Genomic DNA, 57,671 nt, shown 5'->3' with positions numbered 1-57,671 from the left:
CCTCAGCAGCCGAAAAACCGATATGCTCCTGCTTATAAGCATACAAAGCGCCTATTACCGCCAATGCCAGCCAAACTTTTATAGCTATACGCAACATACGCATAGTGCGTATATTATAAACAAACACAAAGTAGCTGATAAGTACAATGGCCACCGTACGTATGGTATATATCCAGGCCAGGCGCGATTCGGCAGAGGGGTTTACAAATTCCAGAATATTATAGCCTATCCATATCAGTATTACGTTGCTTACCGGGCCTTTCATCATCTCCCAGTTACGCTCGCGTTTAAGGCGTACCGCTGTGCTGATCATCAATACCACCTGCAAGGCATCCATCAAAATACCTACCGGGCCCGATATGCCTATACGCATCAGCATGAACAGCATAAAGGCCATCACTACAACAACCAATATACCAAACTCAACAGATGCTACAATGCCCGCCAGTACCCAAACGGCTATTATAGTACCGAAAACCAGCGCACTGAATATCACACCGAATTTGGCTATACCCGCGCCAAAAGCCAGCCCTAAAATAATCAGCAGAATGATGCCTGTACGGCTGCTCAGCTCATCAACAAACAACAGCTTTTTAAGCCTGCCCAAAAGCCCGCCCCCGGTAACACCGGCACTTAACGAGTTATCTATTTTGAGCTGAATGTTATCCACCTGTTTGCTTTAAAAAAATACGATCTTGAATATAAGCGCGTAAGTAGTTACCGCGGCCAATGCTATGGCGGCTATACGCATTAAACGGTTAAGCCTGCGCTGGTAGCGGTGCTGAAAACGTTTGCTATGTATAACTTCTTCTGCCGGATTTACACGCATGGTTACTTCTCCCCTGTTTCCGTTTCGCCGGTATGGTAATGCTGGGTTGCTACCGAATGCTGATTGGCCTTACGTGCCTTGATCAGCGATAGCACCTGGTAAAAAATAAACTTCGGGATATTGATAAGTGATTGATATATACGCTTATCAGTAGGTGATTTTGCCAGCGCCAGGTAAAAGCCCAGTACAAACAGCACAAATGCCACCAGCCACGTAAATGCCACCGTGATGCTCAAAAACAGGTTAATGAACATAAATAAGCCCGACAAAATCAGAAAGATGAATAGCGGCGGCCTCAACAATATCAACCCAAATAATAACTGGTTACGGCTAAAATTGCCTATGCCCTTACCTATCATGGTGAAACCAAAGGCAAAGTACTTGAACCAGGTATTGATCCAGCGGGAACGTTGTTTTACCAATTGATCCGAGCGGGTGGTTTTTTCATCGTACACAATAGCGCTTTCGGTAAAGGCTATGCGCAGGTTACGGCCTACTATTTCGGCTTGTAAAACCTTGTCAAAACCGGCGCCCGATATTTCTTTATGCTCCAAACATTCGCGGTACAGCTGCGTGGTAAACGCCATACCCGAACCGGCTAAGGTTGCCGATGAACCTAAACCGAACAACAGTTTACCATCATAAAAATGATAATAAATATCGCGGGCGGCATCTAAACGGGCATAGGTGGTATCCAGGTTCTTTGCTTCGCGAACGCCTTGTACGGCACGGTAACCGGCATCAAACAGTTTATTCAACTCGTGCAGGTATGATGGGTGCACCAGGTTATCGCTGTCAATAATGGTCAGCCTGTCATGCGGGCGACGAAAATTATTAATGGCGTAAAAATGCGATTTAATATTGTTCGCCAGTGTTTCGGGCGGGCGCAGCAGCACTACCCTTTCATCATCAAAATGCAGGTTGCTGATGTCGCACTTATCGGCCACCACATATACAAGATAATTGCTGTAATTTACACGCAGTATGGAGTTTACTACTGATGGTAGTGATGATGTTTGCTCGTAAGCGGTAACTATGATAGCATAATCGGCCTCGTTAATTGACGACGGATAAAGCTTTTTACGTGTGGTTAACGATAGCAGGTAAAGCACAAAAGGCAACACCAGGTTGTACCCTATCAATACCTGAACAATAATCCATACTATTTTAATAACAGCCATATAACGCCTTATTAAGCTTTTTTATCTGACGGGTTAACATCGGTAACTTTGTTAAGCACCCAACCCATAAATTTATTTTTAACGGATTTTAGGTATTGAATGTTCGGCGCTTGTGCCTCAGTAAGGTTTTGGCCCGATTGAAACACCGCTATCATTTTATCGGCAACGCCAACCCACTCTTTTGAACGGTTAAGAGTATTTAGTGCCGATGTTTCAATAATGATCAGGTCATAAATCTGTTTCAAACTCTCCAGCTTCTCCTTCACCTCATGCTCGGGGCGTATCTCAAATAATGATATATCGCCACCGCGGTTGCCCCAAACGGTGATCATACCCGTATTATTATCAGTACCGGTGGTTTTGCCTGTTAGGTAATCTTCCAAGTAATTGGCAGGCTTGGTCATGCGGGTAATTCCCGAATCCTCAAAGTTACCGTCTATCAATAAAACGCGCTTGTTGATAACCGCCTGCGAGTAAGCCATGCTAATCGCAACAACCGTTTTACCCTCATTGGCTTTTAGGCTGTTCACCAGCAATATCTTGTCGCCCCGCATTTCGGTATCTATCTCGTAGCGTAATGATCGGAGCAGATTTTTGAACGTGCGGGTGTTTCCATCCGTATCGTTACTATCCCAAAGCTTTTTAAAGTCGATAACCTTATTATCCAATAAATTAAGATAACCCAATACCGATATTTTAGTACGATTAGCCAGCTCCTTTGATGTTTTTACAGTATTATCAATAAAGAATAAAGCGAACAATACCACAACGCATACACCGAATGAACCCACACCGGCTAAAATAACCAGCAGCATCTTTTTAGATGGCTGCACCTCGCCCGGCATTGCGGCCACTACCTGCTTAAGCGTTACCGACATGCTGGCCTCCATGCTAACCTGGTTGTACCGGGCCAACAGGGTAAGGTATTCTTCCTGGGCTATGTTAATGGCTTTTTCGTATGCGCCAATGACGGCTTCGTGTGGTACAAGGTTATCAAAGCGACGATTCAGCCTGCCTAATTCCTTATCAATGGAGCTGCGGCTGTTTTTAGCTACCACATTAGCGGTTTGCAGCGTTTGCTTGGTATTCACCAGCTCCTGCTTGGCCGATAGCGGGTTGAGGATATATTTATCAGATGATTGGCGGATCTTTGATGAGATCACATTGGTCAATGAATCTACACGGCCTTTGTATTCAGGGTCGAAATTACTTTCGATGTAGGCATTGTTAGCGGCATTCAATTGTTTGTCGAGCTCGGTGATCTGTGAGTTAACACGCGTCATCGAGCTTTCAATATATTGCCTGTCGGCCGGGTCAAAGCTTTGATCTATCCTGCGGATAGCAGCACGGCTTGATACCACATCCTTTTCATTCTCCTGTCTGCGAGTTTCGTAATCAGCCAACTGGCCGTATAAGCTACGCGCCTGCTCGGTAAGACTGAACACCCGGTTCTTGATCTTGTATTGCTTTAGCGAATCATTTAATGCGTGCAGCGAATCCTGTTTGTTTTGCAGCAGTTTACCCAAAAACGTAGCGGCCTTACGCTGGTTCTCCTTAACTATAAAGGTGTAATAGTTTATAAATTCCTTACAAACGTTATTCACCACAAAGGCAGTCAGTTCCGGGTTTTCAGCATCAAACTGTACATTAATAAAGTCACTGTTCTCCAGTCGGTAAATGGTCAGTGTTTTTAATAACGACTGATCATCATACTTCATGGATTGCAGCACGCGGTCCAAACCGTTCTGATCCTTATCAAAAAGCATAAGCTCCTGCCTGTTATTGTACAGGCGGGTATATACCTCTACGGCATGCTTACGGGCATCGGCATTAAGTTCATTTAACAGCGCGCTCGGTTTACGGAAAGGCTTCTCACTTGTCAGATCGTGCAGCATCAACTGGTACGATACCTGATCCAGTATCTTGGTTGAGCGTAGTATTTGCACCAGGTTACTGAATTCCTGGCTTATTTTTGATTCCTGCGGAGCTTCGGTATTGAGTACCTGCTGCGTAGGGTCAACAATACCGGTGGCCAACTGCGATGTTGAGGTATAAACATCGGCCAGGTTACGCACCAAAAAATAAGTAATAACAACCGCTATAACAGGTACCGCTATAAGGGTATACTTATGTTTAAGCAGCAGTCTAAAAAATTTACCGAATTCCATGTATTATTTTATGTTTTCCAGCTTTTCACCTAACATTTCTTCCACGTCGGCCTTTGATATGAAAACGTTGGCCTCTGCCTCTATTTTTTGGGTACGGCGCTCAGTAAGCTGTACCTGCGCTGTATTAAAGGTTTCAAAAGTAGCCTCACCCTTTTTGTAACGATACTCAATGTCCTTAATACCATTCTCGGCTTCCTGCCAGGCCCTTGTTTGGGTTTTTAACTGCCCAACACGCTGTATATATAAATAATACCTGCGTTTAACCTCGGCGGCAATGGTAAGCTGATACTCGTCGCGCTCGTTCTCGGCCAGCCTGCGTTCGGCCTTGGCGCGTTTAATATTCATGGGCATACGCAATATGGTACCCAGGTTAATAAAAACGCCCAACTGCAAGCCACTAAAAAAACGCGTACCCGGATTGGTTGGATCAACCACGGTAACATTATCCGGCTGGTAGATATAGGACAAACTCAGCGCATCAAATATGGATACCGCCGATATGGATACGTTTGCCCTGGCAACATCAACCCGGCTCTGAAAACTCTTTACGCGGGGATAATTTTGCTTGGCCACGTTAACCAGCTTATCAACATATACTTCCGATATATCCTGTACAATACTCACCTGCGCCTTAGCGTTATATTGCTGTAATAACAAAAGCAGGAAAGTAAATACTGAAAGTACCTTTATTTTCATTAAGCGTATTTTAAGTGTAATATTCGGCAATATATGCCTAATCAATGGCAAATATCGCTGAAAAATACAACAAAGTTGTGATTAAGCCTTTTTACAGACACCTATATACGTAGAATTTTAAAATTAGTTCGCTCGCATTCATCATAGCCCATAAAAAAGCCTGTACCCTATTAGGGCACAGGCCAAATCGCTTAAACCTTATAAGAATATCCGTTTTACGACACCGTTAGCGTATTGCCATTAATATCGATGTTATACTGCCTTAAGGCCGTAGTGGCCGGGCCCACCAGCACCGCACCCGAATTGCTGAACTGGCTGCCGTGGTTAGGACAAATAAACCTGCCCTGCGCATTATTATAGTTTATGGCCGTACCCTGGTGTGTACATGCCACCTGCACAGCCGTGAACGAGCTTTCGTTATTACCGGCGGCGGTGCGTACCAGTATTACACCGTTTGATACCTTTGATTGCCCTACCGATGTAAGCTCACTATTCAGGTTGATGCTGAACAGGTTTTCGTCGTCATCGCCTCCCGGCGGAGTAGGTGTCGGGTCGTTACTTTTTGAGCTGCCACAGGCGGCTACGCCGCATCCTACACAAACCGCGGCAAAGCCAATGCCCAGTTTTGATAGAAATTCTTTTCTTTCCATAACGTTAGTAATTTGATTGTTTTTTGTTTTTGTTCTTTGGCCCGAGATCGAACATGCGCGATATGGTGAACCCTATGCGGTACTGCCCCTTCCCCCAGCTCGATTCGGTATCGCTCAAGTAATTCATTTCAGATATAGCCTTGGCGTTCGAGAAATTGAGCGTAAATACGTGGCCGCCGGTTTCAACCTCAATACCTACACCCAGCGGATCGTAAAATTTAGGGTTATCGCTATTATTGCGGAATGATGAGAACGGATGCGCGTAATCAACCACCACGCCAAAGCGTTTGGTTAACTTATACCTTGCCGCCGCGCTGATGGCCAGAAAATCCTTCTCGTTACCATTAATAAAAGGGAACGGCAGGTTATTGCGCACAAACGTTGGCGATATCAGCATTGAAAAGCTCGACGAAAATTTACGGGCGATTATGGCCTGCGCCATATAGTTAATGCGGTTGGTATAATCATCAAACACATCGGTATTTACGCTGTAGGGTTTCAGCCCCATCTTACCCGCTACGGCTAACGAGAATGGCATACTGCCATCGGCCTTTTGATGCAGTACGGCGTATTTAAAACCAGCCTCAATCAATTGCTCAAACTTGCTGCGGCCAAATTGCAGATCGAGGTTATCGGTCAAGCCATACTCAAAGCCAATGAATATATCGCTCGAATTATCTAAACCGATCAGCGTTGACCCACCTCCCTCGGCACCCGCTATATCGCCAAAACGGTGGGTAACCAAAAAGTTGAGGTTGTGCTTTTTCACCGTTTCGGTAGTTTGCGAATAGATGAGCCGGGTGGCCTTAAAGCTGGCAATCACATCATCGTGCTTTTCATCGGCGGTAAGTGACGACATTACCGCCTCGGCCGACGATGTATCCGTTTGTGCCCTGACTGTTTGGCCCGACAACAGCAGGGCCAATGCGATACATACTTTTTTCATGATCATTTTGTGGGGTTTTTGTTGTATGCTGTGTAGTTGGCCGAAACCGTTACTTTTAGCGATTCGGCAATTTTTTGGAATACCAGCTTGGGTATCTCTATCTTATGGTCGGCGCACTTAACCATAAACTCAGAGGTGATGGTTATTTTGCCGTTGTTTACATTGATTTTGCCCTTAATAGTGCGTTGCTGCTTTACGCCATGCACATCTAACACACCGGTTGCGGTTACCGGGTAGCTGCCGTTAGCGGTAACATCGGGCTTTTCGGTAACGGTACCTTTAAATGATGCCTGCGGATATTTATCGCTCTCCATATAATTCTCATTAAAATGCTCCTGCATTAATGATTTCTGGAACTTGAACGAGCGTATAGCTACGTTAAAAGCCAGTTCGCCGGTCGCGGCATTGTATACTGATTTCCCGTCGGTTGATGAGCCTTCAATGTTCTCCAGCGGGGCTTCGGAATACAAGGTTACCGAGGCATTTTTGCTAACATAAAGCGCAGAGGGTGCCTGCTGACCAAGCCATCCGCTTGTCAGGGCAATTAAAATCAATAAATATTTCATGTTTTTTAGTTTATCATGGGCTGATGTTCCATGTTAATCCGGCTGCTATACCGAGGCTTTGCAAACGCACCTGGCTGTACCCAATATCAGTTAGCGGCAGCTTCATGAATGGCTGTATCGCTATACCCGCCTTTTGGTTGAGTTGCCGGTGATAAGTAGCCTGTAGGTTAAGCACACCCAGTATATGTTTATTTTGGTTTGATACACTGTATGATTGCGGCCCGCTGTAATTACCCGTGTAGCTGAAACTATATTTTTCGTTCAGCATAAACCATGATGACAAGCCCGCGCCCACACTCAAACTATTCTGTTTTTTGCTATAGAATTTATAGTCGACATTGAGGGGTATATCCAGTACCCGGCAATCGGCCATAACACTGTTCGGGTCAACCGCGAAACGGTACATGGTGTGGTAGTTGCTAAAGCTGGTGGCGTATGGTTTATATGAGTACGCCGCGCCTGTACTCACTGTAAACTTACTGCCCAGTTTCATGCTGAACATCACCCCGGCGTTCATGCCCATCTTACCCTCACCAAACGAACCAACGCCATTAACATCAGGCGCGGCAAGCACGCTAACCGCAAACACCGGCCGTTTGCTTGTTTTTTGCGGCTTTGAACGCGCGCCTGTTTCTTTATTATCCACCGCCGCAGTATCCATATCCACCTTTTGCGAGGCTATTACATCGGCCTGCTTGGTGGTTATATCGCTATTGGTGGTATCTATCATTTTATTGCTGTTATCTGCTTTTACAGATGCTATGCTTTCTACCTGGCTGTTGTTAGTCGGTTTTACACCGGTATCTATGCCTTTAATTTTATCAACCAATAAAGGAATAGCTGCCGGACCTGAACTTTTGCTTCGTTGTATTGTTCCTTCTGTAGTACCCCCACGTACAGTTGGCCCGGCTATGCTATCTCCATTAACCTCAACCAACGGCTTATCGTTCTTCTTCACTATCTCCTGCTCCGGCTTTATCTGTTTGGCCCTGGCTGTGGTTTGTTCTTGTTTTATATAATTATTGGGCATCAGCCACCATACACCTAACGCTATCAGCAACAAGGCCGCTATGCCACCCGCAACACGCATCCACATCACCAACGGCCGGCGACGGCGCCTGTCAAGCATATCCTCCATCATGCCCCAATCCTGCTCACGAAATTCTATTTCATCATGGTTGTGCATGGCGTTACTGAAAAACTCATCCAATTTTTTATCCTTCTCCTGATCCATCACCTTAAAAAATTGTTAATTATATAGTTCTGGTTCAAGTGTATTCCGTTCATAGCTACTATGGGCGTAAATTGTATGCCTCCACCATTGTAATTGCCGTTATCATTCCTGTCTGCCGCCAAAATCATCAACTTAAGCTTTTGCCTGGCTTTGTGCAGGTTTGATTTTGATGCCCCCGTGCTAATGGCCAGCATATCGGCAATTTCCTCGTGGGTATAGCCCTCAATGGCAAACAGGTTAAACACCAGGCGGTAGGCGCGTGGCAACCGCTGTATCATACTTAGCAGATCGTTATAGTTCAATCGCTTATCGGCCATGTCAACATCGCTCACGTTCTCGGCCTTATCCAGCTCCTCAACCACGGCCATACGTGCCGCGGCGCGGTAATGGTCAATAGCGGTATTGGTCATGATCTTGCCCAGCCATATCTTGAAGGGGCGGTTCTCGTCATAATTTTTCAGGTACTTAAACACCTTAAAAAATCCCTGATTCATGATACCCGCGGCCTCATCCCTATCATTGGCATAGCGCAAACAGATAGCCATAGCATAGCCATAGTACAATTTGTACAGCTCCTTTTGGCTTTGCCGGTTTTGCCGTATGCAGCCTTCAATCAGCTCCTGTAAGTTTCTTTCTGCCATATAGATCGGGGGCCGGTCCTGATTTTATTACTATAAATATCGCATATTAAACTATCTGCTTTGAGGTATAAACCTGTTTACCTCAACTTATTTATCAGCAATTACGCCCGGTTGCTGGTAAGGGTTGCCTGCGTGCAGAAATATTTTCTAATATTTTTCAGAAAAGGGTATATCTCACTAAAAATCAGAATATTCAACCGGTCGCAAAAACACGATCTCGTTGCGCGAAACATTGTTTTTATACTGTTCCTTTGCCGATAGCACTTTCCAAACCGGGTCGGTATTGAAAGCCTGCCAGTGTTTATCGCGCTCATCGCGGTTGTTAAAGGTGGTCATATACATCAGGTTAGGCATGCGCCCGCCCGATAGTACCTGCGAGTAGAAAACGGCATTAAAGCCAAGCCTTTTAAACAGCGATATTTCGTCGCCGGTGTTGAACATATCTACCTTGTTCAAGTGATATTTTTCGGTAGCGCTTTCGTAACTGCGCAACTCATAAATACGCTCGGCCTTTGGAGATTTTAGTGAGGGAACATCGGCATTGGGCATACCCGAAAAGGCTTTCAGCAAAATATTCTCGATACGGGTATAGGGCGAGCCATTGAACGCGGCGTTGATATAGGCCCCGCCATCAGCAATATATTTTTGATCGGCAGCCAGGCGGTGGTCAATTTCTTCCAGCTTGCTCAGCTTTTTCATGGGGATGAATACATAAACCTTTCTATCGGCAGTATCATCGGGCAGGGTGGCAAATACACCCACCTTTTTTATTCCATACCGATGCAGGGCGGGCACGTAGGCTTGCTGCAAGTAAGCGTTCAACTGCTCAAACTGCGCCTGGGTTTTGTAATGATATACCTTTAGCTGATAATAACTCCCATCCTTGGCCAATGCTGTGATAGTTATTGCCATTAAAGCCATGGCCATTGCTACGGCTCTTAAATTCTTAAAAGTGATCATTACAAAAAAAGCTTAAAATTATTCAGGTTGATACAGTGGTTATACGTTGGCTACTTTAAATGGCTTTACTTCAATCTTATCCCAAACGCCGCCGGTAACGTAGGGGTCGTTATTTTTCCATTGCTCCAGTTGCTCGTCGGTTTCAAACTGTACTATCATGGTTGAACCGATCATCTGCCCGGCATCATTAAGCATGGCACCGCCCACAATAAAATTGCCCGCTGCCTTTAGCCGCTTTACCACTTCCAGGTGCCTGGGGCGCACATCAAGCCTGCGTTGCAGGGCTTCGGTATCGGTATGGTCAAACGCGGTGAGGAGGTACTGTTTCATGGCTTTATATTTTGGTGCAATGTAAATATGTTTAGGCTGATGTGCAAGTGAGCGTACGCTGCTGCCTTTTTGTATATACTGCCCTGTTTTAATACCTTTGGCCATGCGCAAATTAAAGCTTGATGAGCTGAACCGGGCAACGGTTGATGAATTTAAAGAACAGGACAAACTACCCGTAGCCGTGGTGTTAGATAACGTGAGGAGCATGCACAATATCGGCTCCATCTTTCGTACCTCTGACGGGTTCGCGGTTCAAAAAATAGCGCTGTGTGGCATTACGGCCTGCCCTCCGCATCGCGAAATTGAAAAAACCGCCCTGGGCGCTACCACATCAATGGATTGGGAATATTACAAAACCCCGCTCGAAGCTGTTGAGCAACTACGTACCGAGGGATATAAAATAATAGCCATTGAGCAGGCCGAAAAAAGCCTGATGCTGGATACTTACGCTCCTCAGTCTAACGAAAAATACGCCCTCATATTCGGCAACGAAGTTAACGGTGTGAGCGATGAGGTGATGCAACATATTGATGCCTGTATTGAGATACCGCAATTTGGCACCAAGCACTCGTTTAACATAGTGGTATCGGCAGGTATTGTGTTGTGGGATTTTTTCAGCAAACTCAACAAAGCATGATCAGCGCATTAGCCAAGAAACTACAGATGAAAGCCGGGCAGCATTGGCTGTTACTTAATGCTCCCGAAGGTTATTACACCCTGCTTGAACCTCATGACGATGTAACCATCAGCACTGCTATTTATGACCAGTTTGATGGAATCCAGTTTTTTGTGACCAATGCTAATGAGCTTGATGCTACCATATCATCACTAAAAAGCATACTAAAACCTGATACCATACTTTGGGTAATATACCCCAAAAAGAACAGCGGCATTGCCACCGATCTGGAGATGATGGGCAGTTGGGATGTAATGACCCAACACGGCCTGCGCCCGGTAACGTCGGCAGCTATTGATAAAACGTGGACCACCCTGCGCTTTAAGCCGGAGGATCTGGTCAAAAAATCAGACTCGCGCAACGAGGCCATCCAGCAAAACGATTACGGCCAATACATCAATACCGAACAAAAAACAGTGACGCTGCCGCCTGATGTGCTCGAAGCGCTAAGTGATCATCCTACGGCTATTAGCTATTTTGAGCAGCTGGCCTACAGCCACAAAAAGGAATATGTGGTTTGGATATTGAGCGCCAAACAGGAAAAAACCCGCCATACCCGCATCGAAAAGATGGTGCAAATGCTGCTCAGCAATAAAAAGAATCCGAGCGATAAGTAAGTCAAGGCTTTAGCGCATCAGCGTTTCGTCAATTTAATATTCCATAAAACACTAAGTGTATTAATTACACTCTGAAAAACAGTAGCTTTGCATCATTATTTTAATGCTGATGACTGATACTGCTGTAATTACCCCCGCTCCGCAAAAAACCGTATCGCGCCTGGCGCACCGTGTGGCCGTAAGCTCATTGTTTTTTACACAGGGCTTGTGCTTTGCAAGCTGGGCATCGCGCATACCAACATTTCAGCAAAAGTTTCAACTTAACGAGGCCGAAATAGGCGGCCTATTATTAGCCCTCCCCGCCGGATTGATGGTTGCCCTCCCCTTTTCGGGATGGTTTACGGCTAAGTTTGGTAGTCGTGTAGTGGTACTGGCGGCTACGGTTATATATGCGTTAACGCTTGTTGTTATCGGGCTTTCGCCATCGGTTTACGCACTGTTAGCCGGTTTGTTCGTATTCGGTTTTAGCGGCAATATGGTAAACATAGCGGTGAACACGCAGGCCGTGCAGGTTGAAGCATTGTACAGCAAGCCTATCATGGCATCGTTTCATGGTTTGTGGAGTTTGGCTGGATTTACCGGTGCGTCCATAGGCACCATGATGATCGGCTTTGAGCTGATACCATTTTGGCATTATGTAATTATTACCGTGGCTGTGCTTATAATTACCGCCATTGTTTCGGGATATGTAATTAAGGATAAAGGCAGTGTTTCGGCAGATCAACCAGTGTTTGCCAAGCCTGATAAGGCGTTGATGCTGTTGGGTGTGATAGCCTTCTCGGGCCTGATGTGTGAGGGTGCTATGGTTGACTGGGGCGGCATCTACTTTAAAGAAATTGTACACGCCAAAAAAGCCTGGATAGGTGCGGGTTACACCGCCTACATGTGTACCATGGCCGGTGGCCGCTTTGTAGCCGACTGGTTTACCGCCCGTTTCGGCATGAAGAAAATGTCGCAACTAAGCGGCGCGCTGATAGCCGCTGGCTTACTGTTATCGGTAATACTCCCTTATTTATATACCGCCATAGCTGGCTTTTTTATAGTGGGCTTTGGGGTATCATCCATCATCCCGCTGGTATACGGCGAGGCCGGTAAATCAACCACCATGTCGGCCGGGGTGGCATTAGGGGCGGTATCAACAGTGGGTTTCTTAGGCTTCCTGTTAGGCCCTCCCATCATAGGTTTCGCGGCTGCTGCAACTAATTTAAGGGTATCGTACACTATTATAGCCGTAATGGGATTGACGGTTACTTTGTTGTCGTCAAAATTGAAGCAGTAAAACGAGTTCTTTAATAAAACCATGTCATTTCGAACGAGGTACGAGAAGAAATCTGTCGTTGGGTTACAAACGCAGACAGATTTCTCGCTATCGCTCGAAATGACAAGATTTGAAGATAGAGCCTCGCTCAAATAAAAACCCTGTCATTTCGACGTAGGAGAAATCTGCACACGTTCATAGCAAAGCGACAGACTTCTCCTACGTCGAAATGACATGGGGGAGGGAAAAGTTAGAGCTTCCATTCAACAAAAAAGCCGGACGTACAAACCGCCCGGCTAAACTTAATATTCTTTTAAAAGGCATTAGTCGATCAAATTGACAGCTGACCATTCACCAATGCCCACTGACTAATAAGCCTGTTCAAACTCGTTAACGCCGTCTTTGCTTTCCAATATAGAGTGACCCATCAGGAATTCATCTACCTTGCGGGCAGCTTCACGGCCTTCGGATATTGCCCATACTACCAGCGATTGGCCACGGCGCATATCGCCTGCGGCAAATACTTTGCCTACGTTGGTACGGTAAACACCTTCGGCGGCTTTAACGTTCTTGCGTTCGTCAAGCTCAACGCTCAGGGTTTCAAGGGCACCCTCAAATTGCGGATGCACAAAGCCCATAGCCAGGAATACTCGCTGACAAGGCAACTCGCGCTCGGTACCGGCAACCTCGGTAAACTTAACCGGGCGACCTAAAAAGTCAACTTCCCACTCAAGGTCAACCACTTTTACGGCGCGCAGGTTACCATTCTCGTCACCCAAAAACTCTTTGGTGTTGATGCTCCAGTAACGGTCGGCACCTTCCTCGTGCGAGCTGGTGATCTTTAACACTGCCGGGCCAGGGAAACTTGGCCAAGGCGTGCTGCTTGGGCGCGAATCGGCAGGCTTAAACATTACCTCAAATTGCTTAACTGAACTTGCACCCTGGCGGTTTGATGTACCCACACAGTCTGATCCGGTATCGCCACCACCAATAACAATTACATCCTTATCGGTAGCTAAAATATCTTCGATAGTGAACGGGCTATCGCCAACACGTTTGTTTTGTTGTTTTAAAAAGTCCATAGCGAAGTGGATGCCCTTCAACTCACGACCCGGAATTTTCAGATCGCGCGGAATGGTTGAACCACCTGCTAATACCACGGCGTCAAAACTGCGTACAATTTCATCGGCGGCAATATCCTTACCTACCTCGGTGTTGTATTTAAACACTACGCCATCATCTTCCATCACCTTTACACGACGGTCAATCACCCATTTCTCTAACTTAAAATCAGGGATACCGTAACGTAATAAACCACCGGCACGGTCGTCGCGCTCAAAAACGGTTACGCTGTGGCCGGCCTTTGTTAACTGGGCAGCGGCAGCCAAACCCGCAGGGCCTGAACCTACAACCGCTACAGTTTTACCTGTTTTGATCAACGGCGCTGTTGGCTTAACCAGGTTTTTTGAGTAAGCTATCTCGATGATGTGCTTCTCGATCTCCTCAATGGCTACGGCCGGTTTGTTGATACCTAACACGCAGGCCGACTCGCACGGAGCCGGGCAAATGCGCCCTGTAAACTCCGGAAAGTTATTGGTTGATGAAAGTATGTTATATGCCTCGTTCCAGTTTTTGCGGTAAACCGCATCGTTAAACTCCGGAATGATGTTACCCAGCGGGCAGCCTGAATGGCAAAACGGTATACCGCAATTCATACAGCGTGCCGATTGCTGGTTCAGCTTTTCATCGCTATACAATCCTACAAACTCGTTATAATTCTTAACACGTTCGGCAACGGGTGTTTTAGCGGGAAGCTCTCTGTTAAATTCCTGAAATCCTGTTGGTTTTCCCATCGTATAATTATGCTGTAGTTTGATATTGTGATTGTTCGATAACTTTTTTGTACTCTTTTGGATAAACCTTTACAAACTGGGTTGATACCTCGTTCCAGTTATCCAATAATCCTTGTGCCAGCTTGCTGCCGGTTAACTGTATGTGCTTGCGCAGCAGGGTCAGTATTTCTTCCTCGTCGGTAACTGATAGCGGGTCAAGGTCAACCATTTCGGTGTTGCAATTCTCGGCAAAGGTATTGTCCGGGTTGTATACCCAAGCCAAACCGCCGCTCATGCCCGCCGCGAAGTTGCGGCCGGTTTTACCTAATATTAGCGCGCGGCCACCGGTCATGTACTCACAACCGTGATCGCCGGTACCCTCAACTACCGTGGTAGCACCTGAGTTACGTACCGCGAAACGCTCGCCTGCCATACCGCCCACAAACAACTCGCCCGATGTTGCACCATACAAGGCCACGTTGCCTATAATGATATTATCCGACGGTTTAAAGGTGGCGTTAGCAGCCGGATAGATAGCCAGTTGCGCGCCCGAAAGGCCTTTACCTACATAGTCATTAGCCTCACCTTCCAGCTCGAACGATACACCTTTGGTAGCGAACGCGCCGAAGCTTTGCCCTGCCGAACCTTTGAACTTAAAGTTGATGGTATTGGCAGGTAAACCGGCCGAACCGTATTTCTTTGATATTTCGTTTGATAACACGGTACCAATGGTACGGTCAACGTTAACTACATTGAATGAAGCGTAAACCGGGGTTTTATCTTCTAAGGCAGGTTTTGCCGCTTCAAGCAATTTCCAGTCGATGATGTTGCTCATGCCGTGATCCTGGCTCTCGCTGTTGTACAAGGTAGCCCCTTTGGCATTAGTTACCGGGTGTAATATGCCAGACAGATCGATAGTGCGGGCTTTCCAGCTCTTAACATTATCTTTTACTTTCAGGAATTGTACACGGCCAACCATTTCGTTAACGGTACGGAAACCTAACTCGGCCATTACCTCGCGGAACTCCTGTACCAGGAATTTGAACAGGTTAACCACATGGTCGGCATCACCCGAGAACAGCTTGCGCAGTTCAGGATCTTGCGTGGCCACACCTACAGGGCAGGTATTCAGGTGACATTTACGCATCATGATACAGCCGCCTGCAACCAAAGCAGCGGTAGCAACGCCCCACTCCTCGGCACCTAATAAGGTAGCAATAGCAATATCACGACCGGTTTTTAACTGACCATCGGCCTGTAAAACCACACGGCTGCGCAGTTTGTTGCGTACCAGTGTTTGGTGTGCTTCGCTCAGGCCAAGCTCCCAAGGTAAACCTGCATGCTTTATAGAGCTTATTGGCGATGCACCTGTACCACCATCATAACCGGCAATCAAAATAACATCGGCATGGGCTTTAGCCACACCCGCGGCTATAGTACCTACACCTGCTTTTGACACCAGCTTAACGTTGATACGCGCGGCACGGTTAGCATTCTTTAAATCGAATATCAGCTGCGCCAAATCCTCGATAGAATAAATATCGTGGTGCGGCGGCGGCGATATCAAACCTACACCCGGTGTAGAGTGACGGGTTCTGGCTATCCAGTCGTCAACCTTATGGCCGGGTAGCTGGCCACCCTCGCCCGGTTTAGCGCCCTGCGCCATTTTTATCTGTAACTCATCAGCATTGGTAAGGTAGTTTGAGGTTACCCCGAAACGTGCTGATGCTATTTGTTTAATTGCTGAACGCATTGAGTCGCCGTTTGGCAGTTTCTCAAAACGCATTTCGTCCTCGCCGCCCTCGCCGGTGTTGCTTTTGCCGCCTATGCGGTTCATGGCAATAGCCAGCGTGCTGTGCGCCTCGTGCGAAATTGAACCGAATGACATGGCACCGGTAGCAAAACGCTTCAGGATGCTTTCGGCCGATTCAACCTCATCAATACTGATCGGTTCGCGGTGGTGGGCAAAATCAAACAAACCACGGATGGTGTAGTGTTTTTCGCCCTGCTCGTTAATCAGCTTTGAGTAGTTTTTATAAACCTCGTAGTTGTTGGTACGGGTAGCGTGCTGCAACAGGTGTACGGTTTGCGGGTTAAACAAGTGCGCCTCGCCCCTGCGTTTCCACTGGTAAATACCACCTTCGGGCAATAAGTGGGCATCGTCCTCTTTATTGATGTTGAAACCTGCACGATGCTTGGTAAGCGATTCGCGGGCTATTTCATCCAAACCTAAACCACCTATACGGCTAACTGCGCCAACAAAGTAGTTATCAACCACATCCTGGTTTATACCCAGTATTTCAAACACCTGCGAGCCGTGGTATGATTGCAGTGTAGATATACCCATTTTTGAGAATATCTTTAACAAGCCATCGTTAACCGACTTAACGTAGTTTTTTTGCAGCTGACGCAGATCAAGGCTGGTTTCCATGCTACCACTCTCCAACATGGTTTCGATGGTTGACAGCGCCAGGTAAGGGTTGATAGCCGTAGCACCGAATGCCAATAAACAAGCAAAGTGATGTACTTCCCAAACGTCGCCGCTTTCAACTACAATACCCACCGCGCCACGACGACCTTTTTTGATAAGGTGGTGATGCACGGCTGATACGGCCAGCAGTGATGGTATAGGGGCGTGTTCTGAGTCCACCGCGCGATCTGAAAGGATCAATACCTCGAAGCCATCATCAACGGCATCCTCGGCATAACGGCAAAGCCTTGCTATACCTTTTTCAAGCGAACCCGGCAGGCCATCAGCCTTAAAGTAGGTTTGCAGTGTTTTAGCGTGGAACAGGCCGGTATCAATACTACGCAGTTTTTCTAACTGGTGGTTCTTTAATATCGGGTGCTTAAGCATTACGCAATGGCAATGCATTTTATCCTCATCAAGCAAGTTACCATTGTTACCAATAAAGGTAGCCAGGCTCATTACCAAACGCTCACGTATCGGGTCGATAGGAGGATTGGTTACCTGCGCGAAAAATTGCTTAAAGTAGCTCGACAGGTGCTGAGGCTTATCAGACAAGATAGCCAACGGCACATCGGTACCCATTGAACCTATCGGCTCTTTGCCATCCAGCGCCATTGATTTGATGATCAGATCAGTATCCTCACGGCTGTAACCAAATACCTTTTGGTAACGGTAAACCGAATCGGCACTTAATGAGGCGAATGCCAAACGGGGCTCGGTAAGCTCGTTAAGGCGAATTTTATAGTTCTCCAGCCAACGGCCATAAGGCTGGCGCGAGGCTATTTCGTGTTTAATTTCTTCGTCGGTAATGATCTTACCCTGCTCGGTATCGATCAGGAACATTTTACCCGGCTGTAAACGGCCTTTTTTAACTACGGTGCTTTCGTCAATGATCAATACACCGGCTTCTGAACCTGCAATAACGCGGCCATCACTGGTGATAGCGTAGCGCAGCGGGCGCAGGCCATTACGATCTAACACGGCACCTACCAGTTTACCATCGGTAAAGCTGATGGCGGCAGGGCCATCCCAAGGCTCCATCAGGGTAGCATGATACTCGTAGAATGCTTTTTTGATCGGGTCCATCTGCTCGTTACCATCCCATGCTTCAGGTATCAGCATCATCATTACGTGTGGTAATGAACGGCCGGTATGCACCAATATCTCGATGATGTTATCCAGACAAGCCGAATCAGACTGGTTATTATCAATAACCGGCAACAGCATCTCCATCTCCTCATTAGTAAAGTATGATGATGCCAGCGATTGCAGGCCTGAGTAAAACCAGTTAAGGTTACCTGTCAGGGTGTTGATCTCGCCATTGTGCGCTATCAGGCGGAATGGCTGGGCCAGTTTCCACGATGGGAAAGTATTGGTTGAGAAACGTGAGTGTATCAAGGCAAAACCTGATGACACACGCGGATCAGAAAGATCAGAGAAATACTTACGCAACTGGTAAGTAGTTAGCTGGCCTTTATAGATAATGGTTTTAGCAGAGAACGATGTAAAATAAAAGCTCTCGGCAGCCTTCGGAAACTGCTCGGTAACCGATTTATTAATATAACGGCGCAACACATACAGCTTGCGCTCAAAATCGTCAATATTTAAAATATGGTGAGGCTTGGCAACAAATATCTGCTCGCTATCAGGCTCTACACTGCGGGCAGTTTCGCCAATAACGCTATTATCGGTACTAAGCTTACGGTAACCCAGCTTATGCAGGCCAAGCTTCTCAACAGCCTTATCAATAATGGTGCGGCAGGCCTTTTTCAGCGTTGAGTCCTTCGGGAAAAATATCATCCCCACACCGTACTCACCCGGTTCAGGCAGGCTGATCTCGAGATTTGAGCACTCCTCCATTAATAATTCATGTGGCAGCTGTATTAATATACCAGCACCATCGCCCGATTCCGGATCGCATCCGCAGGCGCCGCGGTGCTCCATATTTTCAAGCATGGTAAGCGCGTCGCTTACAATTCTATGCTCCTTATGGCCGTTTATATTAGTAATAAATCCGGTTCCGCACGAGTCATGTTCAAATTCAGGCCTGTAAAGGCCCTGGTGGCTATCAGTTTGATTCATAATAAAAATTAAACCGTTTCAATTAGGGTGTAATTACGAAGATAATTAAATTGACAAAGACTTAAAATTAGCTCATTATTTTTGCGACTTTCTTAATATAGCTAACATTATCCATCAATTATTTAATATAATTTTAACAAAAAGTATTATTTATTACATATTTACATGAAATTAGAATCGTTCTAAAATCAGAATTTTATTTTGAAAACTGGATAAGGATAATATAGAATTCCGATTTACTCTATCTACACGCAGGATTATTGCGATAAGTGAGTTTTTCGCTTTTGCTTTATTGGGTCAGTTAAAATTTTAGAATTGCTAATTTTGCAAAAAAATCAAACAAATGCAAGAAAAGAACAAAGCAGTATTCCTTGACCGCGACGGTGTACTTAACCAGGAAATGGGCGACTATGTACGCCGCTTAGAGGATTTCCATGTATTGAACAATTTTGAGGCACTTAAAACCTTACAGGATAAAGGCTACCTGCTTATAGTTGCCACCAACCAGGGCGGCCTGGCCAAAGGCTGGTATACCGAGGATGAGCTGGCCAAAATGCACCAGCACCTGCGCGAAGTTTACCACGAGCACGGCGTTGAGTTTACCGATTTTTACTATTGCCCGCATCACCCCGAGTTTACCGGCGACTGCGATTGCCGCAAACCAAAACCGGGCATGCTGCTAAAAGGCATCGAAAAATATAATATCGACCCATCAAGATCATACTTTATTGGCGACCGCGAACGCGACGTTGAGGCAGGTACTTTGGCCGGCGTTACCGGTATATTAATAGATAGCGACCAGCCGATCAGTTCGGTATTGGGTTTGATAGATTAATTACTATATATAATACATGCACCTAACCCGCTATCTTAAACATTTCGATACTTTACTATTCGCCATAGCGGGTTATTTTGTTGTTCACTTTTTTACAAACTATAGCGGAGTCGGCATATCGCCCGACTCCATTATGTATGCCAGCACTGCCAAAAGTATTTATAAACATGGCAACCTCACTACTTTTAACGGCAGCCCCCTCACCTTTTTCCCTGCTTTTTATCCGGCGGTATTAAGCATCAGTTTTTTATTCGGGCTAAACGCGGTAACTGCCGGGCCGGTAATTAATGGCTTGCTGTTTGCCGGAGTTGTTTTATTAAGCGGCTATTGCATCAGCAAGTTCAAAACACCATCGGTAATTTACAAATGGTTGGTGCTTGCCTCCATATTACTGAGCCCTTCACTGCTGGAGATATACAGTTATTTATGGTCAGAAACCTTATTCATCTTCCTGACCATACTTTTTATACCCGCATTTAAGAGTTATTTAAATACACCTGATTTCAAATCGTTATTAATTGCCGCGCTGATAGCAGGACTATGCTGCATAACCCGTTACGCAGGCATCACGGTTGTAGCAACAGGCGGCCTGCTTATACTTGCCGATGCAAGGCTCGCTATAAAAAAACGACTGACGAACGCCCTGATTTTCGGTTTTACCGGCATTTTGCCTTTGGTGATCAACCTGCTGGTTAATTATCTGTCATCAGGCCTATCAACCGGTACCCGAAAGCCATCAGTAACCTCATTCGGCGAAAACCTGCATTACTTTGGCGTAGTAATATGCGATTGGCTGGGTTTAACGGAGGCCGCCCATCCGTACGGGGCAATTTTAAGTGCCATTATATTAATAGCATTAATCGTGGTAATAATTTGGCGTACACTTAGTAAGGAAATCAACAGGTACGAAAGCATATTTACCACGTTTGCTGTTGTTTATGCTGTATTTATATTGCTGATAGCCACCTTTTCGAGATTTGAGCAATTAAACTCGCGGTTATTATCGCCCATGTATATTTATATGCTGATAGCTTGTACCGGCTGGGTACCGGGCCTTATATCGACCATCAGGATGAATAATAGAAAATGGGTAGCGGTTGCAGCAGTAATCGTTATGGCAGGCTTTCTGTATAACCTCACCGTTATCGACCTGAAACGTTACGATGATGAATTTGAATACGGTGTACCGGGTTACAGCGACGATGACTGGAACACCTCGCCCTTCATTAGCTTCCTAAAAACGAATAAACATATCTATAAACCCGACATCCCCATATATTCGGATGCCGACGAAGCTGTTTACTTTTTTACAGGCGGACATGCCAAACTGGTGCCGCATAAGTTTTTCGTGGCGGATGTAGCCAAATTCAATAAGCAAAAACAGTTCTACCTGGTATGGTTTAATGCCATGGCCAGCCCCGAACTTATCGGCTTAGCTGAAATTGAAAAGAATTTTACCGTAAAGGCCCTTCATAGTTTTGATGAGGGTACGGTTTATATGATCACCAAACGGATAAATTAAAAATAAACTATTAGTTATTAATGCGATAACTATATTTGTTTCAAATCTTACCAGAGATGAAACGAACCTTTTACCTTTTTGCATTGATAGGACTTGCTGTGATCTCTTGTAAAAAAGAGAAAAAGTCTACCCCTGCCCCCGATAACGAAGCAAAAACTTATGCGGTAAATTTTAATGTAGGCATTGACATAAGCAGTGTTAATACGCTAAGCACCGTAACCCAAAAAACACGCAATAATGCTTCTGTTGACCTATCGAGCGTAGCAAAATTTTTAGCATATTACATTTACAATAGCGAGAACACCTTGGTAGCCCAAGTGGTACAAGATAGTACCACAACCCGTTTTGGCACCATAAGCCAGGAGTTAAGTAATGGCACCTATACAATTATAGTTTTTGCAACCAAAACTGCGCCCGATCAGTTTGATCAAACAAAAGTTAAGGCTATTGGTAAAGAGATTTTTTATGCTAAATATCCATTTACAGTTTCGAGCACCGATGTTACAAAAAATTTGGATTTGAAACGCGTAAACGGCCAATTACAGGTAGTAATAACCGACGCTATTCCGCAAAGCGTAGCTTCTATAAGTTATCAAATTAATAATGACCGGGAGTTTATGTTGTCTACAGGTTTACCCAATGTGCAATCACCATATCAGCACTATCACAAAAAAGATGTAACCAACTATTACGGAACAAATAATTACACTTTCAAAACCTTTGTTACCAATACTATAAGTCCGGTTAGTGTAATAATTACTGTTTACAATGATGCCAGTACACCGGTAAAAACAGTTACTATTGATAGCGTTGTGATACAACCTAATACCCGTACCATTTTATCGGGCAACTTATTTAGTGATGCCCAGCATAGCTTTGGTATTACCTATGGTGATTACAGCGATACTACGATAGTTGATTTTTAAACCTTGTCCTTTAAAAAAAATGAAAAAGATAATAATCGGCTTATGTGTGACATCTTTAATTGCATCGGGCTGTAAAAGAGAAAACAAACCCGGCCCGGAAACAACCGATGGCAAGAAATACAATATATCATTCAATGTAACGGGCTTTACCCAGCAGCATCAAAATCTATCTGCAAATGCGGTTGACGATTCATTGATATATGTGAAAGAAAGCGAACCCCAAGTTAAAGTACTATCTGTGCGTGTATATAATGACCAGGGTACATTGGTTAATATTAAGGGCTCTGCAGATTACCAAAGTGATTTCGGCAACCTATCAATGGAATTAAGTTCGGGAAATTATACCGCCTACTTTTTTGGCGCTATAAATGATGATATTCGCGGGCTTGAGCCCAGGGATGCTTCGTACACTACCCAAAGCGAAGTTATTGATGATGGCACAACCGGGCTTTTCTTTTATCAGAACACGGGCTCGATCATTCAGTTCAGGCGCGAATCATTTTTCAATAAACTTGATTTTACAGTTTCCGCAACAAGTGGCTTAACACATCCGGTACAAATTCAACGTATTGTTGCCAAGGTGATTGTTCAGGTTGAGGATGCTATACCCGCTAATCTCAAATCTATTTCAGTTAATGTTGATTCGACGTACAAGGAATTTGCTTTTAAAGGAACTTATGAGCGAGAGAAAAATGGAACTTTAACCATCTATCAAATCCCTGCTTCGTTGTATCAAAAGAAGGGGCGAAAATTCGCTTTTTATACTTTGGTTGATCCTAATAGCCTGAACAAAGTATCTATTACCTGCACCTTTAACGGCACAAATAACACAACCGTAAAAACAATCGAAAATGTACCGCTAAACCCCAATGCCATCACCATACTATCCGGAAATTTATTTGGCGGTACAGGTTTAAAGGTTGACACAGCTTGGAACAGCGAAGTGATATATAAATCTTTCTGAAAAAAGACATTTAAAGCCATTCAAAGCCCTGCCTTTTGCGGCAGGGCTTTTTCATTTTTCTTAAAAATTCACATATAATTTTGATTTAATTATCAACTGCATATATTTGCAGCACTTCAAAATCTATAGTATTACTATATATTTAAAAAATGAACGGTTACAAACTACATCATCTTCATCTGCATCATCGCCATCATGGCGATATAAGATAATGTATGTTTCTACGCGAAATAACAGCACCCCCGTTTATTTATTTACCCTTAATTTTATTTTGTGAAAACACTAAAAATAGCGATCCAAAAATCGGGTCGACTAAATGAAAAGTCTGTTGAGCTGCTTAAAAATTGTGGTCTTAACTTTGAAAATTATAAAAGCTCATTGATATCGCCGGTATCAAACTTCCCGTTAGAGATACTCTTTTTGCGCGATGATGATATTCCCGAATACGTACAGGATGGCATTGCCGACCTGGGTATTGTAGGCGAAAACGTTATTGAAGAAACCGAGGTTGAAGTTGCTTACCTGCAACGTTTAGGCTTTGGTAAATGTTCGCTTAAGATTGCCATCCCGAACAATAGCGAGATCGGCAGTTTGGCTTCACTAAATGGCAAGGCCATAGCTACCACCTACCCTGTTATACTTAACAAGTATCTGCAAAACAATAACATACAGGCTGACATCCGCACCATTTCCGGCTCGGTTGAAATTTCGCCGGGTTTAGGTTTGAGCGATGCTATATGTGATTTGGTATCAACCGGCGGCACGCTAAAAAGTAATGGCTTAAAACCATTTGCTGATGTAATGAGCAGCGAAGCGGTATTGATCGGCCGTAAGGGCGAAGAAAATGGCGACCTGATACAGGAGCTGATACAACGCGTACAATCGGTACTGCGCGCTAAGGAAACCAAGTACGTGGTATTGAACGCGCCAAAAGCTAATCTGGAGGCTATCACGGCATTATTACCGGGCGTAAAAAGCCCATCGGTAGTAGCCCTTGCCGAAAGCGACTGGGTAGCCGTGCACACCGTAATACCCGAACGCGATTTTTGGGACCGCATAAGCCAGCTTAAACAAGCCGGAGCCCAGGGCATAGTGGTATTGCCTATTGAGAAGATAATAATTTGAGCCCCCCTGCCCCCTAAAGGGGGAGCAAAACAGGATACGGCATGTTTAATACTTTAGGACGTAACACCCCTTTAGGGGGTTTGGGGGAGAGGTAATGAAGACTTACAACTATTCAGATTTAACGAAACAGGATATAGTCCGGCTGATACAACGCAATGTTGACCCGGCTAATGAGATCCGCGCCATTGTTGAGGAGGTTATTGCCAACGTACAACAGCATGGCGACCGTGCCTTGCTTGATTACGCCAACCGATTTGACAAGGTGGAGCTTGATAAACTATACCTCGATAAACACGAACTGGAGGAGATAGCCGCCACCGTATTGCCCGAGCAAAAGGCTGCGTTGGACGTTGCCTATCAAAACATCTACAAGTTTCACCAATCGCAATTAAAAACTGAGGACAAGGTTGAAACCATGCCCGGCGTTACCTGCTGGCGCGAGTTAAGGCCGATAGAAAAGGTTGGCCTGTATATTCCCGGTGGATCGGCCGTGTTGCCAAGTACCTTTTTGATGCTTGGTATACCCGCTAAAATTGCCGGTTGCCATGAGCTGATCGTATGTTCGCCACCGCAAAAAAACGGCAAGGTAAATGCCTTCATTGCCTATGTGGCTTTGATGCTGGGTATCGACAGGATATTTCTGGCAGGTGGCTCCCAGGCTATCGCGGCGATGGCTTACGGTACCGAAAGTATCAATAAAGTTGAAAAGATATTTGGTCCTGGAAATCAATTTGTTACCAAGGCAAAAACCATAATACAATCAACCACTACAACAGCTATTGATATGCCCGCCGGACCATCAGAAGTTTTGGTGATAGCCGATGAAACCTCCAACCCGAAATTCATCGCCGCCGACCTTTTGGCGCAGGCTGAGCATGGTATCGATAGCCAGGCGGTGTTGGTTTGCACATCCGGCGAAATAGCCGCGGCAGCAGCCGATGAAGTGGAGAAACAGTTAGCCGTACTGCCACGTGCTGAGATAGCCCGCCAGGCTATTGATCACTCATACATCGTAGTAACCGGCAGCCTTGGCGAAGCCATGAATTTCAGCAACCAATACGCGCCGGAGCACCTGATATTAGCCACCGAAAAGTGGCAGCAAATAACAAGCAGCATCATCAACGCTGGTTCGGTATTTCTGGGCAACCTTACTCCTGAAAGCGCTGGCGATTATGCATCAGGCACCAACCATACGCTACCCACAAGTAGCTATGCCAAAGCCTATTCGGGTGTTTCAGTTGATTCTTTTGTTAAGAAGATAACATTCCAGCATATCACGGCTGATGGTCTGCAAAACATTGGCCCTTCGGTACAAACTTTGGCTGAACTGGAAGGCTTGCATGCGCACGCTAATGCGGTTGGTGTGAGGTATGCTGATAAGTAATAAATAAAACCAATCCGTCATTGCGAGGCACGAAGCAATCCTCGATTTACATGCTTCAAGAGATTGCTTCATACCTCGCAATGACGGGATGAAAAAAAATAACGATGTTCGATATAAATAAAATACTTCGTCCTAATATAAAAAAGCTGGTACCTTATTCGTCCGCGCGTGATGAGTTCAAAGGAGAGGCCAGCGTGTATCTGGATGCTAACGAGAACGCCTTTGGCTCTCCGTTGGATACTGCCTATAACCGCTACCCTGATCCGTTGCAATACAAGGTAAAAAAGCGCCTGAGCGAGATAAAGGGCGTACCACCACGCAACATATTTTTAGGCAATGGTAGCGATGAGGCTATCGATGTGCTGTTCCGCAGCTTTTGTAACCCGGGAGTTGACAATGTGATATTGGTACCGCCCACCTACGGTATGTACGAGGTATCGGCCAACATCAATGATATTGAAACCCGTAAGGTGTTGCTTACCGAGGATTACCAGCTAAACCTTGAAGGCATTGCCGAGGCTATTGATGAGCATACTAAAATGATATTCATTTGCTCGCCAAACAACCCTACCGGCAACTCCATTAACCGCGAGGATGTGGAAACCCTGCTGACCAACTTTAAAGGCCTGGTGGTGGTTGACGAGGCTTATATCAACTTTAGTCGCCAAAAAACTTTTATACAGGAGTTGACTGAATACGCTAACCTGGTAGTATTGCAAACCCTATCGAAAGCATGGGGCTTAGCCGGGTTGCGTGTGGGTATGGCCTTTGCCAGCGAGGAGATCATCGAGGTGTTAAACAAGGTAAAGCCTCCTTACAATGTTAATGAGGCATCGCAGCAATTAGCGCTCGAAGCTTTAGGCAATATTGAAACTGTAAACAACTGGATAAAAGAAACTTTAACTCAACGGGATAAACTTGTACTTCAACTAAAAAACTTTGACTTTGTGCTGGATATTTATCCATCCGACGCTAACTTTATTTTGGTGAAGACAACCGGTGCCAAGGATATTTATAACCATTTGGTACAGCAGGGCATCATCATTCGCGACCGCTCAAAGGTGGAGCTTTGCGAGGGTTGCCTGCGCATAACCATTGGCACACCTGCCGAAAATGAATTATTGATCAACGCTTTAAAAATTATAAATGAGCCTGAAAAAAGTACTTTTTATTGATCGCGACGGCACCCTGATCAAGGAGCCTGCCGATGAGCAGATCGACTCGTTTGCCAAGCTGGAGTTTTACCCCGGCGCGCTGCAATGGCTACCAAAGATCGCTCAACTGGGTTTTGAACTGGTAATGGTTACCAATCAGGATGGGTTGGGAACCTCATCGCACCCCGAAGCAAATTTTTACCCGGTACACGATTTCATTTTAAAGACATTTGAGAACGAAGGCGTAACATTCGACGCCATATTTATCGATCGCACCTTCGCCCGCGATAATGCACCAACCCGTAAACCGGGCACGGCTTTACTTACGCAATACCTCAATACCGAGGAGTATGATATGCCGGGTTCATTCGTTATTGGCGACCGTAAAAATGATGTATTACTTGCTAAAAACCTGGGCGCTAAGGCTATTTGGTTAAACAATGACTCTAACCTTGGAGGAGCCGAATTTGATACCGACAAATGGCCTGAAAGTATCAAGGAAAGCATCGCTATTGAAAGCACCGATTGGAAGGATATTTACGAATACCTGAAACTCGGTCAGCGTGTGGTTGAACACCGCCGCACTACCAAGGAAACCGATATCTACATCAAACTAAACCTTGATGGTACAGGCGAGGGCAAGATATCAACCGGTTTGCATTTTTTTGACCACATGCTTGATCAGATAGCCCGCCACGGTAGCGTTGATCTGGAAGTGGTAGCCAAAGGCGACCTGCATATCGACGAGCATCACACCGTTGAAGATACCGGTATTGCCCTGGGCGAAGTTTTTGCTGAGGCTTTGGGCAATAAAAAAGGAATTGAGCGTTATGGTTTTTGCCTCCCTATGGATGATTGTCTGGCACAGGCCGCTATTGACTTTGGCGGCCGTAACTGGATAGTTTGGGAGGCTGATTTTAAACGCGAAAAAGTTGGCGACGTCCCTACCGAAATGTTCTACCATTTCTTCAAATCGTTTAGTGATGCCGCTAAGTGCAACCTCAATATAAAAGCCGAGGGCGTAAACGAACATCATAAAATTGAAGCTATATTTAAAGCCTTTGCCAAAGCCATAAAAATGGCCGTAAAGCGCGATGTTGATAAAATGGTTTTACCAAGCACTAAGGGGGTGATGTAGTAAGGCCCCCTAACCCCCTAAAGGTGGAACTGAAGTTTGAATAATAATGGATAAAATAAACGTTGACAATACCCAAGCTTCGCCAACAAGTGAAGCTACTCCCCCTTTAGGGGGCGGGGGGATCGGAATTATCAGATACGGTGCAGGCAATATATTCTCGCTCACTGCCGCTTTAGACAGGCTGGGCATTGCCTACGGAATGATACACAATGAAGCTGATTTTGAACAGTTTGACCGTTATATCATTCCCGGTGTTGGCCATGCCGGCGCGGCTATGCAAAAGTTACAGCATACCGGCCTCGTACCCAAAATACGCTCGCTTACCAAGCCTGTGCTGGGTATTTGCGTAGGTATGCAGCTGTTAACCCAACACTCCGAAGAAGGTGACGCCCAACTGCTTGACCTTGTTCCGGTAAAAACATTGCGCTTTGCCGACAGTGCCGAGTACAAGGTACCACACACCGGATGGAACCGCGTTTACCCCGAAAAAGAGAATAAACTTTTTGCAAATATTCCGCAAGGTTCGCACTTTTACTTTGTACATTCATATTTTATTGAATACAACGGTGCATACACTTTGTCGTCAACAACTTATAATAACAAATTTTCGGCATCAATTTGGCTTGACAATTTTTATGGGGTGCAATTTCACCCCGAAAAATCAGGCACTTATGGTGAAACCCTCTTGACTAACTTTTCAAAAATTTAAAAAGGCATGTATATTATTCCCGCTATCGATATTCTGAACAAAAAAGTTGTGCGCCTTCGCGAAGGTGATTACCAACAAGTTACAGAGTATGATGTATCATTGGAGGAGATGATCGAGCGCTACCAGTCTAACGGAACAAACTTTATTCACGTTATTGACCTCAATGGCGCAAAAAACGACTTTTCTAATCAGGAGTACCTGTTCAACGTGATCCGCAAAACGGACATGAAGATACAGTATGGCGGCGGTGTACGCAGCATTGATAAGGTTAAGGAATTGATTGATGCCGGTGTTCACCGTGTTATAGTTGGCACACAGGCCATTACCAACCCAAGCTTTTTGGTTGACCTGAGCAAATCTATCTGCGGCGATTACAAATGTTCGGACCAGGTGGTTATAGCCATTGATGTGCTGGATGAGGTAATTAAATACTCCGGCTGGATGGAAAGCTCACCCATCAAACTAATGGATTATGTAGATAAGTGCCTGGCATTGGGCTTCTTCCGCTTTTTATGTACAGATATTAATAAGGATGGCAAACTGGGCGGTGCAGGCATCGAACTATACGAAAAGCTGCTTGACCATTCGCCATTCATCAAGCTAATCGCATCAGGCGGTGTAAGTTCAATGGGCGATATCGAGAAACTGAGCCGCCTCAAAGTAGAATCGTGCGTGGTAGGCAAAGCCATCTACGAAGGCCATATCTCTATCGAAGATATCAAAAACTGGAATCTGGAATCGTTAATATCGATATAAACTAACTCTCACCGTCATTACGAGGAACGAAGCAATCTCCGCTAACTAAGCTTAAAGAGATTGCTTCGTTCCTCGCAATGACGCTTTAATAAGATGCTGTCAAAACGAATTATCCCCTGCCTTGACGTTAAGGACGGGCGTACGGTTAAAGGTGTAAACTTTGTTGACCTGCGCGATGCCGGCGACCCGGTGGAGCTGGCCTGGAACTACTCGAACCAGGGCGCTGACGAACTGGTGTTTCTGGATATTACCGCTACGGTTGAACGCCGCAAAACCATGGTTGAACTGGTTAAGGCTGTAGCACGGCAAATCAACATCCCATTCACTATTGGTGGTGGCATAAACGAAATTGCCGATGCCGATGCCCTGCTGAATGCCGGTGCCGATAAAATATCTATCAACTCTGCCGCTGTACGCAACCCGGCGCTGATTGATGAGTTGGCCAAAGCCTTTGGGGTACAGTTTGTGGTGATAGCGGTTGATACCCGTAGCACAGGCAATAAAAACATTGTACACCTTAATGGTGGCAGGCTCCCTACCGAACGTGAAACCCTGGAGTGGATATTAGAGGCCGAAAGCCGTGGAGCGGGCGAGATATTGCTTACCTCGATGGACCATGACGGTACCAAGGCCGGGTTTGACAACGGCCTGCTTAAAACCGTTAACGATGCCGTACATATACCGGTAATAGCATCGGGCGGCGCGGGTTCGGTACAGCACTTTGTGGATGTGTTTGAAAAAACCAATGTTGATGCCGCTTTGGCTGCCTCTGTATTCCATTACGGCGAAATACTGATACCCGACCTGAAAAACACTTTACAACAAAATAGCATTGAAGTGCGGATGGTTTGATAGCTTTGCCTACTCATCATCCCCTATTCAAACAATATACAAATGAACATCGATTTCGATAAAAGCGACGGCCTTGTGCCGGTTATTATACAGGACGAGCAAACCCTTGAAGTACTGATGCTGGGGTATATGGATAAAGAGGCGTACGACAAAACCGTTCAGGAAAATGTGGTTACCTTTTTTTCGCGCTCAAAAAACCGTCTTTGGAAAAAGGGCGAAACCAGCGGCAACTATCTGCATGTAAAAAGCATTGATATTGATTGCGATAACGATACCCTGCTGATCAAGGTTAAAGCCGACGGCCCTACCTGCCATACAGGTTCGCGCAGCTGCTTTAAAACGGAGTACAATCAAAACTTTATCCACGAGCTGGAACGCATTATAGCCGACAGATACGAAAACCCGCTTGAAGGATCGTACGTGAACAAGCTGCACAAAAAAGGCCTCAACAAAATAGCCCAAAAGGTAGGCGAAGAAGGCGTTGAAACCGTAATTGCGGCACTTAACGAAACCGAGCACGACTTTATCAACGAATCGTCGGACCTGGTGTTCCACCTGCTGGTACTACTCCGCGAAAAAGGCATCAGCCTGGAAACAATAGCTAAGAATTTAGAGGAGAGGCATAAATAGACCATGGTCAATAGTCAATAGTGAATGTATTTAGATTGTTGACAAACGATTAATTTAAGAGTACTATGGACTATCGTCTATCGTCCATGGACTCTATAAATAAACCATGAACCATGAACTAACGAGGTAAATGATTCAAGTACAAAAAATAGCTGAACTTACCGGGCATGGTAACCCAATATTTACGGCTGAGCTATCGCAAAAGCCGGGCATATTGTTTACCGGTGGAAACGACAAGGGCGTTGTGGAATGGAGCCTGAAGGATAATACCTTTATCAAGGTGATGTTTCCGGTGCCTGCTTCGGTATATGCTATACATTGTCCGGAGGGTTATCCGTACATGTTTGTGGGATTGCGTACAGGCGATGTGGCTGTGTTTGATTTTATTCAGCAAAAGGTGATCAAGCTGTTAAAGCATCATACCAAACCGGTGTTTGATGTTAAGGCTGTAATTACCAAAAAGGAGTTGTTAGTAGCCAGCGAGGATGGCTCGGTAACCGTATGGAGCCTTGAAACGCTTGAGCTTTTGCATACTGTTCAGGTTTCGGGCGATACCATACGCTGCATAACGGTATCCCCGCAAAAACGACATATTGCCTTTGGCTGTCGCGATAACAGCGTGAAGATATATGATATGGACGATTACGGCTTCATTACCTCGCTAAACGAGCATACCATGGCCGTATTTTCAGCCCAGTATTCGCCTGATGGCAGCTACCTGCTAACCGGATCGCGCGATGCGCAGTTTAAGGTTTGGGATACTAACAGCTACACCCTGCTCCAAAATATACCGGCGCATTTATTCGCTATTAACAGTATTGCTTTTCACCCTTCGCGCCCTTACTTCGCTACCGCCAGTATGGATAAAAGCATCAAGATATGGGATGCCCAAAGCTTTAAACTCCGCAAGATCATCAGCCGCGAAAAAGGGCTGTCATCGCACGTGCTATCAGTAAATAAACTGGTATGGAACGGCGACGACCTTATCTCTGTAAGTGATGATAAAGCGGTGCTGATTTGGCAGGTAACCTTTGCTTAAAAGTATCTTTTAATAACCGCTAACTGGTGGGTGTACTTGCCCTGCTCCTCAGAGTAAATACCCTTTTCATCAATCTGCTCTATCTTTACACGGCCCGATGCATGGATGATCTGCCCATCGCCAAGCATTAAACCCACGTGGGTTATACGTCCTTCGGCATTGGCAAAAAACGCCAGATCGCCCTCTTTGGCATCCTCAATATTGGCAACTAACTCGCCCTGTACTGCTTGCTGCGAAGCATCGCGATCTATCTTGATACCGTGCAGTTTAAATACGGCCTGCGTTAATCCCGAGCAGTCGATACCAAAATGCGTGCGGCCTCCCCATAAATATGGTGCGTTTAAAAACTGCATAGCAGTTTCAATAAGCGAATCTTCCAGCTCATCATCCACTTCGGGCACGGCATAGTAATCATCACCCACCCGGCACTCATCCCCCTCTAAAAATGGCAGCGAACTACCAAAAGGCAGGTAAAGCAGCGCCATCTCCGGCTTTTTGAATGCCCAGGTAACTGCTGACGTTGTGATGGTTGGCGGTGTTTGTTTTATATGGTTGTAATCGGCTTCATCCAGTTGGGTAAATAGCAACTTACCTATCCAGCCGGTATAATTTTCGTAAGCGGTGGTGATCTTTACCCAGTGCTCCTGGCGCTCCAATATCTCAAAGGCTTCGCCAAATAAAACCTGGGTTTTTATCTCGCTACGCTCAGCTGGTTCAGCCTTAAGCGGCGCTATGGCCATATTACAAATACCGTATTCCATTAAAAATTTATTTACACCAAAGGTAATCAATCAAAACAAATTATATATTTGTAAGTACTTACGTAAGTACTTACATAAATTACTATGTCGATAATAGATGATCTGCAAGAGCTTACCATTGGCGCACGTATGAAACGTTTATATGATATATTTTCTCAGGATGTAGAGCAGATATATAAGGATGAAGGCTTAACCTTTGAGCCTAAATACTTCGCGCTGTATTACCTGATCAGTCGCCGTGAGGAAATAGGCATTACCGAAATTTCTGAAGAACTGGCCCTCACCCATCCCGGTGTTATTCATTTAGCTAAGGAGTTGGAGGCCTTGGGATATATTGAATCGGTAAAATCAAAAACCGACAGCCGTAAACGTAACTTGCGCCTGTCCGAAAAAGGCAAGCAATCCCTGGTAAAATTCGAGCATGTTTGGGCCAAGATAACCAGCCTCAATAAATCGTTGTTCGGTAGTCAAAAGAACCATTTGCTGCAAGCGGTTATTGAAACAGAGGAACAATTAGCCGAAAAGAATTACTACCAGCGCTTCAAGGAGATGTTTAGCTTCTCGGGCCCTACTGATGTTAAGATACTGGATTACAAGCCCGAACTTGCCCCGCATTTTAAATCGCTTAACGTGGAGTGGATCAACACCTATTTCACCGTTGAGGCGCATGATCTGGAACAACTTGATCACCCGGAACATATATTGAACAACGGCGGCCGCATAATTTTTGCCGAAGTTGATGGCGACATTGCAGGAACCTGCGCCCTAATAAAAACCGGTTACCTGGAATACGAAATAGCCAAAATGGGTGTAAGCCCCAAATACCAGGGCCGCAAAATAGGCCAGGCTTTAATGACCTCAATTGTAGATACCGCCCGAAGCCTGGGTGCCAAACGCATCTGGTTAGGTTCAAACAGCAAGCTCGCTCCCGCCCTTGCCGTGTACCGCAAGTTCGGCTTTGTGGATATACCCGTAGGAGATTCGCCTTATAAAAGGGCTGATGTGAAGATGGAGATGTATTTGTAATTGATAGGTTGCTTTATTAAACCCCTCCCTTGGGAGGGCAGGGAGGGGTTCACGAACTATCCTAAAAAGATTGCTTCGTATTTAATGACGCGCTTTCTATATTACATATTCAACCTTGTCATTTCGAGCGATAGCGAGAAATCTGCGCGCCTTCATAATCAAGCGATAGACTTCTCCTCGTACAACCCCTCCTAAATCCTCCCCGAGGGGGAGGACTTTTAATATCCAGTTAACCATCTTGTCATTTCGAGCGATAGCGAGAAATCTGCGCGCATTCATAATCAGGCGACAGATTTCTCCTCGTACCTCGATCGAAATGACAAAAACTTAAAAGCGATCAGAAAAAAGTCCTCCCCCTCGGGGAGGATTTAGGTGGGGTCCGGGTAAACAAAAAAAGGAGCACCAAACGGTGCTCCTTTTCAATATATTCAAAAAGAAAATTCTAATTATTGACCTAAGTGCAGCCAGTCTTTTTTGGCGTGCAGTTCTTCTTCAGTTTCGCGTATGTCTTCGTCGTCAACGCAACAATCTACCGGGCAAACCGCGGCACACTGTGGTTCGTCGTGAAAACCAACACACTCGGTACACTTATCAGGTACTATATAATATATATCATCAGATAATGCAGCCTGAGATTCTTCGGCATTAAGGGTGTTGCCATCGCCAAAGTCGATAAGCCCTTTTAAACCTGTACCATCAGAAAAACGCCAGGCGGCACCAGCATCATAAATAGCATTATTAGGGCATTCTGGTTCGCAGGCCCCGCAATTAATGCATTCATCGGTGATTTTGATCGCCATATTTTATTATTCTATATTCTAAATTAACTTTGCAAGCTGCAAATATAACAAAAAAAGGGTTTCGGGGTTTATACCGATACCATAATTAATATGTCAAATTACAATCCGCATACATACATACAGGCTTTTGCCGCCCTTGGCGAGTACTTGCGTGAACCTGATGATCAGCTAACGCATATCATCCAAACCGAAAAACAACACAACGCATGGTTCACTCCCGAAAGTGTACAATCGGCTATTGATGCCATCGCCGGTAATCTTACTATATCTAACTTAAAACAATGGCTGGATAATTATAATGTAAGCACCGCTAAAGAGCCCAAAACGGTAGGACTAATATTAGCGGGCAATATCCCGTTAGTAGGGTTTCATGATGTGCTGAGTGTAATACTTTCGGGCAATAAGGCGCAGATCAAGGCTTCATCGCAGGATAGCAGACTGATCGGGCTACTGCTTAATAAACTGGTTGAATTTAACAGCGCCATTGATGGCAGCTTTGCCTTTGTGGATAGATTACAGGGCTTTGATGCCGTTATAGCCACAGGCAGCGACAATACTTCGCGCTATTTTGAATACTACTTTGGTAAGGTGCCCAACATCATCCGTAAAAACCGCAACAGCATAGCGCTATTAACCGGTAATGAAACTACCGAACAACTGCACGCGCTTGGGCACGATATTTTTGATTACTTTGGCCTGGGTTGCCGTAATGTATCAAAGGTGTTGGTACCTGCGGGATATAATTTTACACCGTTTTTTGAGGCTATAGAGCCATATAACGATATAGCCAATCATCATAAATACCACAATAATTACGATTACAATAAATCAATATACCTGGTAAACCGCGATAAGCATTATGATAACGGCTTTTTGCTGGTAAAGCAGGATGAAAGGCTGGCCTCGCCCCTGGCGGTACTGTTTTACGAGGAATATGAAAGCCTTGAAGCAGCGCAGCAGCAGATAATTGCCAATGCTGATAAGATACAATGCGTGGTTAGCGAAGCTGATATACAGGTAAGTAACCAGGTAGTAAATTTTGGCCACAGCCAGCAACCTGCCCTAAATGATTACGCCGACGGAATTGATACCATGAAATTTTTGGCTGATCTTTAAAATAACGATAACTTTGGGAGAACCGTTCATAGATAATGGTTCATGGTTCATAGCTAACAACGCTTCTTACCATGAACAATCAACTATGAACCATGAACTAAAATGTATATTATAAAAGTAAAGGGCGTTGCCAAAATTCCGGATTATGTGCAGCTGCGCGATGACAAGTTTACGCTGCTGGCATACTTTAGGGTTGACAGGCCTGACAAATCGCTTGATAAAGTGGGGCTTGCCGATAAGGCCGAGCATATTATGAATATTATTAAGGACCTGCCTTTCGGGCAGATTTTAAAACTGGAGCTATAGATCACCATGATAGGAAATTCTATTATAAAACTTACCGGCGTTGATATATTTCAGCAAAAACACCTGGTACTATCAAACGTAAACCTGCATATTGATAAAAATGATTTTGTTTGGCTGATAGGTCAAACCGGATCGGGCAAGAGTAGTCTGCTTAAAATATTGTATGGCGATTTGAATATTGCTGCCGGCAGCGGCTACGCCTGCGGGTACGACCTGGGTAAGCTGGCCGACCGTGATGTACCTTTTTTACGCCGTAAGCTGGGTATAGTTTTCCAGGATTTTCAATTACTTACTGACCGTACCATTGAGCAAAACCTGCACTTTGTACTAAACGCCACCGGCTGGACGGATAAGAAACTGGTTACCGAACGTACGCTTGACGTATTGGAAAAAGTAGGCCTGCGCTCAAAACTGAAGAAAATGCCGCATGAGCTATCAGGCGGTGAGCAGCAGCGTGTGGTAATTGCCCGTGCCCTGCTTAACGACCCGGAGATAATACTTGCCGATGAGCCCACCGGTAACCTTGACCCTGATACATCCGAAGAAATTGTGATGCTGCTTAAACAAATAAGCCAGCAAATGGGCACCGCCGTTGTTGTGGCCACACACGATTATCATATCATCCGCACCTTCCCATCGCGCATTATAAAATGTGAGAACGGCAAGGTATTAGAGGATGTGCAGATAGCTTGAGTTTCATTAGTAGCGGTTGCAGTAAAAAAGTAAAGTTATAACAACTGCAACCGCAACTGCCACTTTTCAAGACTGCCACTTTTCTACGACTGTAACCACAACTGCCACTGCAACTCTCATATAACTGCCACTTAAACAAAAGTCTGTCATTGCTTCTTAAAAAAACGGGGTACTGCTGTCAGCTTGGCTGTTTTGCGGGTATGGCAAGGCATTTGTTTGGCACTATTTAGCTATGAAATTTAATGATATGTTGAAGAAAAAAAAGAAAGAACATACCAATATGCAAGAGAATAACGAGGAGCTGAACGAAAACACGGCTGCCGAACAAGATACCGAGCAGCAACAGGGCGAAGAAACCAGCCAGGAGCCTACTGCCGAACAAAAACTGAAAGAAGAACTGGCACAAGCCAATGATAAATATTTGCGCTTATACGCCGAATTTGATAACTTTAGAAGACGCACCACCAAAGAGCGTGTAGAGCTTTTACAAACCGCCGGTAAAGAGATCATTGTATCGTTATTACCTGTGCTGGATGATTTTGAACGCGCGTTCAAATCAATGGATCAGGCTACTGACGTTGTAGCCGTTAAAGCCGGGATTGAGCTTATACACAGCAAACTAAATAACATTCTATCGCAAAAAGGCTTAAAGCCTATGGAAGCCGTTGGCGAACCATTTGATGCCGACTTGCACGAGGCTATCACCAACATACCAGCCCCAACAGATGAACTGAAAGGCAAAGTGATAGACCAAATGGAAAAAGGCTATTACCTTGGCGATAAGGTAGTGCGCTTTGCCAAAGTTATTGTAGGAAATTAATTTGATTTCGAATTTCGGATGTTCAAATTCGGATTTATCCTATGAACGTCTGACAGTAGAATTCGATACATAAAACACATTCGAAATTCCAATTTCGAAATTCGAAATAATAAAATATGTCAAAAAGAGATTATTACGACGTACTTGGGGTTTCGCGCAGCGCCGATGCCGACGAAATAAAGAAGGCTTACCGCAAGATGGCCATCAAATATCACCCGGATAAAAATGAGGGCGATAAGGAGGCTGAGGAAAAATTTAAGGAAGCGGCCGAGGCTTACGAAGTATTAAGCAATCCTGAAAAACGCCAGCGTTATAACCAGTTCGGCCATGCAGCCAATGCGCAATCAGCAGCGGGTGGCGGTTATGGCGGTGCCGGCAACATGAATATGGAAGACATATTCAGCCAATTTGGCGATATATTTGGCGGCGGTAGTCCGTTCGAGGGTTTCTTTGGCGGCGGTGGTCGTCAGGGTGGCGGCGGCAGGCGTGTTGCCCGTGGCAGCAACCTGCGCATCAAGGTTAAGCTTACCCTTGAGGAGATAGCCAATGGTGCCGAGAAAAAGATAAAGGTAAACAAACAGATAGTTTGTAAAACCTGCGATGGCAGCGGCGCTAAGGATAAATCATCTTTTCAAACTTGTAAAACCTGTGGCGGCAGCGGTGCCGTACGCAGGGTAACCAACACCATTTTAGGCCAGATGCAAACTACCAGCACCTGCCCTACCTGTAATGGCGAAGGTTCTATCATCACCTCAAAATGTAATGTTTGCCACGGCGATGGTGTAGTACGCGGCGAAGAAACCATTACCATAAACGTACCTGCCGGTGTTAGCGAAGGCATGCAATTAAGCATGAGTGGCAAAGGTAACGCTGCTCCACGTGGCGGCGTACCGGGTGATCTGATCATCCTGATCGAAGAAGTGCCTCACGAAACACTGAAACGCGATGGTAACAACGTTATATACGATCTGCATATCAGCTTTATTGACGCCGCTTTAGGCACAAGCGTTGAGGTACCAACTATTGATGGCAAAGCCAAGATCAAGATTGATGCCGGTACACAAGGCGGTAAAATACTACGCCTTAAAGGCAAAGGCGTGCCCGAGGTTAACTCATACCACCGCGGCGATCAATTGGTGCACATCAATATATGGACACCAAAGGCCCTGAGCCGCGAGGAGCGTGAACTGCTTGAAAAACTACAAAGCTCACCAAACTTTAAACCCAATCCGGGCAAAAACGAAAAAAGCTTTTTTGAACGGATGAAGGAATATTTTGAGTAAGAAAGCGTAAAGCTGAAAGACTAAAGCACAAAGCCCGGAATAGGATTATTTCGGGCTTTGTCGTTCATACCTAAATTGTTTTATAAATTCATCAAAAAAAGAACTTACAATCATCCGTTTTTCCTTTTGAGTAATTTCTTCATTGTAGAGCTTTGATAGTATTTCGTTTTCATTTAAGGCCAATACATATCGATGATCATTAAAGATGAGGTCTACATGCATATCTACATTAAACATAGATCTGGAATTTTTAAATTTCTTGTACGCACAAGAGAACCTTAAGTCTGAAAAGTTTTCTCTTAAATCTTTTATAGATTTTTTAATATAATTTATATTATCATCAACAAATAGTTCAGCGATATGATTTAAATCCCTTATTAATGGTTTGCTATAAGCATCTGATTTTTTTGATTGATAATATGTGATAAATATTGTTGGTTTAATTTCTGAGAACACATCCTTAAACATGTCGTTTTTCTGACAGATTTTAACCAGCACCTCAATAACATCTAATATAATTTCCTGCTCTTTAATAATAGTTTGTTCATAACCAAAGTGAGATTGAGTTTTAATTTCGATCTGAAACAAAGCCAGTTTTTTATCAATATCTTCATCCTCATCAATATCTCCCCCATTAATCGCTTTAGTATATAACTCTAAAGAACTTTGCACAAGCTCAGCGATGTATTCAATAAAGGGCCAGCTGTCACCTACATCGGCTTGGCTTAATAAAGCATAATAGCTTTGCTTATTGTCGTTTTTAATAACCGCGGGGGGATAATCATTTTTCATTAGCACAAGGTTCATCAGTATGCGCGATACACGGCCATTGCCATCATCAAAAGGATGTATAGCCACAAACTTATGATGAAACAATGCAGCCACTACTATGGGATGGATATTCTTGTCGGCAGATGCCGCGGCGTACCACTGCATCAGTTCCTGCATTTTGGCTGGTGTTTCTTCGGGTGTAGCGTAATAGTGTGTTTGGCCAGTTGCCGTTTGCACGTGGTTTGGTTGCGTTTTATACGCTCCTATCTCTATACGTTTTTTTGTTGGCTGGCCATCGGCTGTTTGCGCATCTACCTCGTATGCTTGTACCAAGATAATTTCGTGCAATTGCCTGATGTCATTTTCGGTTAATGGCCTACTATCCTTTATTACCGATAATAAAAAATCAATAGCATCATTATGTCCCTGAATATCTAAATGATCCTTTAACGGCTTACCTTTTGCAGTAATACCATGCATCAGTAAGGCTGTTGTTTCGCCATAGTTCAGCTTATTACCCTCAATTGCATTGGAGTTGTAGTTCCAATCCAACCTAAGTTTTTGCATTACCCGGCCCTCAACATCAACAGGCAATGGGCGTTGCGCATCAATCCGCTCCTTTAATACGTCTATTTCCTTTAATAAATCAGCCTTACTATACTCTTGTTCCAATTTCAGGTTCATGTTTTAAAGATAAAAAATATCAGGTCAATCTAATAAACACATAAATTTGGCATACATATAAACCTGCAAGGTATATTTGCCCTAAATACTTTTCCATGAAGATCAACTTAAAATCAGCGCAGCTGGCTTTTTTTCTTAATATCATTTATATAGTTAGCAGGGGCATATCGGCTTCGGTTAAGATCATCCCATTAATTATACCTCAAGGGCTACAATACTTTTTGCTGTTTCTGTCGGAGTTAAGTTTTGTGGCTATTATCATATTCCTGATCGGTTCATTAAGGCATTGGCAGGCTAAATCGACAGCCTTGTGGCTTACTATCTATTTGGCATTAAGTGTTATCAGTTTTTTTATACCAATAGCCTACCATACCGGTTTGCTTACCTTAACGGCGTCAACAAGCTTTATACCAGCTATACCGGTGTTCGCTACTTTTGCAACTATCATTATCATGATGATGACCTCGTTCAAAATCACTCCTTCATCTTTAGGGGCGGCATTCAGGGCATTTTTTATTGTGGTGATACTGTCGGCATTAATAAGTCATTATTTGCCTACGCTGATGCCTGTGGTACAAACACCAACCATGAATAAGCTATCAATTGCGGCGGTTGAACTGGTTAGTTTACTGCCCGGTTTCGCCATATTCTTCATCCTGCAAAAGGTATGGCTACTGCTTAATGAGGGTGTTATTGTTAACAAAAAAGTTTAAACAAACCATTCATCAGCTTTAAGGTTTTATGGCTAATATGAATAAACGAGTAGCTGTGATGGACCTTGGTACCAACACATTCCATTTGCTTATTACCGAGGGCAGCATTGCTGATCACGTTATTCTGGAACATGAACATACTGCCGTAAGGCTTGGTGAGGGCGGCATTAATAAGGGCATTATTCAACCCGAACCTTTTGCACGCGGACTGGCTACCATGCAGCAATTTAAACAGCTGTTAAATAAACACATGGTGGATTGCGTGCGCACTATCGCAACCTCGGCATTGCGCAACGCGGGCAACGGGCAGGATTTCATCCGTCAGGTAAAAGAACTTACCGGCATACAGATAGAGATAATTGACGGTGATACCGAAGCCGGTTTAATATACCAGGGCATCAAAGCATCCGGTTGTTTATCGGCAAGCGATACCCTGATCATGGATATTGGCGGTGGCAGTGTGGAGTTTATTTTGGGCAACAACGATGGCATCATCTGGAAACAAAGTTTTGAAATTGGCGCCGCTCGCCTGATGGACAAATTCCATCAAACCGACCCGATACCCACCGCTTCTATAACACAACTCAACACTTATCTGGAAGAAAAATTAATTCCGCTATTTGAAGCTGTAAGTAATAATAAGGTGGATACGCTGATCGGCTCATCAGGCGCGTTTGAAACTTTTACAGAGTTGATAGAAAAGCCTAAAGATCCGTCTTTCAGGTTGAAGGATGTGCGGAATTATCTTTTTAATACCGATGAACTGATCAGCATAACTGATAACGTTATCGCTTCATCGCACCAGCAAAGGGCAACAAACCCGGCCATTATACCCGTACGGGTCGATATGATCGTGGTGGCATCACTCATTACCCGCTTTGTAATGCAGCGACTCAACATAGCCAATATAGCCATGTCAACGTATTCGTTAAAGGAGGGTGTTTTGGCTGTGGAGTTAGCCCATTAGTTAAACCCACCCTGTATCACCATTAAACCATAACAACTTGATAGACCTATAATTAATACTAAAAGGCCAGCCAGTACCCACTCCCATTTGCGCGCAAATGGCGCAATAATCACACATGCTCCGGCATGAACCAATACAAATAACAATTGCAACAATAAACCGTCCTCACCCAAAACTCCGCACAGTAAAGTATATCCTACCAATATTAAAATATTAATGCCGGTAATGCCCATATATACGGGGCGCTTTTTTTGTTCGGGTAGTTGCTCGGGTGTCATACTGGAATTTCGTTACGTAACTGGTTTAGGTACTCTATTTTGTCATCACGATAAAACAGGTTCATGGTTTCAAACGGGATGATCTTCATATCCTTATTAACAATGTGCACGCAAGATTTTTTGATGGCGCGTACATCAAAGTTTTGCGCATCAATAAAATTCATGATTATCACCCTGAAAAGGTTATCGTAACCCAGGTTGGGCGCATCTATTTCGGGCAGGCAGCACATAATGGATTTTAAATGCTCTTTAGCCTTATCAACCGAATTACCTGTGCTGAACATATTGAGGAGGTGCAATTTCAACTGTTCATCCTGCTCGTAAACAATGGTATTTTTTGAATTGTCGAGCAAATCGTCCGGGTTTATCATCCGCGTAAGCGGAAACACATGCTCGCCCAGTTTAAGCGCATAACCCATCACCAATGCGTCGGGGTTACACGGTACAGGTATCAAGTCATTCTGATTAAAAATATTGGTTTGCTCCAGTATGGCGCTGCGCACTTCGGTCATGGTATAACGCTCGGTAGCCTCGTTATAATTTTCGAGCCTGCCCGCCTGCTGCGTTGGCTGAAAGGTTACGCCACGCACACAACGCTGCTTTAACGCGTATTCAATTATCTTACCTATCTCGTGTGTGTTCACTCCTTTTTGCAGCGTTACCACCAATGTGGTTGAAAGGTTGTATTTGTTAAGATGCTCTATAGCCTTTTCCCTCACCCAACGCAGATCCTCGCCACGCAGCTTTTCCAAAGCCTCCTGCTCAAACGAATCAAATTGCAGGTAGATCTCAAAATCGGGCATGTAGGTTGCCAACCGCTCAACAAAAGCTTCATCCTTGGCTATACGGATGCCGTTGGTATTGAGCATCAGGTGCCTGATGGGCTTGGTTTTGGCAATATCCAGTATCTCAAAAAATTGGGGATGTACGGTAGGTTCGCCGCCGCTAAGTTGTATAACATCGGGCTCACCTTCGTTACGTACCACAACATCAAGCATTTGCTCAATTTCTTCTAAGGTGCGATGCCTGCCATAATGTGGCGATGACATGGCATAGCAAGTTGGGCAGGTAAGGTTACACCTATCGGTAACCTCTATAACGGTAAGGCATGAATGCTGTTCATGATCGGCACACAGGCCACAATCATAAGGGCAGCCATAATGCGTTGCCGTATTGAACCTGAGTGGCATCTCGCTGCGTTTGGCGTAATTGCGGCAATTTTTGTAATACTCCACGTCAGTGGCTATCAATACCTTTTCGCGGCCATGCTTAGGGCAATTCTTCAGCATGTAAACCTTATTATCCTCAAATACTATTTTAGCATCAACACGGCGCAGGCAGGTTGAACAAATACTCAGGGTAAAATCGTAATATATATACGGGCGTTCAGGCATGTGCAATCAGTTTTAAAGGTTTAGTAAATACCTTGTAATAATACAATAATCCGCCTAAACAAACCAATTGTATTGTTGAAACACCAAAACTGTAGAAATAAGCAGGCTTAATAAATTCAATAAAAAATCTGAACAACAGGTAGCTTACCATAAACAATTTGAATTTAGCACCATCGGCCAAAGTATGTTTTTTGCTTACAGATGCCAATGCCAGCCATAACATCAACCAAAACAATATCTCATATAAATTAGTGGGGTGCCGGTAAACACCATCGCCAAAATTGATGGCCCAGGGCAAGGTGGATACTACACCATAAGTACCATCCTCCAATCCGGCAAAAAAGCAACCGGTGCGGCCAATTATCATGGCCAGTATAAGCGGGTAAACCATCATATCGCCGGAGGATGTTTTTACGCCGATGATATTTTTAACCAACTCAACACCTATCAGGCCGCCAAGTAAACCACCTACAATGGTTTTATTGGCCATAAAGTTATACAGGCTAAGGTGTTTTATATATTCAGGATTTTCGAGAATACCCACTACGTGCGACCCCAAAAATGCACCGGCAGCCGCGCCGACAAATATAAGGAGGCGGTTATGATCGCTTATAGCGTCAGTAGTATGCTTGCGCAGGTATGCATAGTAGCGATAGCCTATAAAAAAGGATAGCGTTTCACAAATAAAGTGTACGGGTAGTGTGAGTTTGCCGATATGTAGGTCTAAAGGAAAATGCAAAGGCCGATTTTTGCGGCAAAATACAAATTTTACCGGCTATCAGATCAACCGTAACAACTGCTGATAAACCTTTTCGGTAGGCAGGCCAACCACGTTAGTGTACGAGCCATTGATGCGCTCGATGCCGATCAGACCTATACGTTCCTGAATACCGTATGATCCGGCTTTATCCAGCGGCTGGTATTCATCTACATAACTTTGTATCTCGGCATCGGTAAGCTTGCGGAAGAACACCTCGCTTACATCATAAAATTTATTGTACTCGCCCTTGTAGAACAGGCAAACACCTGTTACCACACGGTGTACCCTGCCTGATAGCTTTTTGAGCATTTCAACAGCATGCTCAGCAGATTCAGGCTTGCCCAGTATCTCGCCATCAATAGCTACAATGGTATCGGCAGTAAGCACCACCTCGTCGGTAACATCCTCATCAAAGGCTTCGGCTTTTTGGGTGGCGATGTATACGGCTATCTCCTCGGGCGTTAAACCATCAGGATAGCTCTCGTCAACCTCTTTCAACACCACACGAAACTCAACATCCATCAGTTGCAACAACTGCTGCCTGCGCGGAGATTTTGATGCCAGAATTACGGGAGGGAATTTGCTCATACTTTTAGTCGATAGACGATGGACCATAGTCCATGGTAAATTTTTAGTTTATGGACTATAGACCATAGCCCATAGTGTTTCAATTGTTGTAGTAAGGTTCTCCTACTATGGTCTATCGACCATAGACTATTGACTAAATTACCAGCTATACGCTTCGGCGTTCATCCATTTGCCTTGTACTTTGAGTACTTTTTCGATGATGTCGCGGGCGCAGCCTTTGCCGCCGGGTATGGGCGATACGTAATCGCATACGGCCTTTATTTCTTCAACAGCATCGGCAGGGCAAACACGTAAGCCGGCTAACTGTATCACCGTCAAGTCGGGAATATCATCGCCTACGTATATCACGTTGGTAGCCTTAATGCGCTTTTCTTCCAGGTACAGTTTAAAGCGTTCGTCCTTATTACGGGCGCCAATGTAAACATCGGTAATACCCAGGCTGTTTAAACGATGGATAATACTTTTTGACCTGCTGCCTGATATAGCACATACATTATAACCCAGTTTAACGGCTAATTGCAGGGCATAACCATCCTTTATATTGAACGATCGGGTTTGCACGCCATCATCGGCAACAAATACCGATCCGTCGGTTAGTACACCGTCAACATCAAAAATAAAGGTGGTAATATCTTTAAGCTTGGTTAAAAAAGATTCCATGCCGTATGGTTATTGGTTATCGCGCCATTCGTACACCCAGGCCGATTGTATCTGCTCCAAGTGGCCTTCGTTAGCTTCTTCGCGGGTACCGGCAAAGTTAGGTATTGATAATACCCACTCCAGCAGATCGGTAAAGCGTATGCGGTAAATTTTTGCCTCGGTGAAATCATCGCCAAACTTTTCGTAAAGTCCCATGGCAATGTCTTCATATTCGTTCCAGTGGATAGGCAAAGCAAATTTATCTTGTGTCATGTTCGGTATGGTGAGTACTTGTTAGTGTCCTAAAAATTGTGATTGATCGGGCAGGGTAACCTCAATATCGCCGTCAATAACTACGCATTGGCAGCCCAGGCGCGAGTTGATGCGCGGGTTTACGGCACGGTCGATAAAGTCTTCTTCCTTGTCTGATATTTCCTGGATATTATCCATACCCTTGTTCACGTAAACATGGCAGGTACTGCACCCGCAAACGCCGCCACAGTTATGTTGCAGCTCTATACCATTCTCAAGACAAACATCCAGCACCGATTCGCCTTCAGCTATGGGGAGTTCTACGGTGTCGTGATCCTTCTCCTCAAAGTTTATCTTTACTTTAAAAACATTCATTTGGGCAAAAGTAACAAAATTACCTGTGTAGTTATCCCCATTTATCCATTTTGATAATGGCCTGACTTAGCATACTGTAAATAGCCTGTAGCTCAGCACTATTATCTAACAACTGCATATGGGCCTGCATGGTTTTTTCATCGTTGCGTATGGCCGGGCCGGTTTGCACCTGTACCGGTGATGCCTGCTGCACCTTCTGCGCGGTTTCATCTATCAGCGGGCGTATGATATTAAAATCCAGCTGATTTTGGTTGAGCAACTGCTCGGCCACATGGTATAAGTAGTTAGGGAAATTGCAGGCGAACACCGCCGCCAGGTGCAATATCTTCCGCTGATCGGAGCTTACCCGGTACACGTTGTTACTGATGGTTTGGGCAAGTTGTTGCAGTTGTTTGGTGATATCATCATCCGCTCCCTCGATACATAGCGGCACGTTCAAAAAATTAAGTTCGCGTATCTTGCTAAAGGTTTGCAGCGGATAGAACACGCCGCAGTTAGCCGTAAATATCTCTAACGCCGAAATACTGGTAGCGCCCGAGGTATGCACCGTAAGTTTGTTATACGGAGCCAGTTGCCTGGCCACATCAATAATGGCATCATCCTTTACGGAGATAATGAATATATCGGTTTCGGGGTTGACATCTGCCAGTTGATCGATAGCCTCCGCCCCTACATGGTAGGCCAGCAGGGCGGCATTTTGCATGGTAGGGCTATAAACCTGCACAATACGATGGCCTGCATTTTTAAAGGCCGCCGCCATGTGTGTGGCCACATTACCCGACCCGATGATGGTGATACGCATACCGCAAAGCTAAGGGTTTTGGTTTTGCAGGATGATATTTTAATTAGATATTTGAGCATGAAGAACCTCCTTTATCATTTTATTCCTCGCATTGCTTTTGCTCTCTGTTGGCTATATTATACAGCCCCCTACCGCGTCGAAGCAAAAACCAAAACAAAGCAGCCTTAGTGAATTAGATGAGCCGGATAATTGGAAACCGGAAAATGACGATTGCCTGCACTGTAACCGTTATACGCTAACCAAGCGCCTGAGCATGTATCCTTTTAATAAAGCGGCCAAAGTGCTGGCTGTGTCGTACCATGACGCATGGGATAAAGAAGCAGACATAACTTATGATACGCCGGATACTGCTACAAATAAAGCAGAACCAGAAAACGAAATTGTGGATCATGGAATAAGAATAGATAACGGAGTTTTAGATACAAGCCACCTTGTTGAGATAAAAAAGCTTAATGCTGCACAAATAGATAGATTAACAGACCTTTTGTACAACACCGGCTACAAAAAAGAAGGCGTTAATCAGATAGAAGAAGGCATGTGCTTCAAGCCCAGAAATGCCTTTATATTTATTAACGAACAAGGTAAGGTATATGATTATTTGCAAATATGTTTTGAGTGCATGCAATACTCATCACCATCAGAAATGATCAACATCGGTGACGTTTGCAATCAAAAATATGAGCTGTTGAATAATTACTTTATCAGTATCGGTATAAAAACGGGAACTATCGCTAAATAACTTCTATCTGCTCCGCCCATTGCAATTCACCCGGCAATGTCAAACTGCTGAATTCAATGTGGATCACCCGGCGGTTGTTGTTATTTGTGGTACGATTGGATGCGTGGAGTAATAATGGCTGCATGATCATTACGCCGCCTGCGGGTAGTTCACACAGGTGTTCCCGTTCGGTTTGCCAATCAATATTTTCGGGGCGATAAATGCCTTTGCTGTGCGATGCCGCTATTACTTTCAGCGCGCCATTATCGGTATCGGTATCGTCAAGATGGATGCGTACGGTGTAGATATTCTCGAGCACATCTGTTGGTGGCTGCACGGCAAATTGTCCCTGCTTTACCGTCCAGTTGGTATATCCATCTGTGGGGTGCTTTTCTGCCACGGCAATAGTTAAGTCCTGATGATAGGCTACAAACCAGTTGGAGTTGCCGGGCTTATCAAAGTAAATACTTTTGACCACGAAATAATCATTACCGAAAAGCTCCTGCACTATAGCTTTCAACCTATCGTTCATTACCAATGGCAACACATCAGGCACTTCATTAAAAAAGCGACGTATAGCGAACAGATCAGCCGTTTTACGAAAGTTAACGCCCGAGTTATCAGCATCGGCAATACATTGCTCAATGGCCTTGATCTCGTTGGCTGTAAAAACCAAAGGCAGCATGGTAAAACCATCCTGCCTTAAATTATGCTTGTGCTTGTCAGCGTCAAAAAACATTAGGTTGTTTTAAGCTCCTTATTTCTGCGGAAGATCGACATCAGGAAGCCAATAACCATAATCACTACACCCGCCCATAAAAAGTTGATGTACGGGAATTGTATGGCCTTTAACACAATGAATTGCTTTTTGCTTTCAGGCTGCTGGTATACGGTTATCTCAAACTTCTGCTTCTCAGGCAGTATTTTGCTGATGCGCAGTTTCAGGCCCGCGTCCTCCAGTTTCTTAGGAAAATCAAACGCGCTGCCATTCTTTATCATGTAGATAGGCTCGGCATTAATAGTGCGGCCGTGGGTAATAACCTCCAGCTGAGCACCTACTGCCACATCCTTATCCGTTAATGGAATGTTTTGCAATTTGGCCTGTTTGTTAACACCTTTAAATACGATGATGCCGTCGCGGTAACGAATAGTATCGCCCACGACTACCTCATGCGTCATTGGTGCATCGTAGTTTTTATCGTCGTCCTGCTCAGCGTCGTGCCCGGCTTTTTCTTCTTCCGGTTTGGTTTGCAGCACGTTGGTCATGGTAACGTGGGTATACAGATCGTAAGTAAGATAATGCTTGGTGTCCGGCGATGACGACATACCATCCTGCGATTGTATCACATTAGGGCGAAGTAAGAACTTCTCGGTCAGTTTGCCGCTGGCATCCTTACGCTCGTAAGCTATGTTGAACAGGTGTTGCGCACCCTCTAAAGTATCGCCCAAAAAGGTAACCGAATAACCGTTCATCTCGATAGGCTCGTTACGGTAAAGTAACACGTTCTCGCGCGGGTTTTCTTCTTTGGCAAACTCGGCACTGTATTGCTCGCCGGTATTGTTTTCAGATACCACCTTGCTTGTACCTGCCGATATAACCGCGCCAACCAGCATCAACCCAAAACCAATATGCGCCACTGCCGAACCGGCCAGTTTAAATTTACCTTTAAGCGAGTCGGCCAGTATTTTACCGTTTGCTACCACACCATATATTGAGGTAAGCATTACCAATATATATACAGTGTGTAGTTTATAAGCACCGGTTATGTAAGCCAGCAAAGCGGTTACCGCGCCTGCAAAAACCAGGTATACTATGGTAGTGATAAAAAAGCGACTCGAGTCGGTCTTTTTATATTTCAGGAATTGAGTAAAGCCTGTCAGTAGCATAATCACCACCGCGAATGATGCCTGGATAATGTTATACTCCTTAACCTCTGATGGCCCCATTTTGGTGCCGAACATGGCATTCCAAACCGGTTTGGAGGTAAATATGATCAACTGGAAACAAGCCAGCGCCAAAAACACAGCACCTACAAACATCCAAAACTCACGCGAGTAGGTGTCTTCATCCTTTTTGGTGATCGGTAATTCTTTCCATCGTGCTACTAAAAGATATACGGATAATATCAGGAATATCAGGATGCCCAGCACCAGGTGCCAAAACATACCCAAGTCGGTAAATGAATGTACTGACGATTCGCCCAGTATACCGCTACGCGCCAAAAATGACGAGTACCATACCAGCACAAAGCTGATCAACACTAAAAATGTAGCTGTAAAATATGAGTGACCGGTATTTTTGAACACGATCATGACGTGCAGTGCCGCCACCAAAGTTAACCACGGGAATACCGAAGCATTCTCTACCGGGTCCCAAGCCCAAAAGCCACCAAAGTTTAACGATTCATAAGCCCAAAACGCACCCATTATGATACCTGTACCCAATATCATGGCCGAGAACAAACCGTATGATAAGGCTGGTTTAACCCAATCCTTATAACGTTTTTGCCATAAACCGGCTATAGCGTAAGCAAACGGTACTACTACCGATGCAAAACCCAAAAACAGCGTTGGCGGGTGTATCACCATCCAGTAGTTTTGCAGCGTGGGGTTCATGCCGCGGCCGTCTTTTATAAATGAAAGGTAATCCGGGTTTTGGAATATCGGCCCCTCCATAGCATCACGCAGTAAAAGGAATGGTGAGCTACCAATACGTGCTGTGAATATATCGATACCCAGCACCATGGTGCCCAAAATAGCTTGCGACAGGGCAACCACCGTCATTACCGGTTTCTCCCATGAGCCTGCCTTGCGTATCAGAATGTTACCTAATACGGCCTGCCAAAACATCCACAGCAAAAAGCCACCCTCCTGCCCGTTCCAAAAGCCTGATATAATATAATATACCGGCAACGAACGCGAGGTGTACGACCATGCGTAGTGATACTCAAAATAATGATTGTAAAGTATTACGAACAAGCAGGCACCCATGCCCAGTATGGCCAGCGAGTTTAGCCAAAAGCCAATACGCGCCATTTTATGCCATGATGTATCCTTACTTAAACTTTGCTCGCGGGTTGCAAAAAAGTAACTTATAAATGATATAAGCGCGCCGCCAAATGCCAGCGCAACAAATAAACGTCCTAAATCGCCAACAAATAAATGTTCATTCTTAAAAGCAATATCCATTAAACTATAGGGGCAAAAAATTAGAGGTTAGCGGTTTTTGGTGTAGCCTCGGCCACATTCAATTTATTATCGTTGTATTTTGACGGGCATTTCATCAAAATTTTTGAGGCATGAAACTCGTTGCCTATCATTTTACCGGTAAGCACCAACTGCTCTGAACGTTCAAAATCCTGCGGCTTAGTACCGGTAAATATCACCTTACACTCCTTGCCATCCTTATCTTTCATAAAAAACGAAAAGTAGTTGGCATCCTTAGTAGCATCGTAATATAACTGCTTGCCTTTGTTAAGGTTACCTACCACGTGTAGTTCGGCCTTGGTTTCAATGGCTTCGGTAAAAGTGCCGTATGTGCTTGAGTTTGAATAAGTACTAATTACCACCGCTATGGCAATGGCTATAATGATTATTCCGAAAATTGAACTTTTTTTCATTTGCGGGTTTACACTTTGTAATTCGAGGTTACAAAAATACGAAACGGGCAGCTAATAATGTTTATTGTAAGGGATATATGCTATTTGGAATCATTATAAATAAATTTAGTTCACATACGCATGTGTAAAACCCGTGTTGCCTGCGGCTTTCAGCTTTCGGCCTAAAACCCTAATTTCGCCCTGACAAAAAATCAGAGGGATAGCATTGGATTATTTAGCGGGATTAAACAAGGAACAGCGTGCCGCGGTTGAACAGACCGAAGGCCCGGTAATGATTATTGCAGGTGCCGGTTCAGGCAAAACCAGGGTAATTACCTTTAGGGTGGCACACCTTATTAATAAAGGTGTTGATGCCTTTAACATATTGGTTTTAACCTTTACCAACAAGGCCGCCAAAGAGATGCGCGAGCGTATCAACAACCTGGTGGGTGCCGATGCCAAAAATATATGGATGGGTACCTTTCACTCGGTATTCGCTAAAATATTACGTGTTGAGGCCGATAAGATAGGCTACCCCAACAACTTTACCATTTACGATACCGACGACAGCAAGAGCGTACTAAGGGCCATACTGAAAGAGATGAACCTTGACGATAAGCTGTACAATGCCAACTTTGTATATAACCGTATATCGGCTGCTAAAAACAACCTGGTATCGTGGATGGACTACCAGCAGAACGCGCAGATACAGGCTGATGACTTTAGCAGCGGTCGTGGGCATTTAGGCAAGGTGTATGAAAATTATGCCAAGCGATGCTTCCGTGCCGGGGCGATGGACTTTGACGATTTGCTGTTCAAAACCAATGAATTATTGCGCGATCATCCGGATGTACTCAACAAATATCAGCATAAGTTTAAATACCTGATGGTGGATGAGTATCAGGATACCAACTTTTCGCAGTACCTGATAGTGAAGAAGCTTGCCGCCGTTACCGAGAACCTTTGTGTTGTGGGTGATGACGCGCAAAGTATCTATGCCTTCCGTGGAGCGAATATTCAAAATATACTCAACTTTGAGAAGGATTACCCGGACTTGAAAGTGTTTAAGCTGGAGCAAAACTATCGCTCTACACAAAATATTGTAAACGTTGCCAACAGCATCATCGCCAATAATAAGGAGCAGCTAAAGAAAAATGTATTCTCAGAAAAGGAAACCGGCGATAAAATAAAGGTGATACGCGCATTCAGCGATAATGAGGAAGGCAAAATAATTGCCGAAGAAATTATGCAGCGCCGCACTACCAACGGCCTTAAGTGGAATGATTTTGCCATACTTTACCGCACCAACGCGCAATCGCGCTCGATGGAGGAAGGTTTACGCAAACTGAACATACCTTATAAAATATATGGTGGCCTGTCGTTCTATCAGCGTAAGGAGATAAAGGATTTGATAGCTTATTTCAGGCTAACCTTTAACCCTAATGACGAGGAAGCGCTTAAACGTGTTATAAACTACCCTAAGCGTGGCATTGGTGATACTACGGTGGATAAGATAATTCTTGCTGCCGGGCAAAATCAGATAACCCCGTGGGAGGTTATACTTGCCCCTACTCAATACATTGATAAAACACCTGCATCACTGGCCAACTTTGCTACCATGATACAGAGTTTCCAGGTGATAGCTAAAAACCAGCTGGCTTATGATGCCGCTTTGCATATAGCGCAGCACTCGGGCGTATTAAAGGATCTGTACGAGGATAAATCGGTAGAGGGCCTGAACCGTTACGAGAACATTCAGGAGCTATTGAACGGTATCAAGGAGTTTCAGGAGCGTGAGGATATTGAGGAACGTGGCCTCGACATTTTTATGCAGGATGTAGCCTTGCTTACCAATGATGATAAAGATAAGAACAAGGATGCCGACACGGTATCACTTATGACCATCCACTCCTCAAAAGGTCTGGAATTCCCCAATGTACATGTTGTAGGTTTAGAGGAGAATCTTTTCCCGTCGCAAATGTCGCTCAACTCACGCAGTGATCTGGAGGAGGAACGCCGCCTGTTTTACGTAGCCATTACCCGTGCCGAGCATAAACTGACCATCAGCTATGCTACCTCACGCTTTAAATTCGGTACGCTGATAAACTGCGAGCCGAGCCGCTTTTTGGATGAGATAGACGCTAAATACCTTGAGCTGGATTTTACGGCTAAACCTGCCCCATCGTCAGGCTCATTTAATAACGAACGCTCTGCCTGGAGCCGCAACAGCAGCGGTGGCGACAGTTTTTCGAAACCCAAGCCTACATCGGCGCCTGTTAAAACCACATCGGTACTGGCAAAGGCGCATGTGCCATCAGCAAACTTCAAACCCTCAGACACTTCCAATCTGCAAGTGGGTATGGAGGTTGAACATGAGCGTTTTGGTTTCGGCAAAGTTATAAGCCTGGATGGTAACAAACCCGACGTAAAAGCAACTATTTTCTTTAAAGAAGTAGGTCAGAAGCAACTTTTGCTAAAATTCGCAAAACTATACGTTATAAATTAACTGAAAATTATCTCACATTGCCCATATTTGTAGAATATTCTCTACAGCTGGGGAATGAAGTTTAAGGACATACTTGCATTTTAATTAAAAACACGGTGTTTTTTCAATTGGCACTGTGTTTGGATATATAACTGTAAAATAACCCTTTCCCCTTTAAACTATTGAGATATATTAGGTATGAGCGAGAAAAAACGTACAAACAAATCAATCGGTAAAAATATCCGAATTTTACGTCATCAACGTGGCTGGAGCCAGGAGGACGTAGCAAACCGCTTAGGCATATCTATTCCTGCTTTTTCAAAGATCGAAACAGGCGTTACTGATATTAACCTATCGCGCCTTGAACAAATTGCAAACATTTTTGAGGTAGCGGTAGTATACCTGCTGGCCAACGATATTGAGGAGGCTGAACCGGAGCCATCAAATTTAAGCGTAGCACAAAAAAAGCTATTAGAGCGTGAAAATGAGATAGCTATATTACAACGCAAGGTTATATTACTTTACGAAGAATTACGCGCTAAAGCCTGAGATTGTTTATAAATTACTACACGTTGCCCTGTTTTTAATAAAAACAGGGCATTTTGCATTTTAAGTATCAGTTAATTAATATCAGCAACTGAAAATGCTTAAACTATTAATAGCAAAACATGATTTAACACATACAAATCATGTTTTTAGCATTCATTTGGATTGAATATTGCAATCAGTTTTTCAAAGTAACCAACTATGTCAAACTATTTAATTTCAATAGCCAATAACGAAACTCTTGCCGGCGGCGTGATACATGATCCTATAACCAAATTAAAGGTAAGGGTATTTAACGTATTAAAATCAAAATTTAAACCCAGCAAAGGCGAGATGCGCTTTTTTGTTACCGCTAATGATGAAGTGCTGGCCTTTGAAACCAAAGGATATAAAAAGCACCGTGAGTTATTGATACTGCAAATGATATCGTGGTATTGCAGCTACCTGGGATGGTTTGAAGCCCGTATTTATCCTAACTGGCCTTAATGGTTAATCCTGCACATCCTTTGTGGGGTTGTGCAGCATATCGCTCATCTCGATGATCTTGGAGTCGATCTCCGAAACGCATTTATCCATCATACGGATACATTCCTTTTGATCCACCAAACCTTCACGTTCCAAATTCATCAACCCTTTAAGCGTTGCTATAGGCCCGCGTATCTGGTGCGACAGGTATGACGAATATTCGGATAGCTTACGGTTCTTGACCTGCAAATCCTTCGTTCGTTCATCAATGATCTCCTCCAGGTGATGATTGATACGGTCGAGGTTATCCTTTTGCTTTGATACCTCGGCATTAAGCTCGGTAAGCTGCACATTGGTTTTAGCCTTGCGCTTGACATTACCCACCAGCAAACCAACAACTGCCAAAAGCAGTATAGCAACAACCGTTACCCCAAAAAATCTTTGCTTATCATAAGCCTGGCGTTGTACCAGCAAGGCTGTTTTGCGCTCGGCCTCGGCCTGTTCAAATTGCTTTTGTATCAGGTTTATTTTGGTTGATTCGTTCGATTTATGGAGGGCGCTATCCTGGCGGTAAATATCCTGTAGGTAATGTAAGGCCTTTTCGTAATTTTTACGCTTAAACTCTAACTGGTAATTGGTGAATTCATAATCGTATACCAGTTTTTGATCCTTGATGATGTTAGCGTAAGTTTTACCCTCCTCAACAATGGAAACAGCCTCGGCAAACTTATCCTTGGCGATGTACAGCGATGCCAGGGTAAGGTTTATACTGGCTACGGTCTGGTTCAGATCGTGTCGCTTGGCTGCCTGGTTGGCCTCAAGCAGCAATCGCTCAGCCTTGGTATAATCATTAAGGTGAAAGTAAATTACACCCTTGTTTTGGATACATTTAATGATATCAACCGAATCCTTCAATTCCGAAAAGATAACACTACTGCGGTTGTAATAATCAAGCGCGTTGTTATAGCTTTTTTGGCGGTATTTGATGTTACCGATGTTCAGATACAGAGAAGCTATCAGCTGCCTGTCGTTAAGTTTTAAAGCTATTACCAGCGATTTATTGAGGTAGTTGAGCGATTGCTCATAATCATTATCGCGAAATAGGTTACCGATGTTGTTGTATACACGGGCCTCGCTTTGCAAGTCATTCAATCGCCTGAAATACTCGAGTGCCTTAAGGTAATTATCAATTGATTTTTCTGACTCGTTCAGGTAATAATACCCCACCCCCAACACACGGTACGATTCACCTATACCACGTACATAATTAAGCTTTTTTGAAAGTTCGAGCGCGCGGTTGGCGTTGGCCAATGTTTGTTCAGGATCGGTAAGGCGGCTATCAAAGCCCTGCTTGTTGAATTTGATTACCTCATTGGTATCCTGTAGAATAACATTCGAAGCTGCGCTTGCGTAAACGTTATTACAAAGAATAAACAGGATTAGGGACAAAAGGTATTTATTCATTGAACACTTATAAACGGCCACTTAACGCCGGAAGTTATAAAAATAGCAATAAAACCTGTGTTGAAAATTTTTTTTTAAAATTCTTTTCCGTTACCCAAACATGGGTATATTTGCTACTGTTAAATAATTGACTAACAACACATTATATGATAAAATAATATTCAAGGATAATAATTAGCCATATCAGCGGATTGCCTAATTGAAGCATGGCCGCGGGGTAAGCAAGTTGTCCATTTATTTGGAAGCAAAAAAATGGAGTAGCAAACACTTGAATATGTACTTAACTATTGATTAAATAATAAATTATATGAAAATTTTAATTGTTTTATTCGTAATATTTTTATCCATTGGTTCATTTACATTGAATGCCAATTCGGATGTTACGGCACCAACAGAGCAAATTAAGGCGCCGATAGCAAGAGTAAGCGGATTTAAAAAGGACATAAGCGTAGCAGACTAATATTAATAAAATACAACTTTCAATAATTAACCGAGATGAAAAAGATAGTTTTAATTATAGCCATAACAGTAGCAGGTTCAACCATACTTACCTCATGCAAACAAGAAATAAAAATGAGCATTGAGGCACCTGTAAAATCATACGCAGGCTTTAAGAAAGATATCAGCGTAGCCGACTAATTATTTGAAGTTTAAACATTTATAAAAATACACCGTCATGAAAAAGATCATCATAGCAGCATTGGTAGTTATTGCAGGTTCACTGGCATCATGCCAAAAAGAGCATCATGAAGCTACCCTGAAAGCTCCGTTGCATACATTCATGGGGTTCAAAAATGACATTAGCACTGCCGACTAAATTATAATATAATCATATATCTAAAATATTCATCAACACGACTCACAACATTTAAAAACATAAAATCATGAAAAAATTATTCGTAGCCACCGCACTAACCTTATTAACAGTATTCACTTCAGTATCAGCAAACGCGATAAAAGCAGGTGATAAAAAGGATGTTTCTTCTGCCGACGCTAAAGCAGGCGATAAGAAGGATGTAAGCTCTGCCGATTTCAAAAAAGCAGGTGACAAAAAGGATGTTTCTTCTGCCGACTAATTACAACAACCACAACAACATATATCAACAATTAACAACAGTAAAAACCCCTATAAAAATCTCAATAACATGAAAAAGTCAATCATAGCAACAGCATTAGTTCTTTCAACAGTATTCTCT

General features: G+C 44.3%; 60 protein-coding genes (1 of these 60 running past the window's edge). 31 read left to right on the top strand and 29 right to left on the bottom strand.

Annotated features, from left to right (window positions below; all coding sequences use genetic code 11):
• The 12 genes from IM792_RS21480 to IM792_RS17930 form a co-directional block, all read right to left on the bottom strand.
• A protein-coding gene (locus IM792_RS21480) for an O-antigen ligase family protein (RefSeq protein ID WP_347343826.1) crosses the window boundary here: on the bottom strand, positions 1 to 670 show its start. Its footprint begins 863 nt before the window's first position; only the first 670 of its 1,533 coding nucleotides appear in the window; it begins with the start codon at positions 668 to 670; its stop codon lies off the left edge, out of view.
• Positions 671 to 679: 9 nt separating this feature from the next.
• Positions 680 to 829, bottom strand: a complete 150-nt coding sequence (locus tag IM792_RS17980; protein ID WP_194103292.1) for a hypothetical protein — start codon at positions 827 to 829, stop codon at positions 680 to 682.
• 2 nt (positions 830 to 831) lie between these two features.
• Entirely contained in the window at positions 832 to 2,010 is a 1,179-nt protein-coding gene (locus IM792_RS17975) for a glycosyltransferase (RefSeq protein WP_194103291.1), read from the bottom strand.
• Between the two features lie 11 nt (positions 2,011 to 2,021).
• Positions 2,022 to 4,178 (bottom strand): lipopolysaccharide biosynthesis protein, encoded by a 2,157-nt coding sequence (locus IM792_RS17970; RefSeq protein WP_194103290.1) that lies wholly within the window; start codon positions 4,176 to 4,178, stop codon positions 2,022 to 2,024.
• A 3-nt stretch (positions 4,179 to 4,181) separates the two neighbouring features.
• On the bottom strand, positions 4,182 to 4,874 hold the full coding sequence (locus IM792_RS17965; protein ID WP_194103289.1) for a TolC family protein: 693 nt from the start codon (positions 4,872 to 4,874) through the stop codon (positions 4,182 to 4,184).
• A 215-nt stretch (positions 4,875 to 5,089) separates the two neighbouring features.
• Positions 5,090 to 5,524, bottom strand: a complete 435-nt coding sequence (locus tag IM792_RS17960) for a Rieske 2Fe-2S domain-containing protein (RefSeq protein ID WP_194103288.1) — start codon at positions 5,522 to 5,524, stop codon at positions 5,090 to 5,092.
• Positions 5,525 to 5,528: 4 nt separating this feature from the next.
• Entirely contained in the window at positions 5,529 to 6,470 is a 942-nt protein-coding gene (locus IM792_RS17955) for a DUF5777 family beta-barrel protein (RefSeq protein WP_194103287.1), read from the bottom strand.
• 2 nt (positions 6,471 to 6,472) lie between these two features.
• Positions 6,473 to 7,036, bottom strand: coding sequence for a YceI family protein (locus IM792_RS17950; RefSeq protein WP_194103286.1), 564 nt, complete (start codon positions 7,034 to 7,036; stop codon positions 6,473 to 6,475).
• A 13-nt stretch (positions 7,037 to 7,049) separates the two neighbouring features.
• Positions 7,050 to 8,270: an outer membrane beta-barrel protein gene (locus IM792_RS17945; RefSeq protein WP_194103285.1), complete on the bottom strand. Its 1,221-nt coding sequence runs from the start codon at positions 8,268 to 8,270 to the stop codon at positions 7,050 to 7,052.
• Positions 8,270 to 8,911 (bottom strand): RNA polymerase sigma factor, encoded by a 642-nt coding sequence (locus tag IM792_RS17940; RefSeq protein ID WP_194103284.1) that lies wholly within the window; start codon positions 8,909 to 8,911, stop codon positions 8,270 to 8,272. The genes IM792_RS17945 and IM792_RS17940 overlap by 1 nt, the downstream gene beginning before the upstream one ends.
• Before the next feature lie 177 nt (positions 8,912 to 9,088).
• Entirely contained in the window at positions 9,089 to 9,823 is a 735-nt protein-coding gene (locus IM792_RS17935) for an NIPSNAP family protein (protein WP_228085246.1), read from the bottom strand.
• A gap of 87 nt (positions 9,824 to 9,910) precedes the next feature.
• Positions 9,911 to 10,201: a YciI family protein gene (locus tag IM792_RS17930; protein ID WP_194103282.1), complete on the bottom strand. Its 291-nt coding sequence runs from the start codon at positions 10,199 to 10,201 to the stop codon at positions 9,911 to 9,913.
• 103 nt (positions 10,202 to 10,304) lie between these two features.
• Here IM792_RS17930 and IM792_RS17925 point away from each other — a divergent pair, with 103 nt between their 5' ends.
• From IM792_RS17925 to IM792_RS17915, 3 genes are all read left to right on the top strand, one after another.
• Positions 10,305 to 10,838 carry an RNA methyltransferase gene (locus IM792_RS17925; RefSeq protein ID WP_194103281.1) on the top strand — a complete coding sequence of 178 codons (534 nt, stop codon included), beginning with the start codon at positions 10,305 to 10,307 and terminating at the stop codon, positions 10,836 to 10,838.
• The gene (locus IM792_RS17920) at positions 10,835 to 11,494 is read left to right on the top strand and encodes a YdeI/OmpD-associated family protein (protein ID WP_194103280.1); all 660 of its coding nucleotides are present in this window, start codon (positions 10,835 to 10,837) and stop codon (positions 11,492 to 11,494) included. The genes IM792_RS17925 and IM792_RS17920 overlap by 4 nt, the downstream gene beginning before the upstream one ends.
• A 109-nt stretch (positions 11,495 to 11,603) precedes the next feature.
• A complete protein-coding gene (locus IM792_RS17915) occupies positions 11,604 to 12,773 on the top strand; it encodes an MFS transporter (RefSeq protein WP_194103279.1) in 1,170 nt (389 codons plus the stop codon).
• Between the two features lie 347 nt (positions 12,774 to 13,120).
• Here IM792_RS17915 and IM792_RS17910 read toward each other — a convergent pair whose 3' ends face one another.
• Positions 13,121 to 14,605, bottom strand: coding sequence for a glutamate synthase subunit beta (locus IM792_RS17910; protein WP_194103278.1), 1,485 nt, complete (start codon positions 14,603 to 14,605; stop codon positions 13,121 to 13,123).
• Positions 14,606 to 14,612: 7 nt separating this feature from the next.
• Complete coding sequence (gene gltB, locus IM792_RS17905; protein WP_194103277.1) at positions 14,613 to 19,136, bottom strand: glutamate synthase large subunit; 4,524 nt, start codon at positions 19,134 to 19,136, stop codon at positions 14,613 to 14,615.
• A gap of 343 nt (positions 19,137 to 19,479) precedes the next feature.
• On the opposite strand from gltB, the gene IM792_RS17900 reads away from it, so the two are divergent.
• From IM792_RS17900 to IM792_RS17840, 13 genes are all read left to right on the top strand, one after another.
• Positions 19,480 to 19,971 carry an HAD family hydrolase gene (locus IM792_RS17900; RefSeq protein WP_194103276.1) on the top strand — a complete coding sequence of 164 codons (492 nt, stop codon included), beginning with the start codon at positions 19,480 to 19,482 and terminating at the stop codon, positions 19,969 to 19,971.
• Between the two features lie 16 nt (positions 19,972 to 19,987).
• A complete protein-coding gene (locus tag IM792_RS17895) occupies positions 19,988 to 21,493 on the top strand; it encodes a hypothetical protein (RefSeq protein ID WP_194103275.1) in 1,506 nt (501 codons plus the stop codon).
• 56 nt (positions 21,494 to 21,549) lie between these two features.
• Positions 21,550 to 22,419, top strand: coding sequence for a hypothetical protein (locus IM792_RS17890; RefSeq protein ID WP_194103274.1), 870 nt, complete (start codon positions 21,550 to 21,552; stop codon positions 22,417 to 22,419).
• Between the two features lie 19 nt (positions 22,420 to 22,438).
• Entirely contained in the window at positions 22,439 to 23,383 is a 945-nt protein-coding gene (locus IM792_RS17885; protein WP_194103273.1) for a FimB/Mfa2 family fimbrial subunit, read from the top strand.
• Between the two features lie 273 nt (positions 23,384 to 23,656).
• A complete protein-coding gene (gene hisG, locus IM792_RS17880; protein WP_194103272.1) occupies positions 23,657 to 24,508 on the top strand; it encodes an ATP phosphoribosyltransferase in 852 nt (283 codons plus the stop codon).
• A gap of 94 nt (positions 24,509 to 24,602) precedes the next feature.
• On the top strand, positions 24,603 to 25,892 hold the full coding sequence (gene hisD / locus IM792_RS17875) for a histidinol dehydrogenase (protein ID WP_194103271.1): 1,290 nt from the start codon (positions 24,603 to 24,605) through the stop codon (positions 25,890 to 25,892).
• 104 nt (positions 25,893 to 25,996) lie between these two features.
• The gene (hisC, locus tag IM792_RS17870) at positions 25,997 to 27,067 is read left to right on the top strand and encodes a histidinol-phosphate transaminase (protein ID WP_194103270.1); all 1,071 of its coding nucleotides are present in this window, start codon (positions 25,997 to 25,999) and stop codon (positions 27,065 to 27,067) included.
• Complete coding sequence (hisB, locus tag IM792_RS17865) at positions 27,039 to 28,184, top strand: bifunctional histidinol-phosphatase/imidazoleglycerol-phosphate dehydratase HisB (protein ID WP_228085244.1); 1,146 nt, start codon at positions 27,039 to 27,041, stop codon at positions 28,182 to 28,184. Before hisC ends, hisB begins: the two co-directional genes overlap by 29 nt.
• A 46-nt stretch (positions 28,185 to 28,230) precedes the next feature.
• On the top strand, positions 28,231 to 28,893 hold the full coding sequence (gene hisH / locus IM792_RS17860) for an imidazole glycerol phosphate synthase subunit HisH (protein ID WP_194103269.1): 663 nt from the start codon (positions 28,231 to 28,233) through the stop codon (positions 28,891 to 28,893).
• Between the two features lie 6 nt (positions 28,894 to 28,899).
• Positions 28,900 to 29,649, top strand: coding sequence for a 1-(5-phosphoribosyl)-5-[(5-phosphoribosylamino)methylideneamino] imidazole-4-carboxamide isomerase (locus tag IM792_RS17855; protein WP_194103268.1), 750 nt, complete (start codon positions 28,900 to 28,902; stop codon positions 29,647 to 29,649).
• A 93-nt stretch (positions 29,650 to 29,742) separates the two neighbouring features.
• Complete coding sequence (gene hisF, locus IM792_RS17850) at positions 29,743 to 30,501, top strand: imidazole glycerol phosphate synthase subunit HisF (protein ID WP_194103267.1); 759 nt, start codon at positions 29,743 to 29,745, stop codon at positions 30,499 to 30,501.
• Between the two features lie 42 nt (positions 30,502 to 30,543).
• Positions 30,544 to 31,131 (top strand): bifunctional phosphoribosyl-AMP cyclohydrolase/phosphoribosyl-ATP diphosphatase HisIE, encoded by a 588-nt coding sequence (gene hisIE, locus IM792_RS17845; protein WP_194103266.1) that lies wholly within the window; start codon positions 30,544 to 30,546, stop codon positions 31,129 to 31,131.
• Positions 31,132 to 31,261: 130 nt separating this feature from the next.
• Positions 31,262 to 32,170, top strand: a complete 909-nt coding sequence (locus IM792_RS17840; RefSeq protein ID WP_194103265.1) for a WD40 repeat domain-containing protein — start codon at positions 31,262 to 31,264, stop codon at positions 32,168 to 32,170.
• Here IM792_RS17840 and IM792_RS17835 read toward each other — a convergent pair.
• Positions 32,167 to 32,931 carry a C40 family peptidase gene (locus IM792_RS17835; RefSeq protein WP_194103264.1) on the bottom strand — a complete coding sequence of 255 codons (765 nt, stop codon included), beginning with the start codon at positions 32,929 to 32,931 and terminating at the stop codon, positions 32,167 to 32,169. The genes IM792_RS17840 and IM792_RS17835 overlap by 4 nt on opposite strands.
• Before the next feature lie 84 nt (positions 32,932 to 33,015).
• On the opposite strand from IM792_RS17835, the gene IM792_RS17830 reads away from it, so the two are divergent.
• Positions 33,016 to 33,957 (top strand): bifunctional helix-turn-helix transcriptional regulator/GNAT family N-acetyltransferase, encoded by a 942-nt coding sequence (locus tag IM792_RS17830; RefSeq protein WP_194103263.1) that lies wholly within the window; start codon positions 33,016 to 33,018, stop codon positions 33,955 to 33,957.
• A 446-nt stretch (positions 33,958 to 34,403) separates the two neighbouring features.
• Here IM792_RS17830 and IM792_RS17825 read toward each other — a convergent pair whose 3' ends face one another.
• Positions 34,404 to 34,757, bottom strand: a complete 354-nt coding sequence (locus IM792_RS17825; protein ID WP_194103262.1) for a 4Fe-4S dicluster domain-containing protein — start codon at positions 34,755 to 34,757, stop codon at positions 34,404 to 34,406.
• Positions 34,758 to 34,847: 90 nt separating this feature from the next.
• Here IM792_RS17825 and IM792_RS17820 point away from each other — a divergent pair, with 90 nt between their 5' ends.
• The 5 genes from IM792_RS17820 to dnaJ all read left to right on the top strand — a co-directional run bounded on the left by IM792_RS17820 (position 34,848) and on the right by dnaJ (position 38,975).
• Positions 34,848 to 35,873 carry an acyl-CoA reductase gene (locus tag IM792_RS17820; protein ID WP_194103261.1) on the top strand — a complete coding sequence of 342 codons (1,026 nt, stop codon included), beginning with the start codon at positions 34,848 to 34,850 and terminating at the stop codon, positions 35,871 to 35,873.
• A gap of 102 nt (positions 35,874 to 35,975) precedes the next feature.
• Positions 35,976 to 36,179, top strand: a complete 204-nt coding sequence (locus tag IM792_RS17815) for a fructose-6-phosphate aldolase (RefSeq protein ID WP_194103260.1) — start codon at positions 35,976 to 35,978, stop codon at positions 36,177 to 36,179.
• 6 nt (positions 36,180 to 36,185) lie between these two features.
• Positions 36,186 to 36,872, top strand: a complete 687-nt coding sequence (locus tag IM792_RS17810) for an ATP-binding cassette domain-containing protein (protein WP_194103259.1) — start codon at positions 36,186 to 36,188, stop codon at positions 36,870 to 36,872.
• A gap of 232 nt (positions 36,873 to 37,104) precedes the next feature.
• The gene (locus tag IM792_RS17805; protein ID WP_228085242.1) at positions 37,105 to 37,692 is read left to right on the top strand and encodes a nucleotide exchange factor GrpE; all 588 of its coding nucleotides are present in this window, start codon (positions 37,105 to 37,107) and stop codon (positions 37,690 to 37,692) included.
• A gap of 116 nt (positions 37,693 to 37,808) precedes the next feature.
• Positions 37,809 to 38,975 carry a molecular chaperone DnaJ gene (dnaJ, locus tag IM792_RS17800; RefSeq protein WP_194103258.1) on the top strand — a complete coding sequence of 389 codons (1,167 nt, stop codon included), beginning with the start codon at positions 37,809 to 37,811 and terminating at the stop codon, positions 38,973 to 38,975.
• 45 nt (positions 38,976 to 39,020) lie between these two features.
• Here dnaJ and IM792_RS17795 read toward each other — a convergent pair whose 3' ends face one another.
• Positions 39,021 to 40,430: a Fic family protein gene (locus tag IM792_RS17795; RefSeq protein WP_194103257.1), complete on the bottom strand. Its 1,410-nt coding sequence runs from the start codon at positions 40,428 to 40,430 to the stop codon at positions 39,021 to 39,023.
• A gap of 95 nt (positions 40,431 to 40,525) precedes the next feature.
• On the opposite strand from IM792_RS17795, the gene IM792_RS17790 reads away from it, so the two are divergent.
• Positions 40,526 to 41,143, top strand: coding sequence for a hypothetical protein (locus IM792_RS17790; RefSeq protein ID WP_194103256.1), 618 nt, complete (start codon positions 40,526 to 40,528; stop codon positions 41,141 to 41,143).
• Between the two features lie 37 nt (positions 41,144 to 41,180).
• Positions 41,181 to 42,110 carry an exopolyphosphatase gene (locus IM792_RS17785; RefSeq protein ID WP_194103255.1) on the top strand — a complete coding sequence of 310 codons (930 nt, stop codon included), beginning with the start codon at positions 41,181 to 41,183 and terminating at the stop codon, positions 42,108 to 42,110.
• Here the strand turns inward: IM792_RS17785 and IM792_RS17780 are convergent.
• The 8 genes from IM792_RS17780 to IM792_RS17745 all read right to left on the bottom strand — a co-directional run bounded on the left by IM792_RS17780 (position 42,107) and on the right by IM792_RS17745 (position 47,198).
• Entirely contained in the window at positions 42,107 to 42,343 is a 237-nt protein-coding gene (locus IM792_RS17780) for a hypothetical protein (protein WP_194103254.1), read from the bottom strand. The two genes, IM792_RS17785 and IM792_RS17780, sit on opposite strands and share 4 nt — an antisense overlap.
• 41 nt (positions 42,344 to 42,384) lie before the next feature.
• On the bottom strand, positions 42,385 to 43,782 hold the full coding sequence (locus tag IM792_RS17775; protein ID WP_194103253.1) for a radical SAM protein: 1,398 nt from the start codon (positions 43,780 to 43,782) through the stop codon (positions 42,385 to 42,387).
• Positions 43,775 to 44,521, bottom strand: coding sequence for a prolipoprotein diacylglyceryl transferase family protein (locus tag IM792_RS17770; protein ID WP_194103252.1), 747 nt, complete (start codon positions 44,519 to 44,521; stop codon positions 43,775 to 43,777). The genes IM792_RS17775 and IM792_RS17770 overlap by 8 nt, the downstream gene beginning before the upstream one ends.
• A gap of 39 nt (positions 44,522 to 44,560) precedes the next feature.
• Positions 44,561 to 45,130: a Maf family nucleotide pyrophosphatase gene (locus IM792_RS17765; protein ID WP_194103251.1), complete on the bottom strand. Its 570-nt coding sequence runs from the start codon at positions 45,128 to 45,130 to the stop codon at positions 44,561 to 44,563.
• Between the two features lie 138 nt (positions 45,131 to 45,268).
• A complete protein-coding gene (locus IM792_RS17760; RefSeq protein ID WP_194103250.1) occupies positions 45,269 to 45,790 on the bottom strand; it encodes an HAD hydrolase family protein in 522 nt (173 codons plus the stop codon).
• Between the two features lie 9 nt (positions 45,791 to 45,799).
• Complete coding sequence (gene iscX / locus IM792_RS17755; RefSeq protein WP_194103249.1) at positions 45,800 to 46,042, bottom strand: Fe-S cluster assembly protein IscX; 243 nt, start codon at positions 46,040 to 46,042, stop codon at positions 45,800 to 45,802.
• Between the two features lie 21 nt (positions 46,043 to 46,063).
• Positions 46,064 to 46,396 (bottom strand): 2Fe-2S iron-sulfur cluster-binding protein, encoded by a 333-nt coding sequence (locus tag IM792_RS17750; RefSeq protein ID WP_194103248.1) that lies wholly within the window; start codon positions 46,394 to 46,396, stop codon positions 46,064 to 46,066.
• A 31-nt stretch (positions 46,397 to 46,427) separates the two neighbouring features.
• Positions 46,428 to 47,198: a DUF2520 domain-containing protein gene (locus IM792_RS17745; RefSeq protein WP_194103247.1), complete on the bottom strand. Its 771-nt coding sequence runs from the start codon at positions 47,196 to 47,198 to the stop codon at positions 46,428 to 46,430.
• A gap of 91 nt (positions 47,199 to 47,289) precedes the next feature.
• Here IM792_RS17745 and IM792_RS17740 point away from each other — a divergent pair, with 91 nt between their 5' ends.
• Positions 47,290 to 47,937: a hypothetical protein gene (locus IM792_RS17740; protein ID WP_194103246.1), complete on the top strand. Its 648-nt coding sequence runs from the start codon at positions 47,290 to 47,292 to the stop codon at positions 47,935 to 47,937.
• Here IM792_RS17740 and IM792_RS17735 read toward each other — a convergent pair.
• From IM792_RS17735 to IM792_RS17725, 3 genes are read right to left on the bottom strand one after another with little or no spacing between them, the layout of a single operon-like run.
• Positions 47,930 to 48,655, bottom strand: coding sequence for a phytanoyl-CoA dioxygenase family protein (locus IM792_RS17735; protein ID WP_194103245.1), 726 nt, complete (start codon positions 48,653 to 48,655; stop codon positions 47,930 to 47,932). The two genes, IM792_RS17740 and IM792_RS17735, sit on opposite strands and share 8 nt — an antisense overlap.
• On the bottom strand, positions 48,655 to 51,105 hold the full coding sequence (ccsA, locus tag IM792_RS17730) for a cytochrome c biogenesis protein CcsA (protein WP_194103244.1): 2,451 nt from the start codon (positions 51,103 to 51,105) through the stop codon (positions 48,655 to 48,657). The genes IM792_RS17735 and ccsA overlap by 1 nt, the downstream gene beginning before the upstream one ends.
• A 20-nt stretch (positions 51,106 to 51,125) precedes the next feature.
• Complete coding sequence (locus IM792_RS17725; RefSeq protein ID WP_194103243.1) at positions 51,126 to 51,536, bottom strand: cytochrome c maturation protein CcmE; 411 nt, start codon at positions 51,534 to 51,536, stop codon at positions 51,126 to 51,128.
• Between the two features lie 205 nt (positions 51,537 to 51,741).
• Here IM792_RS17725 and IM792_RS17720 point away from each other — a divergent pair, with 205 nt between their 5' ends.
• The 3 genes from IM792_RS17720 to IM792_RS17710 all read left to right on the top strand — a co-directional run bounded on the left by IM792_RS17720 (position 51,742) and on the right by IM792_RS17710 (position 55,032).
• Positions 51,742 to 54,021 (top strand): UvrD-helicase domain-containing protein, encoded by a 2,280-nt coding sequence (locus IM792_RS17720; RefSeq protein ID WP_194103242.1) that lies wholly within the window; start codon positions 51,742 to 51,744, stop codon positions 54,019 to 54,021.
• 177 nt (positions 54,022 to 54,198) lie between these two features.
• The gene (locus tag IM792_RS17715; protein ID WP_194103241.1) at positions 54,199 to 54,549 is read left to right on the top strand and encodes a helix-turn-helix transcriptional regulator; all 351 of its coding nucleotides are present in this window, start codon (positions 54,199 to 54,201) and stop codon (positions 54,547 to 54,549) included.
• 198 nt (positions 54,550 to 54,747) lie between these two features.
• On the top strand, positions 54,748 to 55,032 hold the full coding sequence (locus IM792_RS17710; RefSeq protein ID WP_194103240.1) for a hypothetical protein: 285 nt from the start codon (positions 54,748 to 54,750) through the stop codon (positions 55,030 to 55,032).
• A 3-nt stretch (positions 55,033 to 55,035) separates the two neighbouring features.
• Here IM792_RS17710 and IM792_RS17705 read toward each other — a convergent pair whose 3' ends face one another.
• Complete coding sequence (locus tag IM792_RS17705) at positions 55,036 to 56,475, bottom strand: tetratricopeptide repeat protein (protein ID WP_194103239.1); 1,440 nt, start codon at positions 56,473 to 56,475, stop codon at positions 55,036 to 55,038.
• Positions 56,476 to 56,970: 495 nt separating this feature from the next.
• Here IM792_RS17705 and IM792_RS17700 point away from each other — a divergent pair, with 495 nt between their 5' ends.
• From IM792_RS17700 to IM792_RS17690, 3 genes are all read left to right on the top strand, one after another.
• Complete coding sequence (locus tag IM792_RS17700) at positions 56,971 to 57,114, top strand: hypothetical protein (protein ID WP_194103238.1); 144 nt, start codon at positions 56,971 to 56,973, stop codon at positions 57,112 to 57,114.
• A 37-nt stretch (positions 57,115 to 57,151) separates the two neighbouring features.
• On the top strand, positions 57,152 to 57,292 hold the full coding sequence (locus IM792_RS17695) for a hypothetical protein (RefSeq protein WP_194103237.1): 141 nt from the start codon (positions 57,152 to 57,154) through the stop codon (positions 57,290 to 57,292).
• A 67-nt stretch (positions 57,293 to 57,359) separates the two neighbouring features.
• Entirely contained in the window at positions 57,360 to 57,551 is a 192-nt protein-coding gene (locus tag IM792_RS17690) for a hypothetical protein (protein WP_194103236.1), read from the top strand.
• Positions 57,552 to 57,671: the final 120 nt, after the last annotated feature.

It is taken from the genome of Mucilaginibacter sp. JRF (assembly GCF_015223065.1).
Taxonomy (GTDB): Bacteria; Bacteroidota; Bacteroidia; order Sphingobacteriales; family Sphingobacteriaceae; genus Mucilaginibacter.
The sequence above is the reverse complement of the archived record's forward strand: the minus strand, read 5'-3'. Positions and strand labels throughout refer to the sequence as shown.

Bases quoted from the DNA above. Each gene is read 5' to 3' on its own strand.
- IM792_RS17975 (WP_194103291.1), bottom strand. From the start codon at position 2,010: ATGGCTGTTATTAAAATAGTATGGATTATTGTTCAGGTATTGATAGGG.
- IM792_RS17810 (WP_194103259.1), top strand. From the start codon at position 36,186: ATGATAGGAAATTCTATTATAAAACTTACCGGCGTTGATATATTTCAG.
- IM792_RS17885 (WP_194103273.1), top strand. From the start codon at position 22,439: ATGAAAAAGATAATAATCGGCTTATGTGTGACATCTTTAATTGCATCG.
- IM792_RS17715 (WP_194103241.1), top strand. From the start codon at position 54,199: ATGAGCGAGAAAAAACGTACAAACAAATCAATCGGTAAAAATATCCGA.
- gltB (WP_194103277.1), bottom strand. From the start codon at position 19,136: ATGAATCAAACTGATAGCCACCAGGGCCTTTACAGGCCTGAATTTGAA.
- IM792_RS17930 (WP_194103282.1), bottom strand. From the start codon at position 10,201: ATGAAACAGTACCTCCTCACCGCGTTTGACCATACCGATACCGAAGCC.
- hisB (WP_228085244.1), top strand. From the start codon at position 27,039: ATGAGCCTGAAAAAAGTACTTTTTATTGATCGCGACGGCACCCTGATC.
- IM792_RS17780 (WP_194103254.1), bottom strand. From the start codon at position 42,343: ATGGGCATTACCGGCATTAATATTTTAATATTGGTAGGATATACTTTA.
- IM792_RS17760 (WP_194103250.1), bottom strand. From the start codon at position 45,790: ATGGAATCTTTTTTAACCAAGCTTAAAGATATTACCACCTTTATTTTT.
- IM792_RS17925 (WP_194103281.1), top strand. From the start codon at position 10,305: ATGCGCAAATTAAAGCTTGATGAGCTGAACCGGGCAACGGTTGATGAA.
- IM792_RS17785 (WP_194103255.1), top strand. From the start codon at position 41,181: ATGAATAAACGAGTAGCTGTGATGGACCTTGGTACCAACACATTCCAT.
- IM792_RS17910 (WP_194103278.1), bottom strand. From the start codon at position 14,605: ATGGGAAAACCAACAGGATTTCAGGAATTTAACAGAGAGCTTCCCGCT.
- IM792_RS17705 (WP_194103239.1), bottom strand. From the start codon at position 56,475: ATGAATAAATACCTTTTGTCCCTAATCCTGTTTATTCTTTGTAATAAC.
- IM792_RS17830 (WP_194103263.1), top strand. From the start codon at position 33,016: ATGTCGATAATAGATGATCTGCAAGAGCTTACCATTGGCGCACGTATG.
- ccsA (WP_194103244.1), bottom strand. From the start codon at position 51,105: ATGGATATTGCTTTTAAGAATGAACATTTATTTGTTGGCGATTTAGGA.
- IM792_RS17775 (WP_194103253.1), bottom strand. From the start codon at position 43,782: ATGCCTGAACGCCCGTATATATATTACGATTTTACCCTGAGTATTTGT.
- hisD (WP_194103271.1), top strand. From the start codon at position 24,603: ATGAAGACTTACAACTATTCAGATTTAACGAAACAGGATATAGTCCGG.
- IM792_RS17690 (WP_194103236.1), top strand. From the start codon at position 57,360: ATGAAAAAATTATTCGTAGCCACCGCACTAACCTTATTAACAGTATTC.
- IM792_RS17700 (WP_194103238.1), top strand. From the start codon at position 56,971: ATGAAAAAGATAGTTTTAATTATAGCCATAACAGTAGCAGGTTCAACC.
- IM792_RS17950 (WP_194103286.1), bottom strand. From the start codon at position 7,036: ATGAAATATTTATTGATTTTAATTGCCCTGACAAGCGGATGGCTTGGT.
- IM792_RS17955 (WP_194103287.1), bottom strand. From the start codon at position 6,470: ATGAAAAAAGTATGTATCGCATTGGCCCTGCTGTTGTCGGGCCAAACA.
- IM792_RS17980 (WP_194103292.1), bottom strand. From the start codon at position 829: ATGCGTGTAAATCCGGCAGAAGAAGTTATACATAGCAAACGTTTTCAG.
- IM792_RS17895 (WP_194103275.1), top strand. From the start codon at position 19,988: ATGCACCTAACCCGCTATCTTAAACATTTCGATACTTTACTATTCGCC.
- IM792_RS17840 (WP_194103265.1), top strand. From the start codon at position 31,262: ATGATTCAAGTACAAAAAATAGCTGAACTTACCGGGCATGGTAACCCA.
- IM792_RS17915 (WP_194103279.1), top strand. From the start codon at position 11,604: ATGACTGATACTGCTGTAATTACCCCCGCTCCGCAAAAAACCGTATCG.
- IM792_RS17735 (WP_194103245.1), bottom strand. From the start codon at position 48,655: ATGTTTTTTGACGCTGACAAGCACAAGCATAATTTAAGGCAGGATGGT.
- IM792_RS17725 (WP_194103243.1), bottom strand. From the start codon at position 51,536: ATGAAAAAAAGTTCAATTTTCGGAATAATCATTATAGCCATTGCCATA.
- IM792_RS17710 (WP_194103240.1), top strand. From the start codon at position 54,748: ATGTCAAACTATTTAATTTCAATAGCCAATAACGAAACTCTTGCCGGC.
- IM792_RS17940 (WP_194103284.1), bottom strand. From the start codon at position 8,911: ATGGCAGAAAGAAACTTACAGGAGCTGATTGAAGGCTGCATACGGCAA.
- IM792_RS17820 (WP_194103261.1), top strand. From the start codon at position 34,848: ATGTCAAATTACAATCCGCATACATACATACAGGCTTTTGCCGCCCTT.
- IM792_RS17920 (WP_194103280.1), top strand. From the start codon at position 10,835: ATGATCAGCGCATTAGCCAAGAAACTACAGATGAAAGCCGGGCAGCAT.
- IM792_RS17890 (WP_194103274.1), top strand. From the start codon at position 21,550: ATGAAACGAACCTTTTACCTTTTTGCATTGATAGGACTTGCTGTGATC.
- IM792_RS17965 (WP_194103289.1), bottom strand. From the start codon at position 4,874: ATGAAAATAAAGGTACTTTCAGTATTTACTTTCCTGCTTTTGTTATTA.
- IM792_RS17750 (WP_194103248.1), bottom strand. From the start codon at position 46,396: ATGAATGTTTTTAAAGTAAAGATAAACTTTGAGGAGAAGGATCACGAC.
- hisH (WP_194103269.1), top strand. From the start codon at position 28,231: ATGGATAAAATAAACGTTGACAATACCCAAGCTTCGCCAACAAGTGAA.
- IM792_RS17825 (WP_194103262.1), bottom strand. From the start codon at position 34,757: ATGGCGATCAAAATCACCGATGAATGCATTAATTGCGGGGCCTGCGAA.
- IM792_RS17795 (WP_194103257.1), bottom strand. From the start codon at position 40,430: ATGAACCTGAAATTGGAACAAGAGTATAGTAAGGCTGATTTATTAAAG.
- IM792_RS17970 (WP_194103290.1), bottom strand. From the start codon at position 4,178: ATGGAATTCGGTAAATTTTTTAGACTGCTGCTTAAACATAAGTATACC.
- hisF (WP_194103267.1), top strand. From the start codon at position 29,743: ATGCTGTCAAAACGAATTATCCCCTGCCTTGACGTTAAGGACGGGCGT.
- IM792_RS17815 (WP_194103260.1), top strand. From the start codon at position 35,976: ATGTATATTATAAAAGTAAAGGGCGTTGCCAAAATTCCGGATTATGTG.
- IM792_RS17935 (WP_228085246.1), bottom strand. From the start codon at position 9,823: ATGGCAATAACTATCACAGCATTGGCCAAGGATGGGAGTTATTATCAG.
- IM792_RS17960 (WP_194103288.1), bottom strand. From the start codon at position 5,524: ATGGAAAGAAAAGAATTTCTATCAAAACTGGGCATTGGCTTTGCCGCG.
- IM792_RS17765 (WP_194103251.1), bottom strand. From the start codon at position 45,130: ATGAGCAAATTCCCTCCCGTAATTCTGGCATCAAAATCTCCGCGCAGG.
- IM792_RS17900 (WP_194103276.1), top strand. From the start codon at position 19,480: ATGCAAGAAAAGAACAAAGCAGTATTCCTTGACCGCGACGGTGTACTT.
- hisIE (WP_194103266.1), top strand. From the start codon at position 30,544: ATGAACATCGATTTCGATAAAAGCGACGGCCTTGTGCCGGTTATTATA.
- IM792_RS17945 (WP_194103285.1), bottom strand. From the start codon at position 8,270: ATGGATCAGGAGAAGGATAAAAAATTGGATGAGTTTTTCAGTAACGCC.
- IM792_RS17695 (WP_194103237.1), top strand. From the start codon at position 57,152: ATGAAAAAGATCATCATAGCAGCATTGGTAGTTATTGCAGGTTCACTG.
- IM792_RS17745 (WP_194103247.1), bottom strand. From the start codon at position 47,198: ATGCGTATCACCATCATCGGGTCGGGTAATGTGGCCACACACATGGCG.
- IM792_RS17835 (WP_194103264.1), bottom strand. From the start codon at position 32,931: ATGGAATACGGTATTTGTAATATGGCCATAGCGCCGCTTAAGGCTGAA.
- IM792_RS17805 (WP_228085242.1), top strand. From the start codon at position 37,105: ATGAAATTTAATGATATGTTGAAGAAAAAAAAGAAAGAACATACCAAT.
- IM792_RS17855 (WP_194103268.1), top strand. From the start codon at position 28,900: ATGTATATTATTCCCGCTATCGATATTCTGAACAAAAAAGTTGTGCGC.
- dnaJ (WP_194103258.1), top strand. From the start codon at position 37,809: ATGTCAAAAAGAGATTATTACGACGTACTTGGGGTTTCGCGCAGCGCC.
- iscX (WP_194103249.1), bottom strand. From the start codon at position 46,042: ATGACACAAGATAAATTTGCTTTGCCTATCCACTGGAACGAATATGAA.
- IM792_RS17790 (WP_194103256.1), top strand. From the start codon at position 40,526: ATGAAGATCAACTTAAAATCAGCGCAGCTGGCTTTTTTTCTTAATATC.
- hisC (WP_194103270.1), top strand. From the start codon at position 25,997: ATGTTCGATATAAATAAAATACTTCGTCCTAATATAAAAAAGCTGGTA.